Raw genomic sequence first — 44,665 nt, 5'->3', positions numbered from 1 at the left:
TCCGACCAGGACACGATCAGATCCGGCTGAACATCCCCATCACGCCTCATCGCCATCGCTGCAGCCTATCTCGTCCTTCAATACTCTCTCTGAATCAGACGGACCCGACTTCGTCAACGGGCTGCTATCACCGTTCAGGCCTGTATCCGGTGCCGCTGCCCAGCGGCCTGGGCAGCGAGGCGGCCGGGGTGGTCGAGGCAGTGGGGGAGGGCGTCACCGCCGTCGCGGTGGGCGATCGCGTGACGACCTATGGCCCCGCGCTCGGCGCCTATGCCAGCGCGCGCAACGTCGCGGCGGATGCGCTGTTGCCGATCCCCGAGGGCATCGGGTTCGACGTGGCGGCGGCGGTGACGTTGAAGGGCTGCACGGCGGAGTATCTGATCGAACGCTGCGCGCGGGTGCAGCCGGGGCAGACGGTGCTGGTCCACGCCGCCGCCGGGGCGACCGGGCAGCTGATCGTCCAGTGGCTGAAGCATATCGGCGCAACGGTGATCGGCACGGTCGGGTCGACGGACAAGGCCGAGCGCGCGCGGGCGATCGGTGCGGATCATGTGATCGAATACAAGCATGAGGATATCGCCGCGCGGGTGCGCGACATCACCGGGGGTGAAGGCGTGCCGGTGGTGCTCGACGGGGTCGGTGGCTCGACCTGGGAGGCTTCGCTCAAGTCCGCCGCGCGGCGGGGGATGATCGTCAGCTTCGGCAATGCCGGTGGGCCGGTGACGGGCATCAATCTGGGGACGCTAAGCCAGCATGGCTCGCTGTTCGTGACGCGGCCGACGCTCTATCACTATTATGCGACGCCGGAGGAGCGCGCGGCGGGTGTGGCGCGGGTGTTCGATCTGGTCGCGCGCGGCGTGCTGCAGGTCGAGATCGGGCGGCGTTATGCGCTGGCGGACGCAGCCGAAGCGCATCGCGCCATCGCCGCCGGGGAGACGATGGGCGCGACATTGCTGATCCCGTGAGCGTCAGCCCTCGCCGGGATAGGGCTTGGCCTTGAGCAGCCCGGCGAGGTGCGCGGCGTTGCCAGCGACCATCGCGGCGGTCTCGGTGACCTTTTTCGGCGTCTTGTCGAGATCCTGAAAGTCGGTCGAGCCCATCGCTTCGCCGACCCAGTAACAGGCGGCGATGGCGGGGATGGTGTAGCCGACATCGTTCAGCGCCTGGAACAGCTGGGCCGAGCTGAAATGCGCGCCGTCTTCATTGCCGACGATCGCGGCGACCGCGACCTTGGAATAGCTCGGCATGCGCCCTTGATCGTCGGTTTCGGAGATGAAGGCGTCCATCCGCTCGAGCACGCGTTTGGCGATGCTCGAAATCTGACCCATCCAGATCGGGCCGCCGAAGATCAGGATATCGGCGGCGAGGATCTTTTTGCGCAGCGCGGGCCAGGCGTCGCCATCACCCTCGTCCGAAGACACGCCGGGCTTGATGTCGAGCGCGGCGACGCGGACGATTTCGGTGATGGTAACGTCATGCTTGGCGAAGGCGTCGGTGAGGAGCGCGATCATCGCATCGGTGGAGGAGCGCTCGGACTCATCGGCCTTGAGCGTGCAGTTGAGGGCTAGGGCGTTCAGCATCCCCGCATGACGCGCGGGGACGCTAAAGCGTTCCGTCAGTTGCGCTTTTCGCGGCTCAATCGGGTGATGAAGGCGGCGCTGCGCAGGGCCTGGAGCGGGATCGATTTGAGATCCACCCATTCGCCCTCGGCATGCGCGTTGCCGCCTGCGACGCCGAGCCCGGCGAGCGTGTCGACGTCCGCCGCGACGAAGGCGCTGTCGGCGGCACCGCGGCGGGCGGGGTCCATTTCGGCCATTTCGGGGAGCTTCAGGTCGCGGTTGACCGCGTTGAGCTTGGCCAGCAGCGCACGGTTGCCGTCGGTCGGTGCCATCGGCGGATAGCCCTCCTGAAAGTCGAGGCTGGCGGTGGTGCCGGGCAGGTTCTTTGCCACGATCGCCTGCATCGCCGCGCGGGTCTTTGCCTCCTGCTCCGGGGTCAGAGCGCGCAGGTCGCCGCGGGCGACGGCTTGCGCGGCGACGATGTTGGTCTTGCCGCCCGCGCTGACCTGATAGTTGTTGTCGGCGAGCGTCGCGGGGGTGCCGGCGGCCATCACGCCGACGTTGAAGGTCAAATTCTGCTCGGGGAGAGTGCGGCGGAATTCGTCGAGGATGCGCGCCAGCTCATACGCCGCGCCATAGCCGAGCGAGGCGCCGAACACGCCGCTGCTATGCCCGGTCTTGCCGGTGGTTCGCAGCGTCCAGTTGGTCGAGCTGCGGCGCGCGACCGTGCCGGTGTCCTTGCCATCCTCCCGCGCGAGATTTTCATATTCCAGCGCGACATCGGCCCATTTGCCCGCAGCGATCAGGTCGCGCCGGGCGATGGCGAGCGGGGCGCCGGTACGTTCTTCGTCGCCGGTCAGCACGATCTTGATATCGGCATGTTTGAGCGTCCCCGCCGCCTGCATCGCGCGCATCGCGGCGATGATGACGACGATCCCGCCCTTGTCGTCGCCGATGCCGGGGCCGGTCGCGCGGTCGCCGTCACGGACGAATTTCTGGAAGGGGCTTTCGGGTTCGAACACGGTGTCGAGATGCGCGATCAGCAGGATGCGCTTGCCCTTGCCATTGCCCTTGTGCGTCGCGACCAGATGCCCGGCGCGGCCGGTTTCCTTCATGTCGATCCACTCGACCGCGAAGCCCAATGGCTCCAGCTCGGCGCGCACCATTGCGCCGACCTTGGTCACGCCATCGATGTTGAGCGAGCCGGAGTTCTGATTGACGAGGCGTTCGAGCAGCGCGACGTGCCGGTCGTTTTCGGCGGCGATGGTCGATGCCATCTTCTGTTCGGCGGGGGACTGCGCGGCGGCGGGGGCGGCGAGGAGCAGGGCGAGCGGGGCGAGGGCGCGGAACATGTTGCCAGTAAAGCCGCTTGGGCTGCGCACGGCAAGGCCGGGCCAATACTTCATTTTGGATGAAATTGCCTCCAAACAGGATGGTAACTGCCCGCGCGCGCGTTAGATCGGTGCGCGGGGGTGCCGATGTTTCGATGGTTTGGGCCGAAGCTGCCGATCGACCGCGATGAGTTCGAATGGCTGCTCGCCACCTTTGCCTGGCTGATCCAGACGGTCGATCGCGACAAGGCGTATCGGGAGGCGGTGCTGATCCTGCCGACGCGCGATTTCTTCCCACCCAGCGCGGCAGAGGGGCATGACCGCGCGATTGAGCTGTTCGAGCAGGTGCGCGCACATGCCGGCATGGCGGCGTGGGAGTGCGCGCTGGTGCCGGGCGAGGAGGAGCGCGAGACCTGGGTCGCGCCGGGCCATGCGCTGAAGCACGACTACAGCCCGCCGGGCGGGACGTTCGGCCATGATGGCGAGCAGGTCGTCATCACCTACAACCCCTCCGCGCTCGCGCGACCGGCCGATCTCGTCGCGACCTTCGCGCATGAGCTGTCGCACTATCTGATCCACGCCGATGGCAGCATGCCGCCGGGCGGCGCGGCGCTGGAGGAACATGCCACCGATGTCGCGGCGGTGTTCCTGGGCTTTGGCGTGTTCATGGCCAATGGCGCGAAGAATTTCGCGCAGTTTCACCGGGATGGCGAGCAGGGCTGGGAAATGCGGCGGCAGGGCTATCTGAGCGAGGAGGCGTTGACGGCGGCGCTGGCCATTTTTGTGCGGATGGCGGGGGCCGAGGCGGCGGATGCCGAAGCCGAGCTGAAAGACTATTTGCGCGGGGTATTCCGCAAGACGCTTGCGGTGATCGACCATGATTATCCGGCGCTGCGGGCAACGCTCGAGACGGCGGACCTGAGCGACTGGACAACGGAGTAGGATTTGGCCGCGCGACCCGAAGGCGCGCGCGGCCGTAACCTTATTGGATTCCCAACGCCGCCTTGATGTCCGCCCAGGCGACATATTTGAAGTTCTGGGCCTTGGGCGGGTTGTAGCCGTCCTGCGCCACGAACAGGCCGCCGGGATAGTTGGGACCGAAATCGCCGGGAGCGAAGTCGATCCCGTCGGTTTCTTCCGTAGCGCCAATGGTGCTGCCCGCGGCGATCCGGAAGCGACCGACATAGGAGTCGTCGGACAGGCGATAGACGGTGTAGGCGTGGTCGCTCTGGCTGGAGACGATCACATAGCCGCCATTGCCGGTGCCTTCCGGCGCTAGGGTCACGCCCTCGACATCGATCACCAGCTTTTGTCCGTCGGCGGGCGCGATCAGCGTGCCCGCGACCGGGCCATCGGCGCGCGCGTCGAAGCGCCACAGCCCGACATTCTCTTCGCCGACATAGAGGCGGCCCGTGCGGTCGTCGGCGGCGCAGCCTTCGGACTGGGTGGCGAGCTTCATCGTGCGGACGATGGTGCCGGTGGGGGCCGCGCCTGACAGGTCGAGCGCGACTTGGCGGATCGTGCCGTCTTTGATCACGTTGAACGCGTGCAGCGTGCCGCCGCTGGCCATCAGGCAGACGCCATAGGCTTCGCCTGCGCCGACCGGGACGGTGCCGAGCGGGATGAGCTTCACCGCTGCGGTGTCGAGGCGGAACAGCGCGAGTTTGGCGTTCTTGCGGTCGTTGCGGTCGCTTGCCGCGACGATGATGCCGAGCGGCCCCATGTCCTTGAGGTCGACATTGTTGACCTGACCCGCGTCGATGAAGAACCGGTCCTTGCCGGTCAGGTCATAGACGTGAAGGCCGGCCTTCTTGTCGGTGCCGACGATCAGGCTGGCGGCGGGGTCCGCCGGGTTGCGCCAGATTGCGGGATCGTCCGCCGCATCGGCATTGGACGTGCCGACCGCATCGGTCTCTCCGCGCGCCTGCACGCTGGCGGCGGGGGTGGTGGGGACCACCGGGAGTTCACGCCCGGTGGTTGCACAGCCTGCTGCCAGCAGCGGCAGCAGGGCGAGGGTGAGGTGCTTGATCATGATCAGAAGGCCAGACGTGCCATGACCTGGAACACCGGACCAGCGGTCTCGCGCTCCAGCTCATATTCGTCGAAATTGCGGTCGATCTGGTCCTGCGTCGTGTTGAACTTGTTGAAGCTCTCCGCCTTGGCCCCGTCGAGCAGGTTGGACCCGACCGCGCGGATGGTGAAGCGCTTGCCGAAGCGTTTTTCGACGAAGATTTCGAGGTCCGCGCCATAGGTGGTGCGCACTTCTTCGGCGACGAAGCGGTCATAGGCCGCACCCTGCTTGCGATAGGTCGCACCGAACGCCGCGCCGAAGCTGGGGATGTCCTGGATGAAGCCGAAATTATACACGATGTTCGACTGGCCGTTGAAGCGGCGCTCGCCCAGCTCGTCGGTGATGTCGCTTTCGAGCAGCGAGAGGTTACCGAACACGCCGGTGTCGGGGAGGCCGAGGAAGCCGAGGCTGGTTGAAACGTCGAATTCGACGCCATAGACCGTGCCGTCGCCGGTGTTGCGCGGCTGATAGACCCAGGTGCGGTCGCCCGTGGGATCGTCGGCAGCGCCGGGGACGCCGGTGTTGGCCAGCTCGATCAGGTCGCTGATGCTGCGGTAGAAGATGTTGACGCCGATCACGCCGGTGCGGCCGAGGCGATGCTCATAGCCCAGGTCCGCGCCCCACGCCGATTCCGGCTTGAGCAGCGGATTGCCGAGGAAGTCGTTGTCGCCCAGTTCTTCCTCAAGCAGGACCGGCGACGCGTCATCGAAGCGCGGACGGCGCACGGTGCGCGCGCCCGAGATGGTCACGCGACCATCGCCCAGCTCGATCTTGGCCGAGGCGCTGGGCAGGAGATGGTTGTAGTCGGTGTCGATGCTGGCGCCGCCCGGCGTCAGGTCGCGGATCGCGACATTGGTGTTTTCCCAACGCACGCCGACTTCCCACTTGATCGCGCCCGACTTGCCCTCGACCAGCGCGAACAGATCCTTGCGCTGTTCCTCGATCGTGCTGAAGCCGCCGAGGATCGGGGCAAAGCCGGTGAACTCACCGACGAAGCTCTCGGGGCTGCCCGAGAACTGGCTGTAGCCGGTGTGGAGCGAGGTGGCCATGTTGAAGCGCTGGCGCGTCGCTTCGACGATCCGGGTGTCGCGGTCCTTGTCCTGATAGAAGCCGCCGAACACGATATCGAAGCCTTCACCGGCGGGCACCTTGTGCTCCAGCCCGAACGACAGCTCCTTGTCGACGATGCGCGTGTCGAAGCGGTCACCGGTGAAGCGCGGGGCCGAACGGTCGAACTCGATCTCGTTTTCGGTTTCCCACTGGTCGTCGATGAACTTGGCGAAGCCGGCCTTGAGCTTGGTCTCGCCCGCGGCCCATTCATGGCTGAGCTTGGCGGCGAGGCTGTAGTTGTACTGGATGATGTTGTTGATGTTGGAATTGTCGGCCTGCAGGTTGCCGCCCGCGCCGTTGCGGACCGAGCCGCGCGAGCCGGTTTCGGTGCTGTAGTCGAACGACCGCTCGGTTTCGAGCCGGTCGGTGTGGACCCAGAAGCCCGACAGTTCGAAATCGGTGGTTTCGGTGTCGATCGAATAGCTGGCGTTGAGCGCATAGTCGGTGCCGTTGCGGACGTCCGACTGGTCCTGGCGATTGTCGAATTCGTTGGTCGCGTAGTTCGGATCATTCTCGGGCGAGTCGCCGTAGCGCAGGCTGAACTTCTTCTTGGGGTTGTAGCGGCCCTGAAGGTTCGCGCCGATCAGCAGGCGGCCCGGGCCGACTTCCGTGCCGAACACTGCGCCGATGCTCGGCTTGACCTTGCCGTCGTCGAAGTAGAGCGCGCCGCCGCGGATGTAACCGCCGTCGAGCTGATAGCCGTCACGCAGCACGATGTTGAGCGTGCCCGCGACCGCGTCGCCGGTGCGGCGGGCGGAGGAGGAGCGGACGATCTCGACCTGCTTGACCAGTTCGGCCGGGATGCGGTCGAGGAAGAAGCTGCGGTCGGCGTTGGTGCCGGGCACCTTTTCGCCGTTGATCAGGATCTGAGTGTAGCCGGGGTCGAGGCCGCGCAGGCGGGCGCCGTCGCTCTCGATCACGTCGGACAGGAAGGTCACCGACGGGACGCGCTTGAGGGCGTCACCCGCGGTCAGCGGTTCGAAGCGCTGGAAGAAGTCCTGGTCATAGACCAGCTCGGGCTCGGCGCCTTCGCTGCGGTTGCGATAGGCGATGGTGCCCTTGACCACGATTTCCTCGGCGGTCTCGATGCCGTCGTCAGCGGCGGCGGGGGCGTCCTGCGCCAGCGCGGGCGCTGCCGTCGCGAGCGCGATGGTGGCGATGCTGGCACCCGCCAGCGACGTGAGAATCGATTTCATTGTGTCCCCCGAGATGAGTCGAGGGCGCGCCTAGGTGACGGGCGTGTCAGTTCCGCGTGATTTGCGTTTCAGGACGGTGGCGTAACGATGACTCTTTCGTGACGTTGCGCAGAGGTAACGCGGCAAGAAGCGTTGGCGACCGCTTTGGTGGTCGGCATGCCGTCAGCGCTTGGGTCCCTTTGGCGTCTTGGGATTCGGACTTGGGGTGGCCGCAGGAGTGGCGGGCCCGCCGAGGGCGTTGACCTCTACCCGCACGTGACCCTCCGCGTCGGGGGTGAAATATGTCGTCTCAATCCCCATCGTGCGGAAGGACACCGCGATACTGGGCTGCATCGTGAAGCTCGCGGCCTCAATCGCAGTTTGATGTGCGGATTGAGCGGCGACATCGGCCAGCGCGTGCGGCTGGATGCCGGGGATGTCGTTCGGAACCTGTGTGTTGATCCCGGCAAGCGCGTCGGGGAGCGGCGGGATTGGCAGCTTCGGATCTGACATCATCGTCTCCAACTTGAGCGGGCGGGCATCGCGCCCCTCCTTTGGATCGATCATGCTGCAAATGATCGTCATGCGAAACGAAATTCGGCGGGTCGTCCCGCGTCACCACGAAAAACGCCCGGGCCTTTCGACCCGGGCGTTGCTGTCCGGCGCCGCCTCCCCCGAAGCGGCGACGAAGATCGGCACTTAGGCCGAGTAGTACATGTCGTATTCGACCGGCGACGGCGTCATTTCCCAGCGGGCGACGTCGGCGCGCTTCAGCTCGATATAGGCTTCGATCTGATCCTTGCTGAACACGTCGCCCTTGAGCAGGAAGTCCATGTCCGCCTCGAGGCTGTCGAGCGCTTCGCGCAGCGAGCCGCACACGGTGGGGACGAGGCTCAACTCTTCCGGCGGCAGGTCGTAGAGGTTCTTGTCCATCGGGTCGCCCGGATGGATCTTGTTCTGGATGCCGTCGAGGCCGGCCATCAGCAGCGCCGCATAGCAAAGGTACGGGTTGGCCAGCGCGTCCGGGAAGCGGAATTCGACGCGCTTTGCCTTGCTGCCCGCGCCGTAGGGGATGCGGCACGAGGCCGAGCGGTTGCGGCTCGAATAAGCGAGCAGCACCGGGGCTTCGTAACCCGGCACCAGGCGCTTGTAGCTGTTGGTGGTCGGGTTGGTGAAGGCGTTCAGGGCCTTGGCATGCTTGATCACGCCGCCGATGAAGTAGAGGCACATGTCGCTGAGGCCGGCATAGCCATTGCCCGCGAACAGCGGCGTGCCCTTGTCCCAGATCGACATATGGGTGTGCATGCCCGAGCCGTTATCTTCCTTGATCGGCTTGGGCATGAAGGTCGCGGTCTTGCCATAGGCATGGGCGACCTGATGCACGACGTACTTGTAGATCTGCATGCGGTCGGCGGTCTGCACCAGCGTGCCGAAGGTCAGACCCAGCTCATGCTGCGCCGCAGCGACCTCATGGTGATGCTTGTCGCAGGGCAGGCCCATTTCGAGCATGGTCGAGACCATCTCGCCGCGGATGTCGACCGCGCTGTCGACCGGCGCGACGGGGAAGTAACCGCCCTTGGCACGCGGACGGTGGCCGAGGTTGCCGCTTTCATATTCCTTGCCCGAATTGCCGGGCAGTTCGACATCGTCGATCGCATAATAGCTGGTCGAATAGCTGTTTTCGAACCGGACATCGTCGAACATGAAGAATTCGGCTTCCGGGCCGACATAGACGGTGTCGCCGATGCCGAGCGACTGGAGATACGCCTCCGAGCGCTTGGCGGTCGAGCGCGGGTCGCGGGCGTAGAGCTCACCGGTCGAGGGTTCGACGATGTCGCACACCAGGATCAGCATCGGGGTGGCCGAGAACGGATCGGTCCAGACTGCGTCCAGATCGGGCTTGAGGATCATGTCCGACTCGTTGATCGCCTTCCAGCCTTCGATCGACGAGCCGTCGAACATCAGGCCGTCGGTCAGCTCATCCTCGCCCAGCACGCTGGCGACCATGGTGAGGTGCTGCCACTTGCCCTTGGGGTCGGTGAAGCGCAGGTCGATCCATTCGATCTCCTGATCCTTGACCATCTTCAGAATGTCGGCGGCGGTATTAGCCATGGAACCAAGCCCTTTCTGTTTTGTCCCGATCCGCCCCGGTTCAGACCCGGGTGCGGAGAATCATATTGCGCTGCGGCGCAGCTTCGTGAAATTTTTGCAGTGCGTCAATTCGGCGCGCTGCGGAGCGATCAAATCGCGTTCTCGTCGCGCTCGCCGGTGCGGATGCGCAGCGCGGTTTCGATGGCGGTGACGAAGATCTTGCCATCGCCGATCCGGCCGGTCTGCGCGGCATTGGCGATCGCCTCGACCACGCGCTCGGCAAGGGCGTCTTCGACCACGACCTCGAGCTTCACCTTGGGCAGGAAGTCGACGACATATTCCGCGCCACGATACAGCTCGGTATGCCCCTTTTGGCGGCCGAAGCCCTTGGCCTCGGTCACGGTGATGCCTGAGACGCCCACTTCGTGAAGCGCTTCCTTCACCTCATCCAGCTTGAACGGCTTGATGATGGCTTCGATCTTTTTCACGGTTTCTTCCCTCTGTGACGTGGTGCGAGTCCCGATCGGTCCGGTTCCGCGGCCAGGGTGGCCGTGGAATGGTTCACGATCAAGTGGAACGCCCCTGTCGCGCGACTTTGCATAGGGCGTGCCAGTTTGCTGGATCGCGCAAATGCTAAGGGCGGACGCGAGCGCGGGTTAACAACTGCCTAACAAATGGGCAATCGCGCGGGTCGGTTGCGCGATTGCGGTGCAACCTTGCGCGCGCGATGGGCGGGTGTAATGTCCGGATATTACACCTAATCGCCAAGGATGTCCGATGCGCGCTGTTCCGCTTGTTCTCGCCGCCCTCCTCGCGGGCGTATCCGCCCTCCCAGCCGCCGCGCAGCTGCAGCCCGCCCCGGAGGCACTGCCCGGCGAAGGGGTGGAGGATGCGAAGCTCAAGGCGCTGTTCCATGCCAGCGACGAGGCGTCGCTCAAGCGCCAGCCGCTGATGGCGCTGTTCCGCGGCGACCTGCGCTATGCCGACCAACTCGGTGAATACTACACGGACGCCTTCATCGCGGCGGAGAAGGCGGCGAACGCCGCGGACCTGGCGGCGCTGCGCACGATCGACCGGGCGAAGCTGACCAAGGTCAACAGAATCGCCTATGACGTGTTCGAGGCCGACCAGCTGCGCACGCAGAAGGGCTTCGACGACAAGATTTTGGCGGTGAGCAAATATCTGCCGATCGACCATTTCACCGGCTTTCAGGCATTCTATCCCAGCTTTGCGTCGGGCGAGGGCGCGGCTCCGTTCAAGACGGTTGCGGATTACGAGAATAACCTGAAGCGCAACGTCCAATATGCCGCGACCTATGACCGGGTGATCGGCCTGTTCCGCGAGGGTATGCAGCGCGGGATCGTCCAGCCCAAGCTGGTCGTTACCAACATGATCGGTCAGTTCGACAATCTGATCGCGCAGGGGGTGGAGGAATCGGTCTTCTACGGCCCGGTCAAGAAATTCCCCGAAGGCATTTCGGCGGCGGATCAGGCGCGGCTGAAGGCGGCCTATGCCGCGCAGGTCCGCGACGTGATCGTGCCCGCGCACAAGAAGATCCGCGACTTCCTGGCGAACGAATATCTCCCCGCCGCGCGCGACAGTGTCGGGACGTCGGCGTTGCCGGGTGGGGCGGCGCTTTATGCCTATGCGATCGAGAGCAACACGACGCTGCCGCTGACCGCCGATTATGTGCACGACCTGGGGCTGTCGGAGGTCAAGCGCATCCTGTCGGAGATGGAGGCGCAGAAGGCCAAGGTCGGGTTCAAGGGAACGTTGCAGGAGTTCTTCACGCACCTGCGCACCGACAAGCGGTTTCAGCCGGAAAGCGCCGATGCGCTGCGTGCCGGATATGAGGCGATCGGCAAGCGTGTCGATGCGCGGATCGCTGAGCAATTCTCGCTGATCCCCAAGACCCCGCTCGAGATCCGCCCGGTCCCCGCCTATCGCGAAAAGACCGATGCGGCGGGCAGCTATTCGTCCGGAACGCCGGACGGATCGCGGCCGGGGGTGTTCTACTTCAACACCTACGACCTGCCCACGCGCTACACCTGGGGGATGGAGACGCTGTACCTGCACGAAGGCGCGCCGGGGCATCATTTCCAGATCAGCCTGGCGCAGGAGAATGCGGCGCTGCCCGCCTTCATGCGCTTCGGCGGCAACACCGCCTATGCCGAGGGTTGGGCGCTCTACGCCGAGACGCTCTACACCGAGCTGGGCGTCGCGGTGGAGCCGTATCAGCGCATGGGCGGCCTGAACGACGAGATGCTGCGCGCGATGCGGCTGGTGGTCGATAGCGGGCTGCACGCCAAGGGGTGGAGCCGGGAGAAGGCGATCGATTACATGGTCACCAACTCGCCCATGTCGCGCACCGACGCGGTGGCCGAGGTCGAGCGTTACATCGCAATGCCGGGCCAGGCACTGGCCTACAAGATCGGCCAGCTGACCATCCTGAAGGCCAAGGCCAAGGCGAAAGCGGCGCTGGGCGCGAAGTTCGATCCACGCGGCTTCCATGCGGCCGTGCTGGACACCGGCGCGCTGCCGATGCCGGTGCTGGAGAAGAAGATCGACGATTGGGTGGCGGGGGTGAAGTGAACCGGAGCTAGCGGCTCGCCTTCCACGCCGCCTCGACCATTAGCCGGGCGGCTTGCCGACGGCGATTGGCCCGCGCGGTATCGGACGGTGCAACGCTGGCTGCGTCGTCAAGGAAACGGCTTGACGTGCGTGCGGCGAGCGCGGCGCGGGCGGGGGGCAGGGCGTCGCCAGCGCGACCCGCGCGGAGCAGTGCGCGCGCGAAGGGATCGGCGACCTCCAGCGATTGCGGCGTGGCTGCACCATAGGAGGCGACCGTTCGCGACCACAGCGCGGCATAAAGCGTGAAGGCTTCGCTCTTGTGTTGAAGTGCGAGATTGTGCGCCAGCGCGAGCGTCGCGGTCCGGATTGCCGATTCATCGACGGTGGTGCCGGCTGACGCGGCGACGGCGTCGCGTTGTTGGCGGCGGATGGGCTCTGCTGCCTCAGCCCGTCCGGTCGTCTCCAGCAGGTCGGCCAGCTGTCGCCTGGCGTTCTCGCCGTGATAGGTCCAATGGGGTTCGATGCGCTGGAGCGCGGCGGGGGCGAGCGCGATTGCCCGGCGTAAGGTCGCTTCAGCGCGCGCGGGCTCGCCAGCCGCCACCAAGGCGCGCGCGAGCAGAAGGAATCGGTTGATTGGCCGGAAGTCGTTCAGATCGTCGGCGACGGGGCGTTCGACCAGTTCCGCCGCATAATCGACCGCCGCCTGTGCCCGCCCGCGCGCGATCAGCACGCGGACCATTGCGTCATCAAGCGGGTCGGCGAACATCTTGTCGCACGGTCCCGCTGCGCAGCCTGCCAGCAACCGGCGATAGAGGAGCTCGGCTTCCTCTGGCCGTGCGAGCGCTTCGAGTGCAAGGCCAAGCAGGAAGGCCGGTCTCCAGCCCGGCGCCGAGATTGCTTCGTTCTGCATGTGCGGATCGGCCAAGGCGCGCAGATGCGGCTCTGCCTCGCCCGCATAGCCCTCATTAAGAAGCGCCGTTGCCAGCATGAGCCGCACGGTGGGCGCCGAGATGACGATCAGGCCGCGCCGCCCGAGCAGACCGCCGAAATCCTTATATCCGGGGTGCATCATTGCGTCGTAGGCAATGCGGTAGATCGCGATCGGTGGGCGGTCGTGACCAAGATCGACCGACGCGATATCGAGCAGCATGGCGATCGCGGCTGGCGCAAGCGGTGCGTTGGCGGGCTGACCGGTCGCCTGCCTGATGGCCTGTAGGGCGCGTTCGGTGTCGCCGCGATCGAACCAGGTGGCGATTTGAAGATCGCTCGGCTGGGTGATGTCGACAGGCGCCCCGCGACCGATCGAGCCTCCGCCTTTCTGGGCGAATGCCGGGGACGCTGCTGCCGCCAGCAGCGCAAGGGTTAGCATGCGGCGGGTCGTGAGCGGGATCACCCGCCGGCCCCGCTCGCCTTCCACGCCGCTTCGACCATCAGCCTTGCGGCTTCGGTGCGTTTGCGGGCCAGCGCGAGGTCGCTGAGGTTGGCGCGGGCGGCGTCGCCGGTGAAGCGGGCGGAGGTGCGGGCGGCGAGCGCGATGCGGGCGGGGGTGAGGGCGGCGCCGGGGCGGCCGGACTGGAGCAGCGCGCGGGCGAAGGGTTCGGCGACGTCCAATAGCTGCGGACTGTCGGTGCCGTAGATGCGGGTGGCGGCGGCGATACGCTCGGCGAACAGCTTTGCGCCTTCCTCCTTGCCCTGCAGCGTCAGGTTGGCGGCGAGTGCGCGCAGGGCTTCGGTGCGGTATTCGCCTTCCCACGGGATCATGTCGTTGCCCTCGATCTTCGCCAGCAACAGGCGGCGGATCGGCTCGGCCTGCGCGGCGCGACCCTGGCGTTCGAGGAGATGGGCGAGGCGGGCGCGGGCGAAGACGTTCGGATCGTCGAACATCGCGGCAATGTTCATCTTGTCGTCGCTGTCGCCCAGCGCCAGCGCCTCGCGCGCATGCGCCTCGGCCTCGGCGAGCGCACCGGATGCCTCGAGCGCGTCGGCGCGGGCGAGCAGGTAGAACATGCGCCGCCATTCATTGACGTCCTTTGCGGCGCGGACGCGGGCGATGCCGTCGGCGGTGAAGGCGAGCGCGTCGGCGACCAGTCCGCGCGCGAGCAGGGTGCGGGTGATCCCGGCGAACGCCTCACGCGAGTCATTGCCCTCGAAATTGTCGTAGCGCAACGAGAGCGCCCAGATGCGGCGGTAGAGGAGTTCGGCCTCGGCCATGCGGTTCTGGGCCTCCACCGCGCCGGCAAGTTCGATGACATAGCCCAATGCGCCGTTTGACTCCGGGCCCCAGCGTTTCTCGGCGCTGGCGAGCAGGCTGGTCAGGATCGGTTCGGCCTTGGCCGGGTCGCCGGTTTCGACATAGAGGTTGGCGAGGATCGATCCGGCATTTTGCAGCGCGAGGTCGTCGAATTTGAGCAGGCGCAGATAGATCGGCCAGACGCGTTCATAGATGGCGATGGTGGCGGCGTTGCCGCTACCGGTCTGACCAGCGACCTCGATCAGCCGGTCGGCGGCGCGGCGGGTTAGGGCGCTGCCGGGGCTGTCGCCGACCAGTTGCTGCACGGCGCGGATACCGGCGTCGACTTCGCCCATTGCGAACATCAATGCGAGTTCGGCGTCGGCGGGCGGGGTGCCGGGCTTGCGCGCCTTGGCAAAGGCGGCGCGGGCTCCGGCAAAGTCTCCGGCGGTGCGCAGGATCACGCCCTGCACGCGGTAGAGGTCGCGCACCGGATCGGGCGCGCGGGCGGCGGGGCGGTCGAACGCGGCGATGGCGAAGGCGACGAGGCGCGCGGCGCGGGGCTTGTCCTGCCCACCCCAATTCTGGACGCTGACCGCACGCTGCGCCATGTCCTTGGCGAAGGCGGTTTCGAATGCCGGGTCGGATGCGGCGAGGAACGGGGCGATGAAGGCGCGGGCGCGGGCTTCTTCTTCGGCGAGGACGAGGCCGTAGGTCATGTAGAACAGGTCATCGATATCGTCGGGTTTGACCGCGCCGCTCTCCCCGGTTCGCTCCGCCGCGCGCAGCAGATTATAGGCGCTGGTCCGCCACGCCCAACCGGAAAAGGTCGCGAAGTCGCGTGCCTTCATCGCCGCGCTACGAGCTTCGAGCCAGCGCGAGTAGACGTCGAACTGGGTCATGTCCTGAAGCAGGGCGACATCGGCGGCGGGGCCGGCAAGGGCGATGGCTTCGCGGATCAGCGGCGCGGCGTCGGCGCGGCGGCCGGCGATGAGATGTTCGGTTGCCTGGATAAGCAGGGTGTCGGCGCGGGCCTGAGTTTCGGGTGGGACGGCGGGGAGCTGGACTGCGGGCGGGGCAGGGGCATCCTGCGCCTGCGCGGGCAAGGCGACGAGCAGGCCGACGGCCAGAACGGTGGTACGCATGCGATCCTCCCGCGCGGCGTTGTGGCAGCGGGTGGCGGAGGCGGCAACGGTCGAAATCGGGCGGGGCTTCCGCTTTTCAATCCTGCCCCGCAAGGGGGAGGGTTGATCGAGACTTATACCGCCATTCCCGCAGCCCAGCCGCTCGACCAGGCCCATTGGAAATTATAGCCGCCGAGCCAGCCGGTGACGTCGACCGCTTCGCCGATCGCGTAGAGGCCGGGGACGGTGCGGGCTTCCATGGTTTGCGACGATAGGTCGGCGGTGCTGATGCCGCCGATCGTCACTTCGGCCTTGGCATAGCCTTCGGTGCCGTTGGGGTGGAAGGTCCAGGCGGCCAGCTGGCGCTCGGCTTCGGCTAGGCGCTTGTCGGCCGTGTTCTGGAGTTCACCGTCGAGCGCGAGTTGGTCGGCGAGCGTGTCGGCGAGGCGGTTGGGGAGGGCGTCGCCGAGCAGCTTGCGCAGCGTCGTGCGCGGTGCGGCGTGTTTGGCTTGCGTCAGCCAGCCAGGGGCGCGGTCGGGGAGGAAGTCGATTTCGACCGGTTGGCCGTGCCGCCAATAGGAGCTGATCTGCAGGATCGCGGGGCCGGACAGGCCGCGATGGGTGAAGAGTGCGGCTTCGCGGAAGCTGGTTTTCCCGGCACGGGCGGCGACTGGGGCGGCGACGCCGGAGAGTTCGCGGAACAGCACTTCGTCGCCGCCGAGGGTGAGCGGGACGAGCGCGGGGCGGGGTTCGACCACCTTGAGGCCGAACTTGCGCGCGAGGTCATAGGCGAAGCCGGTCGCGCCCATCTTGGGGATGGAAGGCCCGCCGGTGGCGATGACGAGCGCGCGGGCGGTGGCGGTGCGGTCGCCCCAGGTGACGGTGTAGCTGCCGTCGGCGTGGGTCACGTCGCGGATCGCGTGGCCGAGGGCGATTTCGACGCTGCCCTTGTCGCACTCGTCCAGCAGCATCGCGACGATCTGCCTGGCGCTGCCGTCGCAGAAGAGCTGGCCGAGCGTCTTTTCGTGCCAGGCGATGCCGTGGCGATCGACCAGCTCGATAAAGTCATGCTGGGTATAGCGGCGCAGCGCGGACTTGGCGAAATGCGGGTTGGCGGAGAGGTACCGGTCGGGCGCGATGCCGAGATTGGTGAAGTTGCACCGCCCGCCGCCGGAGATGAGGATCTTTTTCCCGACCTGATCGGCATGGTCGATCAGCAGCACGCGCCGCCCGCGCTGGCCCGCGGTGAGCGCGCACATCAGGCCGGCTGCGCCTGCGCCGAGGATGATGGCGTCGTAGGTCATAATCCTCCCCGGAACGGGGAGGTGGCAGCGCGCAGCGCTGACGGAGGGGGCCCGAGGCGATGGAATCCGTTGCCTCGGGCCCCCTCCACCATCCTGCGGATGGTCCCCCTCCCCGTTCCGGGGAGGATTGGATCGTTCACCGCAACTTCGCGATCGACAGGCCGTCTTCCTTGGCGCGGTCCCTGACCGATTCCTCGCTGCGGGTCAGCGCCTTGGCGATGGCCTTGAGCGCCATGCCCTTCTTCGCCAGCGTGTGCAGCTTCTGAATCTCGTCCTGCCGCCAGGGTTGGCGGTGACGTTCGAACTTTCCTTCGGCCATTATGCGTAGGGCGGGTTGTGGCGGCCGGTGGGCGACTGGGTAAAGATTTCGCAGCCGGTCTCGGTGATCCCGATCGAATGTTCGAACTGGGCCGAGAGCGAGCGGTCGCGCGTCACCGCCGTCCAGCCATCGTCGAGCAGCTTCACGTCCGGGCGACCGATGTTGATCATTGGTTCGATCGTGAAGAACATGCCGGGCTTGAGCTCAGGCCCGGTGCCGGGGCGGCCGACATGGACCACTTCGGGCGCGTCATGGAATACGCGGCCAAGGCCGTGGCCGCAGAAGTCGCGGACGACGCCGTAGCGGTGCTTTTCGGCATGGCGCTGAATCGCGTGGCCGATATCGCCCATCGTGTTGCCGGGCTTGGCCATTTCGATGCCGATCATCAGGCATTCATAGGTGACGTCGACCAGCCGCTTGGCCTTCAACGGCACATCGCCGACGAGGTACATGCGGCTGGTATCGCCGTGCCAGCCGTCGAGCAGGGGCGTCACGTCGATATTGACGATGTCGCCGTCCTTCAGCGTCTTGTTGCCCGGAATGCCGTGGCACACGACATGGTTGATGCTGATGCAGCAGCTATGCGTATAGCCGCGATAGCCGAGCGTCGCCGGGACCGCGCCGCCGTCGAGCGTCATGCGGCGGACGATATCGTCCAGCTCCGCCGTGGTCACGCCGGGCACGACATGCGGCACGAGCGCGTCGAGAATCTCGGCGGCGAGCTTGCCTGCGGCGCGCATGCCAGCGAACCCGTCGGGGCCGTAGAGTTTGATCGCCCCGTCGCGGGCGAAATTGGTGTCGGCGGTTACGGCAACATATTCAGTCATGCGCGCCATATAGGGCCTAAAGGGCAACTTTGCGAGCGCGGAGACGCACGCTATGGCGGGTTTATGAGCGAGCGCATCTGGACCGCCGGGCTGGTCATCATCGGGGACGAGATCCTGTCGGGTCGGACCCAGGACAAGAATGTCGCGCAGGTCGCGATCTGGCTGAACGTGCAGGGCATTCGCCTGTCCGAAGTGCGCGTGGTTCCCGATGTGCAGGAGCGGATCGTCGCGGCGGTCGATGCGATCCGCACCGGATACGATTATTGCTTCACCACCGGCGGGATCGGGCCGACGCATGACGACATCACCGTCGATGCGATCGCGGCGGCGCTGGGCGTGCCGGTGGTGGTGCATCCCGAGGCGCGTGCGGTGCTGGAGCGCTATTACGAGACGCGCGGCGGGTTGACCGAGGCGCGGTTGCGGATGGCGCGGGTGCCGGAAGGGGCGGACCTGATCCCCAACCGCATGTCGGGTGCGCCGGGCATCCGCGTCGGCAATATCTTCATCATGGCGGGCGTGCCGCATATCACCGCGGGGATGCTCGACGCGCTGACCGGCACGCTGGAGGGTGGCAAGCCGGTGGTGAGCGGGACGATTGGCTGCTGGGTCGCCGAGAGCGAGGTCGCCGACATCCTGCGCGCGACCGAGAAGGCGCATGAAGGCGTGGCGATCGGCAGCTACCCGTTCTTCCGGGAGGGGCGGGTGGGCGCGAATTTCGTCGTCCGCGCGACCGATGATGCGGTGGTCGCGGCGTGTCTGGCCGACCTGACTGCGCAACTGGAGGCGACGGGGCGCGAAGTCACGCAGGGCGGGATCTGACGCCGGCGTCGGCGTGGCGGCACCGAAAGCGACCGATCGACGTTCGTTGCGGCTGTGATACAGACATCGGATGCGATGCATTCTTCTTTTCGCCATGCTGTGCAGCATCGCCATGCCGGCGGTAGCGGGTCAGGCGCTCGCGCTGACGGATGGGGAGGAGCGGCGCCTCGACGCATTCCGGGCGGAGAAGACGGCACGTCGACTTGCTGCGCAAAAGGCTGCCAAGGAGGCCGATTTTCGCACCGCCCAGCGGATCTGGGAGGAGATCGCCGCCGACTGTGAAGCCGTGCTGGCGGATGTGAAGCCGTGCAGTGAGTTTTATGGCGCTCTGATGACCGCTGCCAGCCGGACGGGCGACACGGTCATGGAGCGCTATGCCGAATCCAAATGGCGCGTCGGCGTGTTCGTGGCGAGCGCTCCGGTCCCCGCGACAGCGACGGAAGCCGAGCGCCGGGTCGGCCTGCGGGACAAGACTCTCGATGTCGTCGCGGCGGAGACGGTGCTCCGGCAGGCCATCGCCCGTTCTGCCGGGACTGATCCCGCCGTGCACGGGGAGCAGAGCGATTTCCATTTGGCGCTGGTGCGAATTTACCTGGCGCGGCGTGACATGGCGAAGGTTGCAACCCACGCCATCCAGGCCGCCGAGATGGCCGAACGGGCGGATACGCTGATGGCGGCGATCAAACCTGGCGAGGTGCGGCAAAGCGACGATTCACGCTGGTTCTGGTCCCGCAGGATCTCCGCGCAATTGGCCGATGAGTTCGAGAAAGCGGGGCAACATGCAGCGGCGGAAACCGTGTTCCGCGCCTTGTTGGCCTATGAACCCGAACGCCGTCGCTGGCTCGTGCTGGGCCGGCTTGCCCGCGTGATCCATCTGCAGGGACGCGCGGCTGAGGCGGCGAGTCTGTCGTTGCAGGCGCTGGATCAGCAGCGGCGCTATCATGTCGCGACCCATCCCGGCCTGATCGCGACCTATGGCTATGTTGCCCGCGACTATGCGGGACTGCCCGACGGTGCGGCGACGTCGCGCACGCTGTTGCGGCTGCAGGACCAGGCGTTGCGGGCACGCATCGCGGCCTATCCAAGTTTCGACGCCGCGGCGCAGCGCGAAATGGCGCGCGCCGGGCGCGATTACCGGTTGGCGGTCGAGATCAACTGGCGCCTGTCACGCCGCTGACGTGTGTGCCGCCGCACCTCAGCACGGCGGATGATGAGCGAACCTTAGCAACCCGTCGCTGATCTTCGGCCAGCGCCCCTTGCCCTCGCGCGCTGTACTGATAGGCTAATACAGCTGACGAGTCAGAGGGGATTGCCATGACAGGGAAACGATGGATGATCGCGCTTGCGCTGGCCGGGGCGGTGCTGCCGCTGGGGCTCGCCGCGACGCCCGCAGCGGCGCAGACCGCGCCGGCCAAGCTACAGGTCGAGATCCAGTATTTCACGCTGCCCAATGGCCTGCGCGTGGTCCTGGCGAAAGACACGCTGAGCCCGACGGTGACGGTCGGCGTCTATTACGGCATCGGATTCCGCATCGAGCCGCGCGAGCGCACCGGCTTTGCGCATCTGTTCGAGCATCTGCTGTTCCAGGGGTCAAAGAACGCGCCCAAGGGCGTGCATATCAGCACGATCAGCAACGCCGGCGGCATCCTGAACGGGTCGACCCGCTACGACTTCACCAACTATTTCGAGGTGGTGCCGTCCAACGCGCTGGAGCGGATGCTGTGGCTCGAGGCGGATCGCATGTCCGCGCCGGTGATCAACGACGAGGTGCTGAAGAACCAGCAGGGCGTCGTGGGGAACGAGGTCAAGGTCAACGTCCTCAACCAGCCCTACAGCACCTGGTCGTGGATCGACCTGCCGATGCTGGCGAATACCAACTGGTACAATAGCCACAATTTCTACGGCGAGCTGAAGGAGATCGAGGCGGCGACCGTCGCGGACGCCAAGCAGTTCTTCGACAGCTTCTACAAGCCGTCCAACGCCGTGCTCGTGGTCGCGGGCGACATCGATTATGCCGCGACCAAGGCGATGGTCGAGAAATATTATGGCTGGATGCCCAAGGCGCCGCCGGTCAAGCTTCCCGACATCAGCGAGCCGCGCCAGACCGCGGAGAAGTTCCGCGCGCGCACCGACGCTCTGGCGCCCAAGCCCGGCTGGGCAGCGGGATACCATGTCCCCGCGCGCGGCACGCCCGAATGGTATGCGATGGGCCTGATCGACCAGATGCTGGTCAAGGGCAATGACAGCCGCCTGTATCGCAAGCTGGTCGCCGAGACCGGGATTGCGGGCGAGGTTGGCGGCGGGATCAACTTCCCGCTGGGCAACATGTTCAACTATCAGGGGCCGATGCTGTGGAGCTTCAACTTCACGCATGACGCCAATCGCAGCCGCGACGAGATCAAGGCGGCGGTGGACGCAGTGATCGAAGAGCTGCGGACCAAGAAGGTGACGCCGGAGGAGCTGGCGCGGGCGCGGACCAAGATGCGTTCCTCGCTTTATTCGACGATCGACGGGACGGGGCGCATTGGCCTCATCGACCTGCTCGCGGTCTATGCGCTGTTCGACAATGACCCGAGCAAGGTCAACGGCCTTGAGGACGGGTTCGCCAAGGTGACGCCCGAGCTGATCCAGAAGACGGCGCAGGAATATCTGCGCCCGACCAACCGCTCGATCTATGTCATCGATCCCGGTGCGGCCCAGCCCGCCGCGCCCGCCGCTCAGCAAGGAGGCAAGTGAGATGCGCCGCATGATCGCCAGCCTGACGGCTGCTGCCCTGCTCGCCGCGCCGATGGGCGTCGCCGCGCAGGAGCTTCCCTCGACCCCGCCGCCAATCCCCGCGCCCAAGCCGTTCAAGGTGCCGGCGAGCGAAACCTATGTCCTGGCCAACGGGATGAAGGTGACGCTGATCCCCTATGGCGTCGTGCCCAAGGCGGTGGTGTCGCTGCAGACCTATACCGGGTCGATCGATGAAGGGCCGGATACCTGGCTCGCGGGACTGACGCTCGACATGATGCGCGAGGGCGCGGGCGGCATGACCGCCGCGCAGATCGCGCAAAAGGCGGCCGAGATGGGTGGCGGCATCGGCACCGGGTCGGGTTCGACCTCCTCCGGCGTGTCGATCAACGTGCTGTCGGAGCGGATCACGGATGCGATCGGACTGGTCGCCGATGTCGCGCAGCGGCCGAGCTTTCCCGAGGCCGAACTGGCGCGGGTCAAGGCCAACTGGAACCGCCGCCTCGCGATCGCGCTGACCCAGCCGGGGACGCTGGCCAATGCGGCGGTGACGCGCGCCTATTATGGCACCGACCATCCCTATGGCCGGGTGCTGCCGACCCCGGCGCAGTTCAACGCATATGACGCGGGCAAGCTCAAGGCATGGCATGCCGCCAATTTCGGGGCGAAGCGGTCGCACCTCTACATCGCCGGGCGCTTCGATGCAGCGGCGGTGAAGGCGGCGGTCGAGAAGGCGTTCGGCGGCTGGACCGCCGGGCCGGAGCGGGCGCTGATCCCGGTGAATCCCAAGCAGGGGCCGCAGGTGCTGCTGATCGACCGGCCGGGTGCGCCGCAATCGACGATCAACCTGGTGTTCCCCGCGCCCGACGCCGGGACGCCGGGCGATATCCCGACGCGGGTGATGAATGCGTTGCTGGGCGGATCGTTCAGCTCGCGCATCACGCGCAATATCCGGGAGAATAAGGGCTATACCTATTCGCCGGGGTCGGGTGTGTCGTTGCTGCCGACCAATGCGGTGTGGACGTTCAACGCCGATGTCACGACGACCGCCACGGGTCCGTCGCTGACCGAGGTGTTCAAGGAAATCCGCGAGCTGCAGACGACTCCGCCGGGCGATGAGGAAGCGAACGGGATGCGGCAATATATGGCCGGGCTGTTCGCGATCCAGAATTCGACGCCGGGCGCGCTGGTCAACACGCTGGCGACGCGTGATGCGCTGGGTCTGCCGCGCGACTGGCTCGACAATTATGTCCCGGCGACGCTGAGTGTCACCAATGCGCAGATCAGCGAGGCGGCGAAGCGCTTTCCCCTCGACAAGTTGACTTTGGTCGTCGTTGGCGACCTCAAGGTTGTCACGCCACAGCTTCAGGCTTTGCCGGAACTAAAGGGCATAGAATTCAAGACGGTGACCGTTCCCTGAACAAATGTTCAGGTTATTGAACAACTAGTCACGGGGGCGGCGCAAGTCGTCCCCGTTTTTGTTCGAGTAAAGCGGAATCGTCAACTGGTCGATGTCCGACAACAACTCGCCGCAATTTTGAGGGCTATGTGCGACGAATTGCGGGTTCCACTTGTTGACCCCCCGTTATGACCCACACACCACATCATGCGCGACCCGCGCTTCGCCGAGCAGTGGCGCTGCTTTTCGCCGCCGCCGCTCTCCCCGCAACCGCGCTGGCACAGGAGACGGTGACGCCGCCGACGGTGCTGGTGCCCGCGACGCCGGCCCCGGCTCCTGCGCCGCAGCCGGTCACGCCGCCGCCGGTCCAGGCTCCGGTCGCGCAAACGCCGCCTGCCGGTGAGTCGCGCACGACGATTGCTCCCGGCGTGGTCGAGCAGGCGCAGCAGGAGGCGCGTGAGCGTGCCGCTGCCCGCCAGGCCGAAGCGCGTCCAGCACGTCCGACCCGCGCGGTCGAAACGCCGCAGCGTGCCGCTCCGGCAGCTCCGGTGGCCGCTGAACCCGACCCGGTGACCGAACGCGCACCGACGCCCGTCGAGCCGGTTGCTGAGACGCCGCCTCCCGTCACTGAGCCCGTCGCCGATCCGGTCGCAGCCCCAGTCGAGACGACTGGCGAGGGCGGCACCATGTGGCTGATCCTGGCCGCGCTGGGCGGTGTCGCCGCGCTGATCGCGGGTGCGATGCTGTTGCGCCGTCGTCGCGAAGATGCGCCGCTGATTGAGGAAGAGGTCGCCATCGCGGCACCGGTCGAGCCGCTCCCCACGCCCGTGGCGACGCCGCGCGCTCCAGATCCGGTCATCGCGCGCCCGGTTGCCAATCCGATCGCCGCCGCCCCGGCGTTCATCGCGCCGCGTCGCGAGCCGGAACTGGGTGAGCGGATCGCACCGGTTGCAAAGCCCAAGGCGAAAGCTGCGAAGGTGTCGGCGTCGAAGCCGGCACTCGAAAATGCCGAGCTTTCCGATGCGGATCCGGCGGATGTCGCCGCCGTGCTGGGCGGCGCGCGCCCGGCCGGCAGCCGTCCGCAGCTGGAACTCGCGATCCGTCCGACCCGTGCAGGGATGAGCCGCCGCGGTGCCAAGGTCGGGTTCGAACTGACCGTTGCCAACGCTGGCGGTGCGCCTGCTCAGGACGTGCGGATCGGTGCCTTCATGCTGGGCGAGCATAGCGCGCAGCAGAGCGAGATCGAGCGGATGCTGACCAATCCGCCGAAGGACTCGAGTCTGTCGGCGGAGACGATCGCGCCGGGTGACGGGGCGACTCTCGAAGCGATGCTGACGATGCCGCGCGACAAGGTCGATGCGATTGCCGGTGACGATGACGGCTTCACGCCGGTGCTGGTCGCCGATGCCCGCTACCGCCTGCCCGACGGGCGGGAAGGGCGCACGGCCGCCGCGTTCCGCATCGGACGTAGCAATGGCGGGATGCAGCTGGAGCCGATCGCGATCCAGGACGACCCGTCGATGTATGACGATGTCGAGGCCGAACTGGTCGGTGTCCCGGCCAAGGTGTGATGCCTTGGTTCATCTCCCGCCCCGGTTTGCGCCGGGGCGGGTCGTTTTTCCGGCAGGCCCGCGCATTTTTTGGTGCGCGGGCCTGCCATCTCCATGCTAGGCGCGGCGCGTGACTGTGACGCCCCTTCGCGCGACCACCGCGCTGACCATGATCCTGCTGCTTGCGAGCCCGGCTGCTGCCCAGAATGGCCAGCAGCCGACGGTGATCACCCCGCCGATCGGCAACTTCGACATCAACCCGAATCCAACGCCGCGCGCGACGCCGACCCCGACTCCCGCGCCCGCGCCGCAACCGGCGGTGACGCCGGTCCCGCAGGCGACGCCGTCGCCGCGTCCTGCAGCCACGCAACCTGCCCCGCGTCCGACCGCGCCTGCAGATGCGCAGCCCACGCCCGTGCCGAGCCCGACACGATTTGGTCCGTCGGATTTCACGCCGGTCGCGACACCGCAGCCCGGGCCGGTGCCGGGCAGTGCCGTCCCGACGGCAAGCGCGACCCCGGCGGCGGCGGGCGAACCGCTGCCGGCATGGTTGTGGCCTGCGCTTGGCGCCGCGGCGGCATTGGTTGTCGGGCTGGTGGCTGGCATCGCAATTGCCGGGCGCCGTCGCCGTCGCCGCGACGCGGTCCCAGAGGCGGAAGTGGCTGAAACGCCGGTGATTGCGTCGCCGCCGACGCCGGGACCGCCGGCACGTGCAGGGCTTGTGACGACGAAGGTCCCGCTTCGACCTGCACCCGAGCCACCGGCATCCGCCGCTCCGACTGCGCAGCCTGCGCCCGTCGCGCCGGTGCCGCCGCCGCCGGGTCCGCTGGTGACCGAGATCCGCCCGTTGCGCGCCGCGATCCGTGACGGCGTGGTGAGCATCGATTTCGAGCTCTACATCCAGAATCGCGGGCCGGAATCGGCGGACAATGTTCGCGCGGTGCTCGGCCTGTTCGCAGCCAATCCCGATCAGGATGCGCAGATCGCCGCCTTCCACGGCGCCGCGCGGATGGCGCCGGGGTCGGAGCCGTTCAGCATCGCACCGGGCGGCATCCATATGCTGAAAGGTCAGGTGACGCAGGCAGGTGAGCAGATGCGCGTCGTCAATGTCCAGGGCAAGCCGATGTTCGTGCCGATCCTGCCGGTGGCGCTCAAATGGTATGCCGGCCTGTCGATCCGCACGTTGCGCGACAGCTTCATGATCGGGACGGTGCCTGCGCCTGGCAGCGACCGGCTGGGGCCGCTCTGGGTCGAGCGTGCGGCGGAGGGGTTCGGGCGGCTCGCGGCGAAGCGGTATGTGCCGAAGGACTCGGCTGGGGCTTAACGCAGGACCAGCACGAGCAGGACGAGGATCGCCGCGCTCGCGATGAGCAGCATCGCCATCATCCGGCTGAGATTGCCGAGACCGCGCCATGGCAGTGCCTCGTCGAGCAGCGGACTGTTCGGTGTGATCGTTGCGGGATCGACGCCAGTTTCGTGGGTCAGCGCGGCGGCGAACCGATCCCATGTGTCGGAGGCATTCGCGACATCGGCGGGGAGGACGTTCAGGAGCGAGCGGAACACGTCGCCCGCGGTTTGCCAGGACGGCGCATCGGCATAATCGAGCGTGACGCCGAAAATTGCCTCGATCTCGTCGATTGCGGCGATCTCGTCGAGATCGCCGCAGAGGCCGACGCTGGCGGGGTTGCTCTTATCCATCGACGCGGATCGCTAACAGTTCGCCGGCACGTCGCAAACGAAAAGGGGCGGCCCGTTGCCGGACCGCCCCCTTCATCTAGCAAGCGGATCGCTTGCCGCACGAGATCCCGGCCTGCGCCGGGATGAGTCCTGTGCGCCTTGCGGCGCTCAGGCTCACTTGATCTCGACGGTCGCGCCGGCTTCTTCGAGCTGCTTCTTGAGCTTCTCGGCTTCGTCCTTCGACACGCCTTCCTTGACGGCCTTCGGCGCGCCCTCGACGAGGGCCTTCGCTTCGGTCAGGCCGAGGTTGGTGATCGCGCGGACTTCCTTGATGACGTTGATCTTCTTGCCACCGTCGCCGGTGAGGATCACGTCGAACTCGGTCTGCTCAACGGCAGCTTCAGCCGAACCGCCAGCAGCGCCACCGACAGCGGCAACTGCGACCGGAGCAGCGGCGCTGACGCCCCACTTCTCTTCGAGGAGCTTCGACAGCTCAGCGGCTTCGAGGACGGTCAGTTCCGACAGCTGGTCAACAAGAGCGTTCAGGTCAGCCATTTGATATTCCCTTCAAAAATTCAGATTGGTTCGAAAAATCGCAAATGAACGTCGGCTCAGGCCGCGTCCTTCTCCGCATAGGCATTGAACACGCGGGCGAGCTGCGCCGCGGGTGCCTGGGTGATCGACGCGAGCTTGGCTGCCGGTGCCTGAAGCAGGCCGACAATCTTGCCGCGCAGTTCGTCGAGCGAAGGCAGCGATGCGAGCGCCTTCACGCCTTCCGCGTCGAGCAGCATGCTTCCCATTGCGCCGCCGACGATTTCGAGCTTGTCGTTCGTCTTGGCGAAATCCGACACCACCTTGGCGGCGGCGACCGGATCGGTCGAATAGGAAAGCGCCGTCGGACCCGTCAGCAGGTCCGCGAGCACCGCATAATCGGTGCCCTCGATCGCGATCTTGGCAAGGCGGTTCTTTGCGACCTTGTAGCTCGCGCCAGCTGCACGCGCCTTGTTGCGGAGGTCCGTCGACTGCTTGACGGTCATCCCGAGGTTGCGGGTGACGACCACCACTGCGACCTCGTTGAAGGTGCTGTTCAGCTCGGCAACGGCCTGGGTCTTCTGAGAACGATCCATGCCTGTCTCCTCACTATGCCCCGGCCAGGGCCGGAGCGGTTACGCCAGAGACCGGGCGGCTGCCCGATCCCCAATGTCCGTGGGGGCATGATCGTCAGGGCCGGAAGGGTCCGGCGGGCTGACCCGGACGCTCCGCAGGTGCGAAGGCGGCCGGTGAAAAATCTCTGTCCCCGTCTTGGCGGGAAATTAAGTACGGCCAGTTGCCGTACACCCACTGTCTCGGACGGAACGCGCGCCGGTTGCCCGGTGACGCGAAGGCGCGCTCATAGCGGGTGGGGGACAGGAGTCAAGGGTGGGGCTATTCAGTTCCTCCCCGGCACGGGGAGGGGGACCGGCGGAGCCGGTGGAGGGGGCCCGAGGCAAGCCAACGTGCTTCGAGGAGGGCCCCCTCCGTCAGCGCTACGCGCTGCCACCTCCCCGTTCCGGGGAGGATTTAGGGTGTCACTCCGCCGGAGCGGCCTGATTGCCGGAGGTTTCGCCGCGCTGGACGCGCGCGGTCATGCCGACGGCTTCGGCGTCGTCCTGAATCTGCGCTTCGTCGGGCGTCGCCGGTTCGGCCACCGGTGCCGGGGTCGTCGCATTCTCGGTCTCAACCGGCGCGGCATCGGTGATGTTTTCCGCGGGCAGCTCTTCGGTCAGATCCATCGCATTGACCGCATTTTCGACGGGCGCGGCTTCTTCCGATGCGCCCGAGCAGGCGGCAAGCGCAGCGGCGGCGGCGAAGGCGGTGGCGAGCTTGAGCGTGCGGCGATAGTTCATGTGGTTCTCCCCTGTGGTTCAGCGCGCGGACTGGGCCTGGGTGGCCGAGCGCGCCTCGATCTTGGATGCGAGCGTCTTATCCCAGTTATAGGGATCGCCGCGGAAATTCATCGTGCCATTGGCGCTGCCATAGGCGGTCCAATAGAGCAGATAGACCGCGACCTGCTTTTGCAGCGGTACGCGCGTGGTCTGTCCGGTGGCAAGTGTGGCCGCGACCTTTTCCGGCGTCCAGACGGGGTCGCCCGCCATCAGCAGATTGGCGAGGTCCGCCGGGCGTTCGAGCCGGATGCAGCCATGGCTGGCGAGCCGGTCGTAGCGCGAGAAGGTGCCCTTGGTCGGCGTGTCGTGCAGATAGACCGCGAAGGGGTTGTTGAAGTCGAACTTGAATTTCCCCAGCGCCGAATGTGACGGCTGTTGCTGCAGGCGGCGGTTGGCGCCGGTGCCGATGACCTTGAACCCGTTGCGCGCGAGATAGGCCGGACCCTTGGGGAACAGCTCACGCGCGGCGATGCCGGCGGGGACGTTCCACGGCGGGTTGATCACGACCGAATGGATGTTGGAGACCAGCATCGGCGTCTCGCCGCCGCCGGGCTTGCCGGTCACGCCGCGCATCGACATCACCGGGCGGTCGCCCTCGAACACCGCGACGCTGGCCGAGGCGATATTTACCTGAACCCGGTCGGTCGGCATCTCCTTGGGCATCCAGCGCCAGCGTTCCATGTTCGCCATGATCTGCCGCACGCGCGCCTCGACCGGAACGTTGAGCGCGGCGAGCGTGCCACTGGAGACGGTGCCGGTGGGGTTGAGGCCGTAGCGGCGCTGGGCGCGGATCACCGCCTCTTTCAGGTCCGCGTCGAAACTGTTGCCGAGCCGGGCGACGCCGTCATCCTCGACCGCCAGCCGAGCGCGCAGTGCGGCGACACGCGGGCCGGTCGCGCCGACGGTCATGTCGGGACCGGCGGGGATCGCGCTCCAGCCGCCCGCCGCCTCGATCAGGCGATAGCGGGCGAGGCCGACGCGCAGCGTCTCATAGCCCTCGTATGGCGGGGCGAGGTCGGCGAACCACTGCGCCAGCCGGTTGTCGGCGAGCGCGCGGGTCAGGCCGGGGATGGGGTCCCACGCCGCTGGGCGCAGTGCCCAATCCTCCTGGAAATCGGCGGTGTCGAGCCGGCCGATATGGATCGCGCGGGCATAATCGAGCGCGGCGCGGACCAGTCCCGCGTCATCGGCGGGGAGCACTTCCGCCGCCTGAGTCGAATAGCGCAGGCCGTGCGCGATCCGGCCCTGCACGATGATGCGGCGCAGCTCTTCGGCCTGTGCCGGGGTGACCGTCGGCAAGGGCAGCGCGGCGGGGGTCGGCTGGACCTGCAGCGGCGCGGCGGTCGGGGTCGCACTGGGGGAGGGCGCGGGCCGGGGGGACGGCGTTGCGCTTTGCGCCAGCGCGGGTGCCGCCGCTGCGAGCATCAGGGAGGCCGCGACCAGATGCGGCCCGGTTCGTGCGAACATCGAAAGCTGTTTCCTTATCACCGGTGCGCGGGATGATAGGGCGGGCGTCGGCGATTGTCACCCGCCGACGCGCCCGGTTCAGATGGATGCGTTCAACTTCGTCCCGGCGACCCCGATGACGATCAGCGCCATGAACCCGGCCTGGACCAGCGACACCTTGTCCCCGAACAGGATCACGCCGCCGATGATCACGCCGACCGCGCCGAGCCCGGTCCAGATCGCGTAGGCGGTGCCCGCCGGGATATCGCGCATCGCCAGCGCGAGCAGCGCCATGTTGAGGAAGCTCAGCACGATCGGCACGGCGGCGGCCTGCCAGGTGCCGGCGGTCGCGGCCCATTTCAGGCTCAATGCCCAGATGATTTCGGTGAACACGGCAATGCCGAGGATGATCCACGCCATGCGGGGTCTCCATACGTGCGGGCTCGAAAGGACGGGCGCGCAGGCCGGAAACCCGTAAGAGGCGGCGCGCCGTACCGGGCAGTCCCGGTGTTCGGCGCGCGTCTTAGCCTCCATCAGGCAGGGGTCAAGTCTGGGCCGACAAGCGCGCGGCGATCCAGCCGAGGATATCGCCCATCACCACCTCCTTGCCGGTATCGGCGAGCAGGTCGTGATAATAGCCGTCATAGAGTTTCAGCGTCTTGTCGGTCGATCCGGCACGGTCGAAGAAGAAGCGGCTGCCGACCGGAAGGGTGGCGTGATCATCGGCGCCGTGGATGATCAGGATCGGCATCGAAAAGGCGCCGAACGACACTTCAAGGCGCTTGTCGGCGGCCCATAGCTCGCCCACGGTGCGCGCGGGCTGGGTTTCGTTGGCGATCAGCGGATCGGCGTCCATCATTGCGACATGCGCGGGATCGCGCGAAAAATCGGCGTTCTTGAGCTTGAGCACGCCGAGCCGCGGCAGGAAGCCGCCGAGCCATTGCAGCAGGTTGAGCGCAAAGCGCGGCGCGGGGACGCGGAAGGCGAAGCTGTGGCAGACGAGGCCAGCGAGCTGTTCCTGATGCTTGAGCGCATAGCTGGTCGCGATGACGCCCCCGGCGCTGTGGCCGATCAGAAAAACCGGAAGGCCGGGATGGTCGGTCCGGGCGCGGTCGAAGGCGAGTTGCAGGTCGGCGAGATAATCGTCGAACTGCTCGACATAATAACGGGGGCCGTCCGATGTGCCGCGACCGCGCAGATCGACCGCGTAACAGGCATAGCCTGTGGCATTCAGCTGCTCTGCCGGCCACTGCATGTGGCCGCCATGTGCGTTGAACCCGTGCTGAAGGACCACCACCGCCTTTGCATCCGCCAGCGGCCAGCTGTGCAGGTTGATGCCGGTGCCGTCGGGGTGAACGATGCGTTGCTCGGCCATGCGCGCCTCCTGTTGGACGCGTGGAGGGTAACAGCTGTGGGCTGGGGCGACGATTACCCCTTTGGGTAGGTCCGAGTAGCGTTCGGGTCGGTCAGGGCAGGCGTGCCAAGCGCACGAGCACCTCGTCGAGCGCGGAGAGGAAGCGCGAGCGGTCTTGTTTGCCGAACGGGGCGGGGCCACCGATCTGGTCGCCGCCGGCGCGCAGATCGGCCATGATCGCGCGGGTGGCGATCGCCGCGCCGATCGAACTGGTGGTGAAAGGCTTGCCGGCGGGGGAGAGCACGGTCGCCCCAGCCTTGAGACAGCGGTCGGCGAGCAGGATGTCGGCGGTGACGACCACCGTTTTCGGCCCGGCACGCTCGGCAATCCAGTCGTCGGCGGCGTCGAAGCCGTCCGACACGATGGTGCGCGCGATCAGCGGGTGATCGGGGATGCGGATAAAGCTGTTGGCGACGATCGTCACCGCCACCTCGCGGCGCCACGCCACCTTGTAGATTTCGTCCTTTACCGGACAGGCGTCGGCGTCGACGAGGATGTGGAGGGTGGTCATGGGCTTCTCCTCAGCCCCCTAAAGGGGGGCTTAGGAAGGATCACTTCTTCGGCGGCTTGCCGCGATGGGGCTTGGGCGCGCGCGGGGGCTGGCCGCCACCGGGACCACCCGCAGGACGCGCGCGGTGCATCGGGCGGCTGTGGTTGCGTGGCTTGCCGTGACGCGGCTCATGGTCGCCGCGCGTGCCTGGCGGGGGCGGGCCGTCGGCGCGCTCGATCAGCACATCCTCGTCCGCTCCGGCCGACTTCGCGACTTCGCGGGCAAAGCGGTCGGCCATCGCGCTCGGCACCTGGAAGCGGGTTTCGCCGGCGCCGATGCGGATCGCGCCGATCTCGCTCTTGGTCACATGACCGCGCCGGCAGATCAGTGGCAGGATCCAGCGCGGATCGGCATTCTGGCGGCGGCCGACATTCATGCTGAACCAGACCGTGTCGTCAAAGCCCGGACGATGGACCGGACCACGCTGATCGGACGGGCCGCGGTCGATCAGCTCTTCGGGCGCCGGCATCGACGCGCGGTGGGCGCGGACCAAAGCAGCGGCAATATCCTCCGCCGTCATCTTTTCCATCAGCTCGGCGGCGAGTGCGCGATCATCCTCGTCCGGCTCGACCGGGGCGGTGATCTTTTCGATCAGCCGGTCGCGGTCCTTGGCCTTGATGTCCTCGACGCTGGGGACGGGCAGCCACTCGGCGTTGATCTTCGCCTGCTTCAGCGTCATTTCGACGCGGCGGCGGCGCGGATAGGGCACGATGAGCACGGCGGTGCCCTTCTTCCCCGCGCGTCCGGTCCGGCCCGATCGGTGCTGAAGCGCCTCGGCGTCGCGCGGCAGCTCGACATGGATCACCAGGCTGAGCGTCGGCAGGTCGATCCCGCGCGCGGCGACGTCGGTGGCGACGCAGACGCGCGCGCGGCGGTCGCGCAGTGCCTGCAGCGCATGGTTGCGTTCCGACTGGCTATGCTCACCCGACAGCGCGACGGCGGAAAAGCCGCGCTCGACCAGATTGGCGTGGAGGTGGCGGACATTGTCGCGCGTTGCGCAGAACAGCATCGCCGTCTCCGCCTCGTGAAAGCGCAGCAGGTTGATCACGGCATGCTCGATGTCCGACGGCGCGACGGTGATCGCCTGATAGGCAATGTCGCCATGGCCGCGATCCTCGCCCACGGTGGAAATGCGCAGCGCGTCGCGCTGATAGCGCTTGGCGAGTGCGACGATCGGCTTGGCGAGCGTGGCGGAGAACAGGAAGGTGCGCCGCTCGGTTGGGGTCGCGTCGAGCAGCGCCTCCAGCTCCTCGCGAAAGCCCATGTCGAGCATCTCGTCGGCTTCGTCGAGCACCGCGACCTTGAGCGCGGAGAGGTCGAGCGCGCCGCGGTCGAGATGGTCGCGCAGACGGCCCGGGGTGCCGACCACGATATGCGTGCCATGCGACAGCGCGCGCCGCTCACGCGAGGCGTCCATGCCGCCGACGCAGGTGGCAACACGTGCGCCTGCTGCGGCATAGAGCCAGCCCAGTTCCTTGGCGACCTGAAGAGCGAGTTCGCGCGTCGGTGCGATCACCAGCGCCAGCGGCAGGCGCGGCGCGGGCAGCGCGCCGTCGACCAGCAGGTCTTCGGCCATGGCGAGGCCAAAGGCGACGGTCTTGCCCGACCCGGTCTGGGCCGAGACAAGCAGGTCGCGGCCGCGCGCATCGTCCTGCGTCACTTCGGCCTGAACGGGGGTCAGCGCTTCGTATCCGCGCTGGGTCAGCGCCTCGGCGAGGCGGGTGGGAAGGTGTGAAAAGGGCATCAAGCTCACAAATATGCCGCGCGCCCCGCGGGCAGCGCGTCGGAATCGAGTTTATCGCGGGGATTTGCGCCGCCCGTAGCGCATTTTTGTTGGTTTGGCGAGGGGCGCGCTTGCCAACAAAAAACCCCGGGGTTGCCCCCGGGGTTCTTCGTGGTTCGCTTGGGTAGCGAAGATCAGATCGCCGACACCTGGGCGACGTCGACCTTCACGCCCGGGCCCATCGAGGACGAGACTGCGACCTTGCGCAGATACTTGCCCTTGGCGCCCGACGGCTTCGCCTTGATCACGGCGTCGACCAGCGCATCGAAGTTCGAGCGCAGGTCGGCGGCCGAGAACGACGCCTTGCCGATGCCCGAATGGATGATGCCAGCCTTTTCGACGCGATATTCGACCTGGCCGCCCTTGGCTGCCTTGACCGCTTCGGCGACGTTCATGGTGACGGTGCCGAGCTTCGGGTTCGGCATCAGGCCCTTGGGACCCAGCACCTTGCCGAGGCGGCCGACCAGACCCATCATGTCCGGGGTCGCGATGCAGCGATCGAACTCGATCTTGCCGCCCTGAACGATCTCGAGCAGGTCTTCGGCGCCGACGACGTCCGCACCCGCTTCACGGGCTTCGTCCGCCTTCGCGCCCTTGGCGAACACGCCGACGCGCACGGTCTTGCCGGTGCCGGCGGGCAGGGTGACGACGCCACGGACCATCTGGTCGGCGTGACGCGGATCTACGCCCAGGTTCAGCGCGACTTCGATGGTCTCGTCGAACTTGGCGGTCGCGTTCTTCTGCGCCAGCGCGATGGCTTCATCGACGCCATACAGCTTTTCGCGGTCGACGGTGCCGGCCAGGGCCTTCTGCTTCTTGGTCTGCTTAGCCATGGGTTCAGCCCTCCACCACTTCGAGGCCCATCGCGCGGGCAGAGCCTTCGATGATGCGCGTTGCGGCATCGAGATCGTTGGCGTTGAGATCCTTCATCTTCGCGGTCGCGATTTCAGCGAGCTGCGAGCGCTTGATCTTGCCGGCCGAGATCTTGCCCGGCTCCTTCGAGCCCGACTTGAGGTTCGCGGCCTTCTTGATGAGGTAGGTTGCCGGCGGCTGCTTCGTTTCGAAGCTGAAGCTGCGGTCAGCGTACACGGTGATGACGGTGGGGAGGGGCGTGCCCTTTTCCTGCTCGCCGGTCGCCGCGTTGAACGCCTTGCAGAACTCCATGATGTTGACGCCGCGCTGACCCAGCGCCGGACCGATCGGCGGCGAGGGGTTGGCGGAGCCCGCAGGCACCTGGAGCTTGATATAGCCCGTAATTTTCTTTGCCATTATTCTCACTCTGTCGCTGGGCGCGGCTTGCGGCCACGCCCGGTTCAAGTTTAGCGGTCCAGACGCCCCGGACGTGTGGCCCGGTGCTCCCGCAATTCCATCGGTATCCGGTGGAAGCGCGCGCCCTTAGCGAGGAAGCTGGCTGAAGGCAAGCGCGGGCTTTTTGGCTTGCAATGTTGGAAATTCGATGTTCTAACTATGTTCTGTTCGGTTTTTGGTCGCAGGCGGCTCTTGTGCGATTTCCAAAGCGTCGCTAAAGCGCGGCACCGCACAGGGGTGTAGCTCAGCTGGTTAGAGCGTCGGTCTCCAAAACCGAAGGCCCTCGGTTCGAATCCGAGCTCCCCTGCCAACTCTTCCGGGCGCACCCGGACCCCTTGCAGAGGTTTCGCCCCGCATGTTCCGCGCGCTCTACGACTGGACGCTGAAGCTCGCAGCGCACCGTCACTCCGACCGCTATCTCGCCGCGGTGTCGTTTGCCGAATCGAGCTTCTTTCCGATTCCGCCCGATGTGATGCTGATCCCGATGATGCTGGCGCAGCGTCAGCGCGCCTATTGGATCGCGACGATCTGCACCGTCGCGTCGGTGCTGGGCGGGATTGCGGGCTATGCGATCGGCTATTTCCTGTTCGACACGATCGGGCAGTGGATCATCGACCTGTATCATCTGGGCAGCAAGGTCGAGAGCGTCCGGGCGCTGTATGACGAATGGGGCGCGGTGGTGACGTTGACGGCGGGGATCACGCCGCTGCCGTTCAAGCTGATCACGATCGCCAATGGCTTTTTCCATTACAATTTCCCGCTGTTCGTGATCCTGGCGGTCATCGGGCGCGGCTTTCGCTTTTACCTGCTCGCCTTCCTCGTCCATCGCTGGGGCGAGCCGGTGCAGGCGTTTATCGAGGAGCGGCTGACCTTGCTCGGCTGGCTGGCGATGGTGCTGCTGATCGGCGGCTTTGGCGTGATCACGCTGATTTGAGCGCACGCGACGCCACCGCCGCGCTGATCGCGCGCTATTACGCCGCGTTCAACGCCGGCGACAATGACGCGATGCTTGCCTGCCTGAGCGAGGATGTCGCGCACGACATCAACCAGGGCGGGCGGCAGCGCGGCAAGGCGGCGTTCCGCGACTTCCTGGCGCATATGGACCGGTGTTACCGCGAGCGGCTGACCGATATCGTGGTGATGACGTCGCCGGACGGCGCGCGGGCGGCGGCGGAGTTCGTCGTGCACGGGGCGTATCTGACGACCGACGAGGGGCTGCCGCCCGCGACCGGCCAGACCTATGTCCTGCCGGCGGGCGCGTTTTTCGAGATTCGCGATGGCCTGATCGCCCGCGTCTCCGTGCACTACAACCTTGCCGACTGGATCGCACAGGTCGGGGGATGAGCGTCAGCGTCCGCACGCTCGATCCCGGCGAGGTGCAGGAGCGCATCGCCGATCTGGCGCGGTTGCGGATCGCGGTGTTTCGCGAGTGGCCATACCTCTATGACGGCGATGCCGGGTATGAGAGCGGCTATCTCGCCAGCTTTGCCGCCGCGCCGCATGCGGTGCTGGTCGCGGCGTTCGATGGCGATGACATTATCGGCATGGCGACCGCGTCGCCGCTGAGCGCGCAGGGGGCTGCGGTGCTGGAGCCGGTCGCGGCGCACGGGTTCGATGTGCCCACGACCTTTTACTTCGGCGAATCGGTGCTGTTGCCGCAGTGGCGCGGGCAGGGGATTGGCCATGCGTTTTTCGACCAGCGCGAGGCGGGGGCGCGGCGAGCGGGCGCGCGCACTGCCACCTTCTGCTCGGTGATCCGGCCCGACGATCATCCGATGCGACCCGAGGGCGCGCGCAGCCATGCGGCGTTCTGGACCGCGCGCGGCTATCGCGAAGTGCCGGGGCTGGTCTGCACGATGCACTGGGCAGACCTGGGCGAGGCGGGCGAGACGCCGCACCGCTTGCAATTCTGGAGCCGCGCGCTGTGACCGCCTTCATCCTTGCCGCCGCGGCCTATCCGGTCGAGCAGCTTGCCGATTGGGATGCCTATGCGGCCAAGATCGCGCGCTGGGTCGCGGAGGCGGCGGACGGCGGTGCCAGATTCGCGGTGTTTCCCGAATATGCCGGGATGGAGCTGACCGCGCTCGACCCCGTAAGCGTCGAGGACCTGCATGGATCGATCGCGGCGCTGGGGTCGCTTGTGGAGCGGGTCGATGCGCTGCATGCCGAGCTGGCGATGCGGCACGGCATGTACATCTGCGCCGGGAGCCTGCCGGTGCGCGAGGATGACGGCGTGTTCCGCAACCATGCGCGGCTGTTCGCGCCGAGCGGGAAGATGGGCACGCAGCGCAAGATCGTGATGACGCGGTTCGAGCGCGAGGAATGGAATATCGGCGGCGGCGCGCCGCTCCATGTGTTCGACACTGATCTGGGGCGGATCGGCATCGCGATTTGCTATGATGTCGAATTCCCCCTGCTGGTCCGCGCGCAGGTGGAGGCAGGGGCGACCCTGATCCTCGCCCCGTCGGCGACCGATAGCCTGCACGGATACCACCGCGTGCGCGTGGGCGCGCAGGCACGGGCGCTGGAGAACCAGTGTTACGTCGTGCAGGCGCCCGTCGTGGGGGAGGCCGAATGGACCCCCTCGCTCGGCATCAGCCATGGCGCGGCGGGGATTTATGGCCCGCCCGATCTCGGCTTTCCCGCCGATGGCGTGGTGGCGATGGGCGCGATGGATGCGCCGGGATGGGTGTTCGGGGAGATCGACCCGGCCAAGGTCGCGCAGGTGCGGGCCGAGGGGGCGGTGTTCAACCATCGCCATTGGGATGAGCAGGGCGCGCGGGTGGCGCTGCCGGTGGTTGCGGTGGTGGAGTTGCGGTGAGGGGGGCAGGGCAATCCTCCCCGGAACGGGGAGGTGGCAGCGCCCTTCGACGCCGCCTATGGCGGCGCTCAGGATAAACTGCTCCGAAGGAGCAGCGCTGACGGAGGGGGCCCGAGGCACCGGATTCCATTGCCTCGCGCCCCCTCCACCATGCTGCGTATGGTCCCCCTCCCCGTTCCGGGGAGGATTGTCAGGGCTACGCATCTAGTTCCTCCCCTGCGGTGCAGGGGAGGAATTTCTCTGCTCCCCAAGCCCCTTGCCCCCCTGTGCCCAAGTCGCTAGATAGCGTCCCCAATCCGACATCGTGATGGGGTTCGCCGGGTTCCTTGCTGAAGGAGCCGGGCGGAGAAACCTGTCCCGGAGCCGGGCATTTTATTCGCGAGGCAACAAGTGGCGAAGACCAATCCGCTGGAATTCATGCGCCAGGTGCAGGCCGAGACCAAGAAGGTCGTGTGGCCGACCCGCAAGGAAACCATCATGACCGGCGTCATGGTGCTGATCATGGCGACCCTGCTCGGCCTCTTCTTCTTCGGCGTCGACCGTCTGTTCGGCGCGATCGTGAACTTCCTCCTCAGCCTCGCGGGCTGAGCGGCCAGATAACGGGAAACATTCCATGGCGGCGCGCTGGTACATCATTCACGCCTATTCGGGCTTCGAGAACAAGGTTCGGGACCAGATCCTGGCCGATGCGACGCGGCTGGGCCTCGACGCGCTGGTCGAATCGGTCGAAGTGCCGGTCGAGACCGTCACCGAAGTGCGGCGCGGCAAGAAGATCCAGTCGGAGCGGAAATTCTTCCCCGGCTATGTCCTCGCCAAGCTGAGCATGAACGACGACGTCTATCATCTGGTCAAGAATACGCCCAAGGTGACGGGGTTCCTGGGTTCGTCGGGCAAGCCGCAGCCGATCAGCGAGAGCGAGGCCGCGCGCATCCTGAATACCAAGGAAGAAGCCGCCGCCGCGCCCAAGCAGCAGGTCAAGGTCGATTACGAGATCGGCGACGCGGTCAAGGTGCTGGAAGGCCCGTTCGCGAGCTTCAACGGCGTGGTCGAGGAACTCGATTTCGACAAGTCGAAGGTCAAGGTCAGCGTATCGATCTTTGGCCGCGCAACGCCGGTCGAGCTGGACTTCGACCAGGTGGAGCGGTCGAAGTAAGGCTTTCGGCTTTGGGTTATGAAGAAGCCGGGGTGGCGACGCCCCGGCTTTTTTGTTGGAGGGGAGCCATAAGTTGAACGCGCGGGCAACAACGACAGCTTGACGTTACGCCTAGGATATCCGATTTTCCATGTTTGAGGGAGCGCTCCGCTGAAGCACATTTCGATCTCAGCCGATCCATTGCTCGCGGGCTTTTACAGCCCCGCTGACGCTTCGCGTCTGCTGAAGGTCGCCTCTCCAAAATTGCGAGGGTGGTTGAACGGTTGGCCCAGCAGCACGGCTGGTCCGATTGTTGACCGCGATTTCAAAGATACGCGCACGATTAGTTTTCTCGACCTAATGGAAATGAGATTCATTGAGGCCTTTCGTAGCCAAGGGGTCTCGATGCAGACGCTTCGAGCGGCCGCTGACCGGGCGCGCCGGGAGTGGGATCAGCCTCATCCGTTTGCTCTATCACGAGCTAAATACTTGACCGACAGGCGCAGCGTGTTCGCACAAGTGGCAGAGCAGAAGGGTGACCGGGTCACATGGGACTTAGCTTCGGGCCAACATGAGATGTGGGACGTCATCGAAGCTACAATTGCGAAAGGGGTTGAGTTCGATCCTTCTTCCGAACTCGCTCGCCGCTGGTTTCCAATGCCTGCTGAATTTCCAATGGTGGGGGTTGATCCAGCTGTAGCCTTTGGGAAGCCGGCGTTGGCTGAAGAAAGGATTCCGACCTCGGCTATCTACCGGATGTGGAAGGCTGAGGGCAGTATCGCCCGTGTTGCAGATGCTTTTGAAATTGATGAAGACGCCGTCCGAGCGGCTGTCGAGTTCGAGATACAGACTGCAAATTGAGGATCCGGGCTGACGAGCATATCGCGCCGACGATTGTTCAAGCGATCATTAAGATCGCGCTCACCGACGGATTCGAGCTGACATCAGTCCTGAAAGAGGGATTTCAAGGAAGTAGTGATGTCCATTGGATCACTGCTTTTGCTAACGATGGCGGTGAGGCAATTTTAACCGCAGATACTGACTTTTTGAAACAACCTCCTCAGGTGCAGGCGGTCGAGCGCACAGGCGTTCGGGTAATTCATTTGCCTGCGGCATGGGCCAATTCACCGCGCGCAATGCAAGCTGGCCATCTTATGATCTGGTGGCAACGGATCGAAGCCCAACTGGCGGCGATGAAGCCACGGGAATGCTACACGACGCCCTTTTCCATTTCGGATGTTCCCCTCAAAAAAGTCCAAATCGACTTTCAAGGCATGGCCAAAAAAGCAAAGAAAGCAAACCGGCAAAGCCGTCGCGGTAACTAGGTCGGGGGCCATCACCCCTTCCCCTTCCGCCACCCCGTGACCTGATCGAGCGCCGGTAGCGTCGGGAACGGCTCCTCGTGCGGGCTTTCGCTGGTCGCCGCTGTCGCTGAGCGGCGGGCGGCTTCGGCGACGTCGAAGGCGTCGCGGTCGCGTTGCAGGCGGGCTTCGTACATGGCGGACAGGCGGAAGCTGTGGGCTTCGCGGCTTTCGCCGCGGCGGCGTTTGATGTGTGGGGGTTCTTCCTGGAGGCGCACGCTCTGGTGGTGGAGGCGGAGCAGCATCATTGCCTCGTCCACCGTCATCGACGGGATCGCCGGGGGATCGTTGTGGCGCCAGGCGTCGTCGCGATAGCTGGAGGCGAGCGCGGCCTCCATCAGCGCCATTTCGACGCGCTCATAGCCGGTTTCGAGCGCGAGCTGCATTTCGCGGGCGAAGGCGGGGCTTTGGCGGCGCCTTGCGTAAAACGCCGAGTGGCTGAAGCCGGCGGCTGCGGCGGAGAGGCGGACGTTGGCGGTGGCGCTGAGCGCGGAGAGGAACGCCTGTTCGGCGGCGCGGTCGAGTGCGCGGGCGGGGAGGGCGCGCAGCTGCATGCGGCCCGATGCGGTGCGGATCGCGCGGGGCTCGGTCGTGTCGGGCTGGTCGGTCGCTGGGTCGCTTTCGTTGAGGCGGGCATGCGCGATGACGAGCGCGGCGTCCCATTCGGCGGCGAAGGCGGCGTCGCGGGCGCGGCGCTTGGTCATGGTCGAGCGGTGGAAGCCGAGGCTGCGCGCTGCCTCCCGCGCATTGCCGGTGCGACGCAGCGCGGCGAGGAAGGCGGCGTTCTCCTTGGCCTGACGCCGATTGAAGGGGCGGGTTCCGGTCACCGGTGAGTGTTCCGAAACCAAATCCAACATTGCAAGGGGGTTTGGGGCTGAGGGTTTCTTCTCCCTCTCTCCGCTTGCGGGGAGAGGGTTGGGGAGAGGGGGCTTTAGGTTTGGCTCTTGCCGATCCCGCTGCCCCGCTCCCGACCTCGCTGCGCTCGGCGACCCTCTCCCCGCAAGCGGAGAGAGGGAGATGCCGACCCACCGCGCAAATCGCCGGTTCGCGCCTGCGCCCATGCGGGTTATGCTCGTGGCATGGCGGCGGGGGCTGGATCAGGGAACGCGGGGGAATTGCGCGCGACGGTGGCGATGGTGCTGCGCTGTGGCGCGGGCGTCGCGGCGCTGCTGGCCGATGCCGGGCGCGTGCGGCGCTGTGGCCGGCGCGAGACGATTGCGCGGCAGGGGGATGCGGTCGCGACGCTCTGGCTGGTGATCGAAGGGCGGGTGAAGATCGAGTCGAGCTCGGCGGCGGGGCGGTCCAGCCAGCTGGCGCTGCATGGGCCGGGCGATTGGGTCGGGCAGTATGCCCGCGCGACGGCGGCGGTGGCGGATGTCGTGGTGGTGGAGCCGGCGGTGCTGCTGGGCTTTGCGGCGGGGGTGCTGCCGCGGCTGGCGGAGCGGCATGCGGAGCTGGGGGCGGCGCTGGCGGCGTCGTTCGCGCGGCAGCTGGAGGCGGTGACCGCGCGGCTGGATGCGCGCTCGACGCTGACGGCGCGCGGGCGGATCTGTGCCGAGCTGCTGGCGCGGGCGGGGGCGGGGCTGGTGATTGCGCCACCGCCGGTGGTGGCCGAGCTCGCGCATGCGGCGCAGACGACGCGCGAGACGGCGTCGCGGATGATTGCCGAGCTGGAGCGGCGCGGTATCGTCGTGCGCGACGCGGCGGGGCTGCGGGTCAGCTCGCCGCGCTTGTTGTCGGATCTGGTGATTTGAGAACGGGCCAGAGGCTGAAAAAGTCGTCGGAGTCCGGCAGTGCGTCGCTCGCTCCGGCGAGCGCGAGGCGGAAGGGCGCGCCGCGTGCGGCCAGCACGAGCGCGGCGGAGCGGGTCGCGATCGGGTAATGGCGCGGGGGGAGGGCGAGCAGCGCCTCCAGCGCGGCGGTGTCGGGCGCACCGTGCGGGCCGGGCGGGCGCTGGTCGAGCACGATGGCGGCGTTCTCGCCTGTCGCTTCGCACAGCGCGCGTGCGGCGTGCGCGGCGGCGACCGGATCGGTGAGGGTGACGTAGCAGCCCGACGGCAGCGGCTGCGGGGCTGCGCCTGTCAGCGCGGCGAGGTGATCGGCGGCGGCGTGGCCGGTGGCGAGCAAAGTTGCGACCTGATCGGGCGGGCCGAGATCGCAGCCGCCTGAACCGACGTCGCCGCCGCGCAGGTCGATGCGGCGCAGGTTCGCGCGGGCGGGAGGGTCGCGCTCGGCCTCGGTTCCGGCGAGGCGCAGCAGGATGGTTTCGCGGTCGAGCACTTGCGCGCTGCGGACGGCGCAGCCGATCGCCATTTCCTCAGCCAGCGCGACTGCGGCGGCGCTGAGACCGGCGGGGAGGTCGAGGATATCGACCTGGGCCGAAGCGGCGAGCAGGGCCTCGAACCGGGCGCGCCAGGCCTCGCCTGCGGGGGCGACGGAGCGGGCGACGAAGATGTCGGGCGGGGCGGGGAGGACGATGTGCAGATCGGCTCCGGCGCCGACCAGCGCTTCGGCAGCGAGGATGTCGAAGCCCGCTGCCAGCGCGCCGACCGCGATTCCCGCACCATTGGCGGCGATGGCGGCGGCGAGCTCTGTGCCCAACTGGGCGTCGTCGGCGCGGATGCCGATGGGGCCGGCGAAATGGACCGGCGCGGGCGGGCGGCAGGCGTCGAGCCAGGCGGCCGGGCGATCGAGTTCGGCCAGGATCAGCCGGAACTGGCGGATCGTGACGGCGTGATCCTCCCACGCGCGCGGGGTGCCGGCGATGGCGTCGCGCAGGGCGGCGCGCGCCTCGACCTCACGGTCGAGCAACAGCAGGGCTTCGGCGCGGGTGGCGGCGAGCCAGTAGCGCGTGTCGGGCTCATGCGCGCCGCTGTCGAGCAGGGCCAGCGTCTCGGTTGCGAGCTGAGCCGCGCGGGCGCGGGCGCCGCCGAGCAGCGACAGGGTGGCGGCGTTGATCAGCGGATAGGTGGCAGGCCGCGCCGCCGCCGCCTGGACATAGGCATCGGCCGCGTCGCGCAGCAATGCCATGCGCGCGGTGCCCTGTGCAGTCGCGGCCCGGTCCTTGAGCAGGCGGCCGCGCAGCGTCAGCGTGTCGGTCCCGGCGGGCTCCGCCGTCAGTAGCGACCAGGCGGCGTCGGTCGCCCCGGCGCGGGTAAGCGCGCGAATTTCCGACAAACTCATTCCAGCTTCACCCGCCTGTTACACACCGCACGAAGTTGCCGCCCGCCCATCTACCAGCGCAAAGCGCGCGGGCAAATGGGCGGAGTCCGGCATCGGTCAGCCGTCGCCCTTATTCTCGACCTTGGGGTCGATGATAATGGTGGTGTAGCCAGGCCCGTGCGGATCGTCATTCTTGAGGCGGACGCCGAGGCCATAGTCGCGCTTCGTCGGACCGGTCGGTCCGCCGACCATGATCACGCTCACCGCCTTGTGGTCGTGTCCGCTTACCCATTCGGCATGGTAGAACATGTCGGGACCGGGTTCGTCGGCGTTCTTCACGACGCTGTCCGCGACATTTTCGACAAAGCGGGCATTCGGGTCAGTCAGGTGAAAAATGACCAGCGCATTCTTTTTCGATTCGAATTTGAGATCGAGGTTGCGGCCGCTGTTGGCGGTTCGGACGTGCCGGTTGAGGTCGTCGGCGTCATCCAGATGGGTCGTGCCGAGCTGGACCCGGGAGTTGATGCCAGCGGCTGGGATGCTGCGCACCGCGACCCTGAACCGGGCCGGGTTGGCGTCGTCGATCTTGACGACATAGATGCAATCATATTCCGGCTCCGGGTCGGTCCATGCGGTGAGCCGACGCGGGTGGGGAAAGAACAGGGCGCCTGCCTTTTCGGTGGGTGGCATGAATGCAATGGTAGCCATCGGAAATCTCCTGCTTCAGTGAACCGATACGCGGGACTGGCGCGTGCGAAGCTGGTCGCACATGCGTTTCTGGTCGGCGCTACCCGACAGCGCGTCGGGCGTTGCGCACAGGCGCAGCGCATCGGCGATGATGGCGAGCACGTCGGGGGTACGGGTGCCACCTGCCGCGAGCTGATCGGCGAGCGCGAGCGTGATTGCGGCGCGCAGCCGGGCGGTACGCTTGTTTGCAGGATCGCGGGTGGCGAGCGTGCCGATCACCGCGCGGGTGGCGCGCAGCCGTTCCAGCGCCGCGTCGCGGCGGCCCAGCGCAATCTCGATCCGTGCCAGCCCGATGGCGGATTCGGCGAGATCGCGGGAATAGTTTGCATTCTGTGGATCGCCCTCGGCCAGTTTCAGGATCAGGCTGCGCTCCCGCACCCGTTCGTCATAGGCCCGGGCGAACTGCCGCTGAGCGTACAGGCTGTCGGCAAGCCAGCCATGATTGTCGGCCAGGTCGCGGATCACGCCGGTGTCGTCAGGGGCGAGCTTGCGCGCGGCAAGGAAATAGCTGCCCGCGCGTTCGAATGCCGCCTGTGCCTCCGCCGGCCGGTCGTCGCGATAGGCGAGGGTACCGAGATTGCTCTCGGCATAGCCGCCCTCCATCTGCCAGTCCTTATTGCGCGGATCCATCGTGACGAGCTGGCGCGAGAGGCGCGCATATTCGCCGAAGCGCTGGCGCGCGGTGGCGCGGTCGTTGAGATCGAGCGCGGCGCTGCCCAGCCAGAACTCGCTCTGGCTATGGCCATAGATGCGGTCGGGGTCGGTCGGGTTGCGCGCGAGCAGCGCGCCGGTCGTGCGATGCGCCTCCCGGAATTTGGCGAGCGCGTCGGCTAGCTGGTCCCGGTCGCCGTCATCCTCACCCATCGCATGCAGGATCTGCGCGCGCCGGGCGAGGCTGTCGTCGGACAGATGCGACAGGTCACCCTGATCGGCATAATAGGCCATGGCGCGCTGGTTGACCGACTCCATCACATCGAGCCGACCCACGCCGCGCAATTTTGTTCGCAGGTCGGTTAGCATGAATTCGATCAACCCCTCGGCCTGAGTGCGTTCGTGGACCGCCTGTGCCCGGGACACGAGCGCGAACACGGTGGTCGCGGTCATGAGTAGCGCGATCAGCAGCGCG

44 protein-coding genes, 1 tRNA gene and 1 pseudogene (1 of these 46 cut by a window edge) are annotated in these 44,665 nt (G+C 66.8%); 19 read left to right on the top strand and 27 right to left on the bottom strand.

From position 1 onward, the window contains the following. Positions 1–125 precede the first annotated feature (125 nt). A pseudogene (locus KYX69_RS05525) lies at positions 126–965 on the top strand (quinone oxidoreductase); the annotation flags it as partial. 3 nt (positions 966–968) lie between these two features. On the opposite strand, the gene KYX69_RS05520 reads toward KYX69_RS05525, so the two are convergent. Together KYX69_RS05520 and KYX69_RS05515 are read right to left on the bottom strand one after the other, a co-directional pair. Continuing rightward, the gene (locus KYX69_RS05520) at positions 969–1,580 is read right to left on the bottom strand and encodes a flavodoxin family protein (protein ID WP_300494697.1); all 612 of its coding nucleotides are present in this window, start codon (positions 1,578–1,580) and stop codon (positions 969–971) included. 35 nt (positions 1,581–1,615) lie between these two features. After that, on the bottom strand, positions 1,616–2,911 hold the full coding sequence (locus tag KYX69_RS05515; RefSeq protein ID WP_300494731.1) for a M20/M25/M40 family metallo-hydrolase: 1,296 nt from the start codon (positions 2,909–2,911) through the stop codon (positions 1,616–1,618). 126 nt (positions 2,912–3,037) lie between these two features. Between KYX69_RS05515 and KYX69_RS05510 the strand changes: the two genes are divergently transcribed. Then, complete coding sequence (locus KYX69_RS05510) at positions 3,038–3,832, top strand: hypothetical protein (RefSeq protein WP_300494694.1); 795 nt, start codon at positions 3,038–3,040, stop codon at positions 3,830–3,832. Between the two features lie 40 nt (positions 3,833–3,872). Here the strand turns inward: KYX69_RS05510 and KYX69_RS05505 are convergent, their stop codons facing one another. From KYX69_RS05505 to KYX69_RS05485, 5 genes are all read right to left on the bottom strand, one after another. Then, a complete protein-coding gene (locus KYX69_RS05505; protein WP_300494692.1) occupies positions 3,873–4,922 on the bottom strand; it encodes a phytase in 1,050 nt (349 codons plus the stop codon). A gap of 2 nt (positions 4,923–4,924) precedes the next feature. Next, entirely contained in the window at positions 4,925–7,267 is a 2,343-nt protein-coding gene (locus tag KYX69_RS05500) for a TonB-dependent siderophore receptor (protein WP_300494689.1), read from the bottom strand. A 162-nt stretch (positions 7,268–7,429) separates the two neighbouring features. Further along, the gene (locus tag KYX69_RS05495) at positions 7,430–7,831 is read right to left on the bottom strand and encodes a hypothetical protein (RefSeq protein WP_300494686.1); all 402 of its coding nucleotides are present in this window, start codon (positions 7,829–7,831) and stop codon (positions 7,430–7,432) included. A 114-nt stretch (positions 7,832–7,945) separates the two neighbouring features. Beyond that, positions 7,946–9,358: a type I glutamate--ammonia ligase gene (gene glnA / locus KYX69_RS05490; protein ID WP_300494682.1), complete on the bottom strand. Its 1,413-nt coding sequence runs from the start codon at positions 9,356–9,358 to the stop codon at positions 7,946–7,948. Between the two features lie 128 nt (positions 9,359–9,486). Next, a complete protein-coding gene (locus KYX69_RS05485) occupies positions 9,487–9,825 on the bottom strand; it encodes a P-II family nitrogen regulator (protein WP_224923404.1) in 339 nt (112 codons plus the stop codon). A gap of 289 nt (positions 9,826–10,114) precedes the next feature. Between KYX69_RS05485 and KYX69_RS05480 the strand changes: the two genes are divergently transcribed. Continuing rightward, positions 10,115–11,929, top strand: a complete 1,815-nt coding sequence (locus KYX69_RS05480) for a DUF885 family protein (RefSeq protein WP_300494676.1) — start codon at positions 10,115–10,117, stop codon at positions 11,927–11,929. A 7-nt stretch (positions 11,930–11,936) separates the two neighbouring features. Here KYX69_RS05480 and KYX69_RS05475 read toward each other — a convergent pair whose 3' ends face one another. From KYX69_RS05475 to map, 5 genes are all read right to left on the bottom strand, one after another. After that, entirely contained in the window at positions 11,937–13,301 is a 1,365-nt protein-coding gene (locus tag KYX69_RS05475; RefSeq protein WP_300494673.1) for a hypothetical protein, read from the bottom strand. Next, on the bottom strand, positions 13,298–15,283 hold the full coding sequence (locus KYX69_RS05470; protein ID WP_300494671.1) for a hypothetical protein: 1,986 nt from the start codon (positions 15,281–15,283) through the stop codon (positions 13,298–13,300). The genes KYX69_RS05475 and KYX69_RS05470 overlap by 4 nt, the downstream gene beginning before the upstream one ends. 113 nt (positions 15,284–15,396) lie before the next feature. Next, entirely contained in the window at positions 15,397–16,566 is a 1,170-nt protein-coding gene (locus tag KYX69_RS05465; RefSeq protein WP_300494668.1) for an NAD(P)/FAD-dependent oxidoreductase, read from the bottom strand. 136 nt (positions 16,567–16,702) lie between these two features. Next, on the bottom strand, positions 16,703–16,885 hold the full coding sequence (locus tag KYX69_RS05460) for a hypothetical protein (RefSeq protein WP_300494665.1): 183 nt from the start codon (positions 16,883–16,885) through the stop codon (positions 16,703–16,705). Beyond that, on the bottom strand, positions 16,885–17,712 hold the full coding sequence (map, locus tag KYX69_RS05455; RefSeq protein ID WP_300494662.1) for a type I methionyl aminopeptidase: 828 nt from the start codon (positions 17,710–17,712) through the stop codon (positions 16,885–16,887). Before map ends, KYX69_RS05460 begins: the two co-directional genes overlap by 1 nt. Before the next feature lie 63 nt (positions 17,713–17,775). Between map and KYX69_RS05450 the strand changes: the two genes are divergently transcribed. The 6 genes from KYX69_RS05450 (at position 17,776) to KYX69_RS05425 (ending at position 25,537) form a co-directional block, all read left to right on the top strand. Beyond that, positions 17,776–18,531, top strand: coding sequence for a molybdopterin-binding protein (locus KYX69_RS05450; RefSeq protein WP_300494660.1), 756 nt, complete (start codon positions 17,776–17,778; stop codon positions 18,529–18,531). Positions 18,532–18,625: 94 nt separating this feature from the next. Beyond that, positions 18,626–19,708 carry a hypothetical protein gene (locus KYX69_RS05445; protein ID WP_300494657.1) on the top strand — a complete coding sequence of 361 codons (1,083 nt, stop codon included), beginning with the start codon at positions 18,626–18,628 and terminating at the stop codon, positions 19,706–19,708. A gap of 155 nt (positions 19,709–19,863) precedes the next feature. Next, on the top strand, positions 19,864–21,267 hold the full coding sequence (locus KYX69_RS05440) for a pitrilysin family protein (RefSeq protein ID WP_300494654.1): 1,404 nt from the start codon (positions 19,864–19,866) through the stop codon (positions 21,265–21,267). A 1-nt stretch (position 21,268) separates the two neighbouring features. Further along, the gene (locus KYX69_RS05435) at positions 21,269–22,684 is read left to right on the top strand and encodes a pitrilysin family protein (protein WP_300494651.1); all 1,416 of its coding nucleotides are present in this window, start codon (positions 21,269–21,271) and stop codon (positions 22,682–22,684) included. Positions 22,685–22,896: 212 nt separating this feature from the next. Next, complete coding sequence (locus KYX69_RS05430) at positions 22,897–24,234, top strand: LPXTG cell wall anchor domain-containing protein (protein WP_300494648.1); 1,338 nt, start codon at positions 22,897–22,899, stop codon at positions 24,232–24,234. Between the two features lie 109 nt (positions 24,235–24,343). Then, positions 24,344–25,537 (top strand): hypothetical protein, encoded by a 1,194-nt coding sequence (locus KYX69_RS05425; protein ID WP_300494646.1) that lies wholly within the window; start codon positions 24,344–24,346, stop codon positions 25,535–25,537. Here the strand turns inward: KYX69_RS05425 and KYX69_RS05420 are convergent. From KYX69_RS05420 to rplK, 11 genes are all read right to left on the bottom strand, one after another. Beyond that, the gene (locus KYX69_RS05420; protein ID WP_300494643.1) at positions 25,534–25,911 is read right to left on the bottom strand and encodes a hypothetical protein; all 378 of its coding nucleotides are present in this window, start codon (positions 25,909–25,911) and stop codon (positions 25,534–25,536) included. The two genes, KYX69_RS05425 and KYX69_RS05420, sit on opposite strands and share 4 nt — an antisense overlap. 153 nt (positions 25,912–26,064) lie before the next feature. After that, the gene (gene rplL, locus KYX69_RS05415) at positions 26,065–26,445 is read right to left on the bottom strand and encodes a 50S ribosomal protein L7/L12 (protein ID WP_300494640.1); all 381 of its coding nucleotides are present in this window, start codon (positions 26,443–26,445) and stop codon (positions 26,065–26,067) included. 56 nt (positions 26,446–26,501) lie between these two features. Continuing rightward, complete coding sequence (rplJ, locus tag KYX69_RS05410; RefSeq protein WP_300494638.1) at positions 26,502–27,017, bottom strand: 50S ribosomal protein L10; 516 nt, start codon at positions 27,015–27,017, stop codon at positions 26,502–26,504. A 441-nt stretch (positions 27,018–27,458) separates the two neighbouring features. Continuing rightward, positions 27,459–27,776: a hypothetical protein gene (locus KYX69_RS05405; RefSeq protein WP_300494636.1), complete on the bottom strand. Its 318-nt coding sequence runs from the start codon at positions 27,774–27,776 to the stop codon at positions 27,459–27,461. Between the two features lie 18 nt (positions 27,777–27,794). Next, entirely contained in the window at positions 27,795–29,282 is a 1,488-nt protein-coding gene (locus KYX69_RS05400; protein ID WP_300494634.1) for a L,D-transpeptidase family protein, read from the bottom strand. A gap of 78 nt (positions 29,283–29,360) precedes the next feature. Further along, the gene (locus KYX69_RS05395; protein WP_300494631.1) at positions 29,361–29,681 is read right to left on the bottom strand and encodes a multidrug efflux SMR transporter; all 321 of its coding nucleotides are present in this window, start codon (positions 29,679–29,681) and stop codon (positions 29,361–29,363) included. Positions 29,682–29,805: 124 nt separating this feature from the next. Then, positions 29,806–30,636, bottom strand: a complete 831-nt coding sequence (locus KYX69_RS05390) for an alpha/beta hydrolase (RefSeq protein WP_300494629.1) — start codon at positions 30,634–30,636, stop codon at positions 29,806–29,808. Positions 30,637–30,727: 91 nt separating this feature from the next. Next, a complete protein-coding gene (locus tag KYX69_RS05385; protein WP_300494626.1) occupies positions 30,728–31,186 on the bottom strand; it encodes a YaiI/YqxD family protein in 459 nt (152 codons plus the stop codon). Between the two features lie 40 nt (positions 31,187–31,226). Further along, positions 31,227–32,969: a DEAD/DEAH box helicase gene (locus KYX69_RS05380; RefSeq protein ID WP_300494728.1), complete on the bottom strand. Its 1,743-nt coding sequence runs from the start codon at positions 32,967–32,969 to the stop codon at positions 31,227–31,229. A gap of 173 nt (positions 32,970–33,142) precedes the next feature. Continuing rightward, the gene (gene rplA, locus KYX69_RS05375; RefSeq protein WP_066663143.1) at positions 33,143–33,841 is read right to left on the bottom strand and encodes a 50S ribosomal protein L1; all 699 of its coding nucleotides are present in this window, start codon (positions 33,839–33,841) and stop codon (positions 33,143–33,145) included. Positions 33,842–33,845: 4 nt separating this feature from the next. After that, positions 33,846–34,277, bottom strand: coding sequence for a 50S ribosomal protein L11 (gene rplK / locus KYX69_RS05370; RefSeq protein WP_066663141.1), 432 nt, complete (start codon positions 34,275–34,277; stop codon positions 33,846–33,848). Positions 34,278–34,549: 272 nt separating this feature from the next. On the opposite strand from rplK, the gene KYX69_RS05365 reads away from it, so the two are divergent. The 9 genes from KYX69_RS05365 to KYX69_RS05325 all read left to right on the top strand — a co-directional run bounded on the left by KYX69_RS05365 (position 34,550) and on the right by KYX69_RS05325 (position 39,594). Then, a tRNA-Trp gene (locus KYX69_RS05365) sits at positions 34,550–34,626 on the top strand. A gap of 45 nt (positions 34,627–34,671) precedes the next feature. Beyond that, positions 34,672–35,250: a YqaA family protein gene (locus tag KYX69_RS05360; protein WP_300494619.1), complete on the top strand. Its 579-nt coding sequence runs from the start codon at positions 34,672–34,674 to the stop codon at positions 35,248–35,250. After that, the gene (locus KYX69_RS05355) at positions 35,247–35,660 is read left to right on the top strand and encodes a ketosteroid isomerase-related protein (RefSeq protein ID WP_300494616.1); all 414 of its coding nucleotides are present in this window, start codon (positions 35,247–35,249) and stop codon (positions 35,658–35,660) included. Before KYX69_RS05360 ends, KYX69_RS05355 begins: the two co-directional genes overlap by 4 nt. Beyond that, on the top strand, positions 35,657–36,244 hold the full coding sequence (locus KYX69_RS05350; protein WP_300494614.1) for a GNAT family N-acetyltransferase: 588 nt from the start codon (positions 35,657–35,659) through the stop codon (positions 36,242–36,244). Before KYX69_RS05355 ends, KYX69_RS05350 begins: the two co-directional genes overlap by 4 nt. Further along, positions 36,241–37,137, top strand: a complete 897-nt coding sequence (locus KYX69_RS05345) for a carbon-nitrogen hydrolase family protein (protein WP_300494611.1) — start codon at positions 36,241–36,243, stop codon at positions 37,135–37,137. Before KYX69_RS05350 ends, KYX69_RS05345 begins: the two co-directional genes overlap by 4 nt. Positions 37,138–37,527: 390 nt before the next feature. Beyond that, entirely contained in the window at positions 37,528–37,725 is a 198-nt protein-coding gene (secE, locus tag KYX69_RS05340) for a preprotein translocase subunit SecE (protein ID WP_300494608.1), read from the top strand. Between the two features lie 25 nt (positions 37,726–37,750). Beyond that, positions 37,751–38,290, top strand: a complete 540-nt coding sequence (nusG, locus tag KYX69_RS05335) for a transcription termination/antitermination protein NusG (RefSeq protein WP_066659168.1) — start codon at positions 37,751–37,753, stop codon at positions 38,288–38,290. 180 nt (positions 38,291–38,470) lie between these two features. Next, positions 38,471–39,130 carry a DUF433 domain-containing protein gene (locus KYX69_RS05330; RefSeq protein WP_367280181.1) on the top strand — a complete coding sequence of 220 codons (660 nt, stop codon included), beginning with the start codon at positions 38,471–38,473 and terminating at the stop codon, positions 39,128–39,130. Beyond that, a complete protein-coding gene (locus KYX69_RS05325) occupies positions 39,127–39,594 on the top strand; it encodes a hypothetical protein (protein WP_300494603.1) in 468 nt (155 codons plus the stop codon). The genes KYX69_RS05330 and KYX69_RS05325 overlap by 4 nt, the downstream gene beginning before the upstream one ends. Before the next feature lie 11 nt (positions 39,595–39,605). On the opposite strand, the gene KYX69_RS05320 is transcribed toward KYX69_RS05325, so the two are convergent. Continuing rightward, positions 39,606–40,457, bottom strand: a complete 852-nt coding sequence (locus tag KYX69_RS05320; RefSeq protein ID WP_300494601.1) for a hypothetical protein — start codon at positions 40,455–40,457, stop codon at positions 39,606–39,608. 288 nt (positions 40,458–40,745) lie between these two features. On the opposite strand from KYX69_RS05320, the gene KYX69_RS05315 reads away from it, so the two are divergent. Beyond that, entirely contained in the window at positions 40,746–41,384 is a 639-nt protein-coding gene (locus KYX69_RS05315) for a Crp/Fnr family transcriptional regulator (RefSeq protein ID WP_300494600.1), read from the top strand. Here KYX69_RS05315 and KYX69_RS05310 read toward each other — a convergent pair. From KYX69_RS05310 to KYX69_RS05300, 3 genes are all read right to left on the bottom strand, one after another. Further along, on the bottom strand, positions 41,347–42,813 hold the full coding sequence (locus KYX69_RS05310; RefSeq protein ID WP_300494599.1) for a TRAFs-binding domain-containing protein: 1,467 nt from the start codon (positions 42,811–42,813) through the stop codon (positions 41,347–41,349). The genes KYX69_RS05315 and KYX69_RS05310 overlap by 38 nt on opposite strands. 96 nt (positions 42,814–42,909) lie before the next feature. Then, entirely contained in the window at positions 42,910–43,500 is a 591-nt protein-coding gene (locus tag KYX69_RS05305) for a hypothetical protein (protein ID WP_300494596.1), read from the bottom strand. A 15-nt stretch (positions 43,501–43,515) separates the two neighbouring features. Further along, positions 43,516–44,665, bottom strand: partial view of a toll/interleukin-1 receptor domain-containing protein gene (locus KYX69_RS05300; RefSeq protein ID WP_300494593.1) — the 3' portion only. It continues 551 nt past the right edge of the window; only the last 1,150 of its 1,701 coding nucleotides appear in the window; its start codon lies beyond the right edge, outside the window; the stop codon is at positions 43,516–43,518.

Origin of the sequence: Sphingomonas sp. (assembly GCF_030145815.1) — a bacterium.
Taxonomy (GTDB): domain Bacteria; phylum Pseudomonadota; class Alphaproteobacteria; order Sphingomonadales; family Sphingomonadaceae; genus Sphingomonas.
This window is presented reverse-complemented; position numbering and strand designations above follow the sequence as displayed.

Bases quoted from the DNA above. Each gene is read 5' to 3' on its own strand.
- KYX69_RS05520 (WP_300494697.1), bottom strand. From the start codon at position 1,580: ATGCTGAACGCCCTAGCCCTCAACTGCACGCTCAAGGCCGATGAGTCC.
- KYX69_RS05515 (WP_300494731.1), bottom strand. From the start codon at position 2,911: ATGTTCCGCGCCCTCGCCCCGCTCGCCCTGCTCCTCGCCGCCCCCGCC.
- KYX69_RS05510 (WP_300494694.1), top strand. From the start codon at position 3,038: ATGTTTCGATGGTTTGGGCCGAAGCTGCCGATCGACCGCGATGAGTTC.
- KYX69_RS05505 (WP_300494692.1), bottom strand. From the start codon at position 4,922: ATGATCAAGCACCTCACCCTCGCCCTGCTGCCGCTGCTGGCAGCAGGC.
- KYX69_RS05500 (WP_300494689.1), bottom strand. From the start codon at position 7,267: ATGAAATCGATTCTCACGTCGCTGGCGGGTGCCAGCATCGCCACCATC.
- KYX69_RS05495 (WP_300494686.1), bottom strand. From the start codon at position 7,831: ATGACGATCATTTGCAGCATGATCGATCCAAAGGAGGGGCGCGATGCC.
- glnA (WP_300494682.1), bottom strand. From the start codon at position 9,358: ATGGCTAATACCGCCGCCGACATTCTGAAGATGGTCAAGGATCAGGAG.
- KYX69_RS05480 (WP_300494676.1), top strand. From the start codon at position 10,115: ATGCGCGCTGTTCCGCTTGTTCTCGCCGCCCTCCTCGCGGGCGTATCC.
- KYX69_RS05470 (WP_300494671.1), bottom strand. From the start codon at position 15,283: ATGCGTACCACCGTTCTGGCCGTCGGCCTGCTCGTCGCCTTGCCCGCG.
- KYX69_RS05465 (WP_300494668.1), bottom strand. From the start codon at position 16,566: ATGACCTACGACGCCATCATCCTCGGCGCAGGCGCAGCCGGCCTGATG.
- KYX69_RS05460 (WP_300494665.1), bottom strand. From the start codon at position 16,885: ATGGCCGAAGGAAAGTTCGAACGTCACCGCCAACCCTGGCGGCAGGAC.
- map (WP_300494662.1), bottom strand. From the start codon at position 17,712: ATGACTGAATATGTTGCCGTAACCGCCGACACCAATTTCGCCCGCGAC.
- KYX69_RS05450 (WP_300494660.1), top strand. From the start codon at position 17,776: ATGAGCGAGCGCATCTGGACCGCCGGGCTGGTCATCATCGGGGACGAG.
- KYX69_RS05445 (WP_300494657.1), top strand. From the start codon at position 18,626: ATGCTGTGCAGCATCGCCATGCCGGCGGTAGCGGGTCAGGCGCTCGCG.
- KYX69_RS05440 (WP_300494654.1), top strand. From the start codon at position 19,864: ATGATCGCGCTTGCGCTGGCCGGGGCGGTGCTGCCGCTGGGGCTCGCC.
- KYX69_RS05435 (WP_300494651.1), top strand. From the start codon at position 21,269: ATGCGCCGCATGATCGCCAGCCTGACGGCTGCTGCCCTGCTCGCCGCG.
- KYX69_RS05420 (WP_300494643.1), bottom strand. From the start codon at position 25,911: ATGGATAAGAGCAACCCCGCCAGCGTCGGCCTCTGCGGCGATCTCGAC.
- rplL (WP_300494640.1), bottom strand. From the start codon at position 26,445: ATGGCTGACCTGAACGCTCTTGTTGACCAGCTGTCGGAACTGACCGTC.
- rplJ (WP_300494638.1), bottom strand. From the start codon at position 27,017: ATGGATCGTTCTCAGAAGACCCAGGCCGTTGCCGAGCTGAACAGCACC.
- KYX69_RS05405 (WP_300494636.1), bottom strand. From the start codon at position 27,776: ATGAACTATCGCCGCACGCTCAAGCTCGCCACCGCCTTCGCCGCCGCC.
- KYX69_RS05400 (WP_300494634.1), bottom strand. From the start codon at position 29,282: ATGTTCGCACGAACCGGGCCGCATCTGGTCGCGGCCTCCCTGATGCTC.
- KYX69_RS05395 (WP_300494631.1), bottom strand. From the start codon at position 29,681: ATGGCGTGGATCATCCTCGGCATTGCCGTGTTCACCGAAATCATCTGG.
- KYX69_RS05390 (WP_300494629.1), bottom strand. From the start codon at position 30,636: ATGGCCGAGCAACGCATCGTTCACCCCGACGGCACCGGCATCAACCTG.
- KYX69_RS05385 (WP_300494626.1), bottom strand. From the start codon at position 31,186: ATGACCACCCTCCACATCCTCGTCGACGCCGACGCCTGTCCGGTAAAG.
- KYX69_RS05380 (WP_300494728.1), bottom strand. From the start codon at position 32,969: ATGCCCTTTTCACACCTTCCCACCCGCCTCGCCGAGGCGCTGACCCAG.
- rplA (WP_066663143.1), bottom strand. From the start codon at position 33,841: ATGGCTAAGCAGACCAAGAAGCAGAAGGCCCTGGCCGGCACCGTCGAC.
- rplK (WP_066663141.1), bottom strand. From the start codon at position 34,277: ATGGCAAAGAAAATTACGGGCTATATCAAGCTCCAGGTGCCTGCGGGC.
- KYX69_RS05360 (WP_300494619.1), top strand. From the start codon at position 34,672: ATGTTCCGCGCGCTCTACGACTGGACGCTGAAGCTCGCAGCGCACCGT.
- KYX69_RS05350 (WP_300494614.1), top strand. From the start codon at position 35,657: ATGAGCGTCAGCGTCCGCACGCTCGATCCCGGCGAGGTGCAGGAGCGC.
- nusG (WP_066659168.1), top strand. From the start codon at position 37,751: ATGGCGGCGCGCTGGTACATCATTCACGCCTATTCGGGCTTCGAGAAC.
- KYX69_RS05310 (WP_300494599.1), bottom strand. From the start codon at position 42,813: ATGAGTTTGTCGGAAATTCGCGCGCTTACCCGCGCCGGGGCGACCGAC.
- KYX69_RS05305 (WP_300494596.1), bottom strand. From the start codon at position 43,500: ATGGCTACCATTGCATTCATGCCACCCACCGAAAAGGCAGGCGCCCTG.